Below are 57671 nucleotides of genomic sequence, written 5' to 3' on the forward strand. Positions count from 1 at the left end.
CCGCGCGGGTCCCGGTCACCCCGCCGACGCCCGGATCAGGGGCAGCAGCGCGGCGACCCGGTGCCGGGGCAGGTCGATCAGCCGGTGCTCCAGGTCGTCGTGCTCCCCGATCCGCTCGCGCGCCTCGCGCTTGGTGATCCGCAGCGCGGTGGTGAGCGCTTCCCGCCACACGTTGCCCAGCTTCCCGTGCGCCCGCAGCAGCACCTCGCGCACGGCCAGGCCGCCGGGGTCCAGGGTGCCCGCGAGCACCTGGTCCGCCACCACCACGCAGGTCTTCCCGTCCGGGGTGGACCGCAGGAACCGCAGCGCGAACCGGGTGTCCACCAACGACCTCAACCCCTCCTGCCCGGCGGCGGACGACACGTCCGGGTGGTTGTTGGGCACCAGGGCCGCCATCCGGCCGGGCGAGCACGCCAGCAGGGTCCGCAGCAGCCACGGCCCGGGATCGCCGGTCAGGTCGACGGCCAGCGACGCCGCGCCCCGGCCGACCGGGTCCGCCCAGCCGGGCGCGCGGGGCTTCGGCGGCGGCGAGGACTCCGGGCGCGGGGCCAGGTCCACCAGCGCCTGCAACGCCTGCGCGCTCGGCCCGGTCGCCTCCACCGACTGCGGGCCGTGGGTGTAGATCGCGGTCCGGCCGGGGGTCGCCGACCGGCGCGCGGTGGGGCGGCACACGTACAGGTCGGCGGCGCTGCCGATGGCCTGCGCGCCGTCGAACCGGTGGAACGCGGGCAGGATCGCCTCGAACACCAGCCCCAGCCGCTGCAGCTCCTGCTGCGCCTTCAGCCCCAGCGCGGGCGTGCGGTCGCTGTACCCGTAGGCCAGCAGCACCCGGCCCCGCCCGAGGTCGGCCAGGCACTCCACCGCGCGGCCGGCGAACAGGGCCATGCCCTCCGGCGTGTAGGGCGGGTCGCTGAACACCAGGTCCGCCGACTCCAGCAGCGCGGGCGGCAGGCCGAACCGGAAGTCCGCGTGGAACGTCCGCACGCGCCCGCCGGACCGCTGCTCGACGTACTCCAGCAGCCGGTCGTCCACGTCGACCACGACCACCGACACCGCCGGGTTGACCGCGGTCACCGCGAGCGAGGTCAGGTCGTGGTCGCCCAGGCACAGCAGGACGCGCCCGGCCAGGTCGTAGTGCGAGTCCAGCCACAGCGCCCGCTTCAGCGCCGTCTCGGCGGTCGCCTGCACGTGGTCCAGCGCGGCCAGCGGCGGCGGCACCGCGGCGACGTCGGCGAGCACCGCCCGCAGGTGCGCCGGGTCGCGCGCCACCAGCGGGTCCGCCGGTTCGGGCTCGGCGGTGAACTCGGCGTACCGCGCCACCCGCGACGGCGCGATCCGGTGCCGGTCGCCGTCGGTCTCCAGGTCCGCGTCGAGCGCCTTGAGCACGTCCTGCACGGTCCGCCGCGGCACGGCGGGCAGCCGCACCAGCTCCGCCAGGGTGTGCCAGTCTTCGCCGAGCAGCGTCAGCACCCGCCGCAGCTTGCGCGCGTGCACGCCGTGCGACGCCAGCAGCGCGCGGACTAGTTCGGTGGCCACAACCGGTGCAGCCTACTGACCGGATCCTGGAACGCGGTGCCGCGGTCGGGTCGACCGGTTACTGTCGTTCGACGCCTGGCAGCCACGACGGGGGAGGACGACGCGGTGATCGAGTTCCGCGGCGCGACCAAGCGGTTCGACGACGGGACGATCGCGGTGGACGGCTTGGACCTCGTTGTCGAGGCGGGCACCATCACCGTCTTCGTGGGTCCGTCCGGGTGCGGCAAGACGACGTCGCTGCGCATGGTGAACCGGATGGTCGACCCGACCTCGGGCACCGTGCTGGTGGACGGCCGGGACGTGCTCGGGGTGGACCCGCCGAAGCTGCGGCTGGGCATCGGTTACGTGATCCAGCAGGCCGGCCTGTTCCCGCACCGCACGGTGCTGGACAACGTGGCGACCGTGCCGCTGCTGTCGGGCTGGTCCAAGGCCCGGGCCCGGTCGCGCGCGGCGGAGCTGCTGGAGCTGGTGGGGCTGCCCGCCGAGCTGGGCGGGCGCTACCCGGCGCAGCTGTCCGGCGGCCAGCAGCAGCGCGTCGGCGTGGCGCGCGCGCTGGCCGCCGACCCGCCGGTGCTGCTGATGGACGAGCCGTTCAGCGCGGTCGACCCGGTGGTCCGGGAGGGCCTGCAGGACGAGCTGCTGCGGCTGCAGGCCGAGCTGGCCAAGACGATCGTCTTCGTCACCCACGACATCGACGAGGCGGTGCGCATCGGCGAGAAGGTGGCGGTGTTCCGCGAGGGCGGGGTGCTGGCCCAGTGCGCGCCGCCCGCCGAGCTGCTGGCCCGCCCCGCCGACGACTTCGTGGCGGGCTTCGTCGGCAGGGACCGCGGCTACCGGGGCCTGTCCTTCGTGGACTCCTCCGGGGTGGAGGTCGGTCCCGTCCGGACGGCGCGCGAGCCCTCGGCCGCCGGCGAGTGGCAGCTGCTGGTGGACGCCGAGCGGCGGCCGCGGGCCTGGGTCGCGCCGGACGGCTCCGTGGTGCCGGGCGGTTCGCTGCACGCGCGGGGCGGCGCGGTCCGGGGCGCGCTGGATGCCGCGCTGTCGTCGCCCTCCGGCCTGGGCGTGGTCGTGGACGCCGAGGGCCGGCTCGCCGGCGTGGTGGAGGCGCACCAGGTGCTCGACGCGATCGCGAGCCGCCGTGGGTGACCTCGGCCACTACCTCGGCGACGCCGGCACCCGCTCGGCGCTGCTGTCGATGCTGCTCGACCACGTCTACCTGTCGCTGGCGCCGCTGGCCGCGTCGGTGGTGCTGGCCGTCGTGCTGGGGCAGGCGTGCCACCGGTACCGGTGGCTGAACCGCGTGCTGGTCGGCACCGCCAACGTGCTCTACACGATCCCGTCGCTGGCGCTGTTCGCGATCATCCCGGCGGTGATCGGCACGCAGGTGCTCGACCCGGTCAACGTGGTCGTCGCGCTCACCCTCTACACCACGGCGCTGCTGGTGCGCCCGGTGGCGGAGGCGCTGGGCGCGGTGCCCGAGCACGTGCGCGCCGCCGCGACCGCGATGGGCTTCCGGCCGTGGCGGCGGTTCCTGACCGTCGAGCTGCCGCTGGCCGTGCCGGTGCTGGCCGCCGGCGTGCGGGTCGGCTCGGTCAGCAACATCAGCCTGGTCAGCGTGGGCGCGCTGATCGGCACCGGCGGCCTCGGCGTGCTGTTCACCGACGGCTTCCGGCAGCGCTACCTGGCGCCGATCATCGTCGGCGTCGTGCTGACGCTGCTGCTGGCGCTGGTGGTGGACGTGGTGCTGGTGGCGCTGCGCAACGCGCTGACCCCGTGGACGAGGGCGGGCCGGTCGTGATCTTCGCGGACGCGTTCGCCTGGCTGCTGGACCCGGCGAACTGGAGCGGGCCCAACTCGATCCCGGTGCGGGTGGGCACGCACCTGCTGTACTGCCTGGGCGCGGTGCTCGGCGCGAGCGCCGTGGCCGTGCCGCTGGGGCTCTACGTCGGGCACACCGGCCGCGGCGGCCTGCTGCTGGTGGGCGTGGGCAACGCGCTGCGCGCGCTGCCCACGCTCGGGCTGGTGACGCTCCTGTACCTGGTGATGAGCGGCGTGCCGGCGGTGGGCGTGCTGATCTCGCTGGTGGTGCTGGCGGTGCCGCCCGTCCTGGCCGGGACGTACGCGGGCGTGCAGGGGGTCGACCGCGGCGTGGTGGACGCCGCCCGCGGCATGGGCATGACCGGCGCGCAGCGGCTGTGGCGGGTGGAGCTGCCCAACGCGCTGCCGCTGGTGGTGGGCGGGCTGCGCAACGCGGCGCTCCAGGTGGTCGCGACGGCGTCGGTCGCCGCGTACGTCGGCGTCGAGACCCTGGGCCGCCCGCTGCTGGACGGCCTGCGCGTGCTGGACTACGGGCAGTTCGTCGGCGGCGCGGTGCTGATCGCGCTGCTGGCGGTGGTGGTCGACGGCGTCCTCGCGGTGGCGGGGAGGCTCGTCGTGCCGAGAGGTCTGCGGCTGTCCGCACAGCCCCGGCGGCGCGCCAAGCCCGCCGAAGCGCTCGAAGTGGGAGGAAGCACGGCATGAAGCGCACGTTGACCGTCATCGTCGCGGCGGCGGCCCTGGTCGTCTCCGCTTGCGGGTCCAAGGAGGACCTGAGCGGGAGCGGCCAGGACGGCGCCGCGGGTGAGGTCGTGGTCGGTTCGGCCGACTTCACCGAGAACAAGATCCTGGCGGAGGTCTACGCCGGCGCGCTGAGGGCGACCGGGGCGAAGGTGACCGTGAAATCCGGCATCGGCGCCCGCGAGCTGGTGGTCAAGGCGCTGCAGGACAAGTCGCTCGGCGTGGTGCCGGAGTACACCGGCAACCTGCTGAACTACTTCGACAAGGCCAACACCACGACCGGGTCCGAGGAGGTCTACGCGGCGCTCAAGGCCAAGACCCCGGCCGGGCTGGAGGTCCTGGACAAGGCCGCGGCCGAGGACAAGGACGTGCTGGTGGTCACCAGGGCCACGGCCGACTCGGGCGTGCGGTCCATCGCCGACCTGGGCTCCGGCAAGTACGTGCTCGGCGCCGCCGGCGAGTGGGCGCAGCGCTGGCAGGCCAAGGTGGCCGAGCTGTACGGGGTGGAGTTCAAGGAGATCAAGACCACCGACGCGGGCGGCCCGGTCACGGTGGACGCCCTGAAGAACGGCGCCGCGCAGGTGGTCAACCTCTACACGACCTCCGCCGACATCAAGGCCAACGACTTCGTGGAGCTGGCCGACCCGAAGAACATGTACCCGGCGCAGAACATCGTGCCGCTGCTGCGGTCGGACGCGGTGGACGCCAGGGGCAGGGAGGCGCTGGACAAGGTCTCCGCGGCGCTGACCACGCAGAACCTGGCCGACCTGGTCAAGCGGGTGGACGTGGACAAGCAGACCGTCGCGAACGTGGCGGCCGACTTCCTCGGGACCGTGCAGCTCTGACCCGCGCGGGGGTCACCTCCCCGCGGGCCGGTCGCGGTGGCCGCCGATGCGCTCCGTCAGCGCGTCGGCGGCCTTCCGCGCCTCCAGGGCCAGTTCCGGCCACTCCTGCCCGCACCCCTCGTCGCACACGTGCCGGAAGGTCACCGTGACGGCGGCGATCGGCCGCCCCCCGTGGTCGAACACCGGCGCCGCGACCGACGCGAACCCGGCGGTGACGTACCCGTCCTCCACCGCCCAGCCGCGCCGCCGCTCGACGGCCAGCAGGCGGCGCAGCGCGGGCAGGTCGCGCGGGCCGCGGCCGGTGCGGTCCACGAAGCCCGCCACCCCCGGGAACAGGGCCCTGACCTGCGCGCCCGGCAGGTGGGCGAGCATCGCCCGACCGGACGCGGTCAGGTGCGCGGGCAACCGCACGCCCACGTCGGACACGATGGTGGACGGCTGCCGGGGCTGCTCCCGCGCCAGGTAGAGCGCTTCCGCGCCGTGCAGCACGCCCAGGTGCGCGGGCCGGCCGGTGGCGTCCACCAGCCGCCGCAGCAGGGGGCGCGCCAGGCGCTCCAGCGGGTCGTGGCGCAGGTAGGCCGAGCCCAGCTCGAACGCGGCCACGCCCAGCCCGTAGCGCCGCTCCTCGGGGAAGTGCGTCGCGAAGCCGGCCTCCGCCAGCTCGGCCAGCAGGTGGTAGGTCGTCGACCGGGGCAGGCCCAGCTCCCGGGCCACCGCCGCCGCCGACACCGGGCCGGGCCGGGTGGCCAGCAGGCGCAGCACCGCCAGCCCCCGGCGCAACGCCGGCACGTCGCTGCTGGAACCCACGCGGGCCATTGTCGGCAGACCGGGGCGGCGGCGCACCGGAGGGGTGCGACGACCGGCTCCGGGGGCTTCGCCGCCGAGCCGGTCACCCCGTTGCCGGAGCGCGCCGCGACGTTGACCGGCGCCGCCGCACCCCGCCCAGGACGTGGTGCGGGAGCGCCCGCTGCGCGGGGAGCCCGGCGCGGGCCGGACCGGAGACCGTCTGGGATCCCAGACGGTCTCCGGCCCCGCCGGGTCGTGCGGACCCGGCCGCCGCGCTGTGATGTGCACATGCAGCAACCCGTGCAGCTGGGTCCGGAACCCCTGACCCGCGAGGACGTCCACGCGGTCGCCCGCGGCGGCGCTCCGGTGGAGATCTCGGAGGCGGCGCGCGCGGCGGTCGAGGCCGCCCGCGCGCACGTCGAGCGCCTGGCCACGGCCGAGACGCCCACCTACGGCGTGTCGACGGGGTTCGGCGCGCTGGCGGTGCGCCACATCCCGCCGGACCGCCGGGCGGCCCTGCAGCAGTCCCTGGTCCGCTCGCACGCCGCCGGCTCCGGGCCGGAGGTGGAGCGGGAGGTCGTCCGCGCCCTGGTCCTGCTCCGGCTGAAGACGCTGGCGAGCGGGCGCACCGGGGTCCGGCTGGAGACCGCCGAGGCGATGGCCGCGATGCTCAACGCCGGCATCACGCCCGTCGTGCACGAGTTCGGCTCGCTGGGCTGCTCGGGCGACCTCGCCCCGCTGTCGGCCGCCGCGCTCGCGCTGACCGGCGAGGGCAGCGTCCGCGACGCGCGCGGCGACCTCGTGCCGGCGGGCGACGCCCTGCGGGCCGCCGGCATCGAGCCCGTCCGGCTGGCCGAGAAGGAGGGCCTGGCGCTGATCAACGGCACCGACGGGATGCTCGGGATGCTGGTGCTGGCCCTGGCCGACCTCGACCGGCTGCTGGACGTGGCCGACCTGACCGCCGCGATGAGCGTGGAGGCCCTGCTGGGCACCGACCGCGTCTTCGCCGCCGACCTGCACGCCCTGCGCCCGCACCCCGGGCAGGGCCGCAGCGCCCGGCGGATGGCCGCGCTGCTGGCCGGCTCGGGGATCGTGGCCAGCCACCGCGGCCCGGACTGCACCCGCGTGCAGGACGCCTACTCGCTGCGCTGCTCGCCGCAGGTGCACGGCGCGGCCCGCGACACGGTCGACCACGCCGCCGCGGTCGCCGACCGCGAGCTGGCCGCCGCCATCGACAACCCGGTGGTGCTGGCGGACGGCCGCGTCGAGTCCAACGGCAACTTCCACGGCGCGCCGATCGCCTACGTGCTGGACTTCCTGGCCATCCCGGTGGCGGACGTGGCGAGCATCGCCGAGCGCCGCACCGACCGGATGCTGGACGTGAACCGCTCGCACGGCCTGCCGCCGTTCCTGGCCGACGACCCCGGCGTGGACTCCGGTCACATGATCGCCCAGTACACGCAGGCGGCGATCGTCAGCGAGCTCAAGCGGCTGGCCGTGCCCGCCTCCGTCGACTCGATCCCGAGCAGCGCCATGCAGGAGGACCACGTCTCGATGGGCTGGTCCGCCGCGCGCAAGCTGCGCAGGGCCGTGGACGGGCTGCGGACCGTCCTGGCCGTCGAACTGCTCACCGCCGCCCGCGCGCTGGACCTGCGGGCGCCCCTGAAGCCGGCGCCGGCGACCGCGGCGGCCGTGGCGAAGCTGCGCGCGAGCGTCCCGGGCCCCGGGCCCGACCGCCACCTGGCCCCCGAGATCGCCGCCGCCGAAGACCTCATCCGAAGTGGAGCCCTGTGATGGTGCGAGCAGCCCGAGGCACCGACCTGACCGCCCGCAGCTGGCCGACCGAGGCCGCCCTGCGGATGTTCCACAACAACCTGGACCCCGAGGTCGCCGAGCGGCCCGAGGACCTGGTCGTCTACGGCGGCACCGGCAAGGCCGCGCGGGACTGGCCGAGTTTCCACGCGATCAGCCGCGAGCTGGCCGAGCTGGCCGACGACGAGACCCTGCTCGTGCAGTCCGGCCGCCCGGTGGGCGTGCTGCGCACCCACGAGTGGGCGCCGCGCGTGCTGATCGCCAACTCCAACCTGGTGCCCGACTGGGCGGACTGGCCGGAGTTCCGCCGGCTGGAGGCCGCCGGGCTGACCATGTACGGCCAGATGACGGCCGGGTCCTGGATCTACATCGGCACCCAGGGCATCCTCCAGGGCACCTACGAGACGTTCGCCGCGGTGGCGCGCAAGCGGTTCGGCGGCACCCTGAAGGGCACGCTGACGGTCACCGCCGGCCTGGGCGGCATGGGCGGCGCGCAGCCGCTGGCCGTCACCATGAACGAGGGCGTGGCGCTGTGCGTCGAGGTCGACCCGGCGCGCGCCCGCCGCCGCGTGGAGACCCGCTACCTGGACGAGATCGCCGACGACCTCGACGACGCCGTGGCCCGCGTGCTGCGGGCCAAGCGGGAGGGGCGCGCGCTGTCGGTCGGGCTCATCGGCAACGCCGCCGAGGTGCTGCCCGAGCTGCTGCGCCGGGAGGTGCCGGTGGACGTCGTCACCGACCAGACCTCCGCCCACGACCCGCTGGCCTACCTGCCCAAGGGCGTCGCGCTGGAGGACTGGCCGGACTACGCGGGCAGCAAGCCCGACGAGTTCACCGACCGGGCCCGCGAGTCGATGGCCGACCACGTGGCGGCGATGGTCGGGTTCCTGGACCGGGGCGCCGAGGTGTTCGACTACGGCAACTCCCTGCGGGGCGAGGCCCGGCTCGGCGGCTGCGACCGGGCGTTCGACTTCCCCGGCTTCGTCCCGGCCTACATCCGCCCGCTGTTCTGCGAGGGCAAGGGCCCGTTCCGCTGGGCCGCGCTGTCCGGCGACCCGGCCGACATCGCCGCGACCGACCGGGCCATCCTGGAGCTGTTCCCCGAGGACGAGCAGCTCGCCCGGTGGATCCGGCTGGCCGGCGAGCGCGTGGAGTTCCAGGGGCTGCCCGCCCGGATCTGCTGGCTGGGCTACGGCGAGCGCCACCGCGCGGGCCTGCGGTTCAACGAGATGGTGGCCAGTGGCGAGCTGTCCGCGCCGGTCGTCATCGGCCGCGACCACCTCGACTGCGGCTCCGTCGCCTCCCCCTACCGGGAGACCGAGGCCATGGCGGACGGCTCGGACGCGATCGCGGACTGGCCGCTGCTCAACGCCCTGGTCAACACCGCCTCCGGCGCGACGTGGGTGTCCATCCACCACGGCGGCGGCGTGGGCATCGGGCGGTCGGTCCACGCCGGCCAGGTCACCGTCGCCGACGGCACCGAGCTGGCCGCCCGCAAGATCGAGCGGGTGCTGACCAACGACCCCGGCATGGGCGTGATCCGGCACGTCGACGCCGGGTACCCCGAGGCGGGCGAGGTGGCGGCGGCCAAGGGCGTCCGCATCCCGATGGCGCGCCATGACTGACCTCGCGGACATCGCCGACGTCGGCCGGGACGCGCGGCGCGGCGGCTACTCCCGGCACGGGTTCGACCGGGCCGAGCTGGAGCTGCGCGAGTGGTTCGGGCAGGAGGCGGCCCGGCGCGGGCTCGACGTCCGGACCGACCGCAACGGCAACCTGTGGGCGTGGTGGGGCGAGCCGGGGCCGGGCGCCGTGGTCACCGGCAGCCACCTGGACTCCGTGCCGGGCGGCGGCGCGTTCGACGGCCCGCTGGGCGTGGTGTCGGCGCTGCGGGCGGTGGACGTGCTGCGGGCCAAGGGGTTCCGCCCGTCCCGGCCGCTGGCGGTCGTGGTGTTCGTGGAGGAGGAGGGCGGCCGGTTCGGCGTGGCCTGCCTGGGCTCCCGGCTGATGACCGGCGCCATCCCGGCCGAGGCCGCGTGCCGGCTGACCGACCCGGACGGCGTCACGTTCGCCGAGGCGGCGCGCCGCGCCGGGGTCGACCCGGGGCGGATGGGCCGGGACGACGACGCGCTCGCGACCGTCGGCCGGTTCGTGGAGCTGCACGTGGAGCAGGGCAGGGGCCTGGCCGTGCCGGTGGGGCTGGCCAGTTCCATCCTCGCGCACGGGCGGTGGCGCTTCACCTTCACCGGCGAGGGCAACCACGCCGGCGCGACCCTGATCGAGGACCGGCGCGACCCCATGCTGCCCGCCTCGCGGCTGGTGCTGGCCGCGCGCGAGGCCGCCACCGGCGGCGCGCGGGCGACGGTGGGCCGCCTCGTCCCCAACCCCGGCGGCACCAACGTCATCGCGTCGTCGGTGGACGTGTGGCTGGACGCGCGGGCCGCGGACGACCGCCGCACCCGCGAGGTGGTCGACCGGATCACCGCGGCGGCCCGGTCGGCGGCGGCGGACGAGGGCTGCGAGGTGCGCGTCACCGAGGAGTCCTACGGCGACACCGTGCACTTCGACACCGGGCTCGCGGCCGAGGTCTCGGCGGCGCTCGGCGGCGTCCCGGCGCTGCCCACCGGGGCGGGGCACGACGCGGGCGTCCTGGCGGCGCACGTGCCGACCGCGATGCTGTTCGTGCGCAACCCGACCGGGGTCAGCCACGCCCCCGAGGAGTTCGCCGAGGCGGAGGACTGCGCGGCGGGCGTGGTGGCGCTGGCGACGACCCTGGAGCACCTGGCCCGATGAAGAGCTTCTGGTGCGAGCGGGCGTGGCTGCCGGACGGGGTCGCGTCGCGCGTGCTGGTGCGGACCGACGGCGGGCGCATCGTCGAAGTGTCCACTGTGGACACGGTCCCGCTGGGCTGCGAACGCTTGTACGGCATGGTGTTCCCGGGGTTCGCCAACGCCCACTCGCACGCCTTCCACCGCGCCCTGCGCGGTCGGACGCACTCCGGCGGCGGCACGTTCTGGACGTGGCGCGAGCGGATGTACGCGCTGGCCGGCAGCCTGACGCCGGAGGGCTACCGGCGGCTGGCCACGGCCGTCTACGCGGAGATGGCCGTGGCCGGGGTGACGGCGGTGGGCGAGTTCCACTACCTCCACGACGGCGGCAACGAGATGGGCGAGGCGCTGCGGCAGGCCGCCGCCGACGCCGGCATCCGGCTGACCCTGCTGGACGCCTGCTACCTGGCGGGCGGCATCGGGGAGCCGGTGACCGGTGTGCAGGAGCGCTTCTCCGACGGCACCGGCGAGCGGTGGGCCGAGCGGGTCGCCGGGCTGCGCGAGGACGCCACGACGCGGGTCGGCGCGGCGATCCACTCGGTGCGCGCCGTGCCCCGCGACGCGCTGCCGCTGGTGGCGGGCGCGTTCCCCGACCGGCCGCTGCACGTCCACCTGTCGGAGCAGCCGGCCGAGAACGAAGCCTGCCTGGCGGCCTACGGCCGGACGCCGACCGAACTGCTGCACGAGGCGGGCGCGCTGACGCCGCGCACCACCGCCGTCCACGCCACCCACCTGTCCACATCGGACATCGCCCTGCTGGGCGGCACGGCCACCGGGGCCTGCTTCTGCCCCACCACCGAAGCCGACCTGGCCGACGGCATCGGGCCGGCGCGGGAGCTGAAGGACGCCGGCAGCCCGCTGTCGCTGGGCAGCGACCAGCACGCCGTGGTCGACCCGCTGCTGGAAGCGCGCGGCCTGGAGCACGGCGAGCGCCTGCGCACCGGCCGCCGCGGCAGGTTCGCCCCGGCCGAGCTGGTGGCCGCGCTGACCAACCACGCCGCGATCGGGTGGCCGGAGGCCGGGCGCGTCGAACCCGGCGCGCCGGCGGACCTCGTGGCCGTCGGCACGGGCTCGGTGCGCACCGCCGGTTCGAGCGCCGAGCAGGTCGTGCTCACCGCGACCGCGTCCGACGTCACGGCGGTCGTGGTGGGCGGGAAGGTCGTGGCGCGCGACGGCGTGCACGCCACCCTGGGAGACGTCGGCGAGCTGCTGAAGGCGGTCCTGTGAGCACCCTGATCACGAACATCGGCGAACTGACCACCAACGACGCCGACCTGGGCCGCCGCGCCGACGCCGCCCTCGTGCTCGACGGCGACCGCGTGGCCTGGGTCGGCGACGCCGCGTCCGCCCCGGCCGCCGACGAGCGCTTCGACGCGGCGGGCCGGGCCGTCCTGCCCGGTTGGGTGGACAGCCACACGCACCTCGTGTTCGCCGGCGACCGCACCGCCGAGTTCGAGGCCCGCATGGCCGGCAAGCCCTACACCGCGGGCGGGATCGCCCGCACGGTCGACGCGACCCGCGCCGCGACCGACGAGGAGCTGGCGGCGACGATCCGCCGGCACGTGGCGGAGGCGGTCGCGCAGGGCACCACGTGCGTCGAGACCAAGACCGGCTACGGCCTGACGACGGCCGACGAGCTGCGCTCGGCCCGCATCGCGGCCGAGCACGCCGACGAGGCCACCTTCCTGGGCGCCCACCTCGTGCCGCCCGGGTCGACCGCCGACGACTACGTCGCCCTGGTGTGCGGCGGGATGCTCGACGCGGTGGCGCCGCACGTGCGCTGGGCGGACGTGTTCTGCGAGCGCGGCGCGTTCGACGCCGACCAGTCCCGCGCCGTGCTGGAAGCCGCCGCCGCCAGGGGGCTGGGCCTGCGCGTGCACGGCAACCAGCTCGGCGAGGGCCCCGGCGTGCGGCTGGCGGTCGAGCTGGGCGCGGCGAGCGTCGACCACTGCACCCACCTGTCGCGCGCCGACGTCGACGCCCTGGCCGGCTCGGCCACGGTGGCCACCCTGCTCCCGGCCTGCGACCTGTCCACCCGCCAGCCCCTGCCGCCCGCGCGGGAGCTGCTGGACGCCGGCGCGACGGTCGCGCTGGCCAGCAACTGCAACCCGGGCAGCTCGTACACCACGTCGATGGCCTACTGCGTCGCCACGGCCGTGCTCCAGCTGCGCCTGACCGTCGAGGAAGCCGTCCACGCGGCCACGAAGGCGGGTGCGCTCGCGCTGGGCCGCGACGACGTCGGCCACCTCGCGGTCGGCGCGCGGGCGGACGTGCACGTGCTCGACGCGCCCGGCGCCACCCACCTCGCCTACCGGCCGGGCGTGCCGCTGACCCACGCGGTGTGGCGCAAGGGGCGACGGGTCCGGTAGCCCGCTGTCGCGCTCTCACCGCCGTTGCCGCTCCGCGGGGGAGGGGTCGGGCAGGTGCGCCCGGTCGGGGAGCAGGAGCGGCGTGGCGAGCAGGAGCACGCCGGAGGCGGTGATCGCGGCGAGCGGGCTGGTGAGCGTCGCGAGGACGCCCCAGACCGCCGTGAGGGCCGCCTGCGCGAGCTTGCTGCCGGTGCTCCACGCGACGAGGACCTGCGCGGTGCGGTCGGCGGGGGTCCGTTGCAGGCGCACGGTCGCGTGGACGGGGTTGAAGACGCCCATGCAGGTGATCAGCAGGAACTCGACGACGATGACCGTGAGGAGCCCGGAGACGCCCGGGTGGGCGAAGGCCAGGCCGAGCGGGAACAGCGACCGCAGCCGGCCGGAGACGACCATGACCCGGTGCCGGCCGTGGCGGGCGACGAGGCGCGGCGACAGGCGGGCGCCGAGGAGGCCGCCGACGGCGGGCAGGCCGAAGGCGAGGCCGTAGTGCCAGGCCGGGAAGTGGTACCGGTCCAGCAGGAGGACCGCCAGGAGCGGGACGGTGGCCGTGATCAGGCCGCTCACCAGCGCGGAGTTGGCGAACAGGCGTCGCAGGACGGGGTCGTGGAGGATGCACCGCCAACCGGTGGTCAGGCCGGCTCTGCGGAACCGGGGGGTCGGCGGGGCGGCGCCGCAGAACCGCCCGCCCGTCGGGGCGGCGCCGCGGCGTCGGCCGGCCGGGTCGCGGGGCGTCGCGACGTCGCTCCCGCGGATGCGCCGGACCAGGAGCGCGGACAGCAGGTGGCCGAGGGCGTCCGCGGCGACGGTGACGACCGGGCCGAGCAGCCCGACGAGCGCGCCGCCGAGGGGCGGGCCCGCCGCGGTCGCCGCCCACGCCGTGGCCTCGAACCGGCCGTTCGCGTCGAGGAGGCGCTCGCCGCGCACGAGGTGCTTGAGGTACGCGCCGGACGCTGCGGCGTGGGCGATGCCCGCGGTGGCGGTGACGACGGAGGTCACCAGCAACTGGGCGTAGGTCAGCAGGCCCAGCAGGTGCGCGACCGGGACGCCGGCCAGCGCGACGAAGCGGACCAGGTCCGCCCCGACCAGCACCGGGCGCTTGGCCCGGTGCTCGACCCACGGCCCCAGCGGGATCGCGACGACCGCCGCGACGGCGAGGCCGGCGGACCCCAGGAGGGAGACGGCGAAGGCGGGCGAGCGCAGCACCTGCACCGCGATCAGCGGGAACGCCCCGAAGGCGAGCCACGTGCCGCAGGTGCTCACGGCGTAGGCCGACCACAGCCGGCCGAAGCCGGCCTCCGACTCGCTGCGCACGGGACTCCTCCACGACGACCGCTGGGGGTGGGCCCTGGGAGCACAGCAGCGGCACCGGCGTGCGATCAAACAACCGGACCGCGACGAGCCACAACGGTCGGTTGGACGCCTAGGGTGGGCCGGTGGACACCGAAGCGGTGCGGTCGTTCGTCCGGGCGGCCGAGCTGGGGCAGTTGCGGCACGCGGCCGACGAGCTGGGCGTGACGCAGCAGGCGGTCTCGAAGCGGGTCGCCGCCCTGGAGCGCGAGCTGGGGGTCCGCCTGTTCACCCGCACCGCCCGGGGGGTCGAGCTGACGCCCGACGGCCGGGCGTTCCTGCCGCACGCGCGCGGCGTCGTCACGGGGCTCGACCGCGCCGTCACGGCGATCCGGCCGGGCTCGCGGCCGCTGCGGGTCGACGTCCTCGGGTACCGCACCGGGCAGGCCGTCGTCCTGCACGACTACTGGCGGGCGCACCCCGGGACCGCGCTCGACGTGGTGACCCTGAAGACCGGCGACCCGCGCGTGGTGGTCGCCGCCCTGCGCGCGGGCGAGGTCGACGCCGCCTTCCGCACCGTCACCGACCCGGCCGAGCTGCCGCGCGACCTGCGGATGGTCCACCTGCTCGACTTCCCGCTGGAACTCCTCGTCGGGCCGGGGCACCCGCTCGCCACCGAGCGGGTGCTGACGCCGGCCCGGCTGCGCGGGCACCGGATCCGGGTGCCGGGCATCGCGCCCCGCAGCGAGTGGGCGGAGTTCTACCAGCAGCTCGCCACCGACCTCGGCCTCCGCATCGACGGGGCGGGCCCGAACTTCGGCGTCGAGGCGCTCCTGGACGCCCTGGCGGACTCCGCGGACGCGGCCACCCTCGTCGGCCACCGCGACCGCATCACCTGGCCGGTCGGCCACGGCCTGCGCCGCATCCCGGTCGTGGACCCGGTGATCGCGTACCCGCTGTCGTTGATCTTCCCCAGGGCGAACCCGCACCCCGGGCTCGGGGCGGTCATCGAGCACTTCCGGGGGGTGGCCGCGGTGGAGGGGGAGGTCTGGGTCCCTTCCTGGGCGACGGTTGCGCGGCGTGCGTCGGCGCCCGTGCGGAGTTCCTAGGATCGGGGTCGTGGAACCAGGCAGAGTGGTGGTGCTCAGCGGACCGCCCGGAGCGGGGAAGAGCACGGTCGCCCGGTTGCTGGCCGACGCGCTCGACCCGAGCGTGCACCTGCACACGGACGACTTCTACCGCTGCATCCGCCAGGGTTGGCTGGCGCCGTACCGGCTGGAAGCGCACCGGCAGAACGAAGTCGTCGTGGACGTGGTGGCGCAGGCCGCGTTCGGCTACGCCGCCGGCGGCTACCAGGTGGTCTCCGACGGGGTGGTGGGGCCGTGGTTCCTGGAGCCGTTCCGCGCCGCCGCCGCGCGCACGGGGCTCGAACTGCACTACCTCGTGCTGCGGCCGGACGAGGCGACCACCGTGCGGCGAGCGGTGGAGCGCGGGCCCGAAGCGCTCACCAACCCCGGCCCGGTGCGCGTGATGCACGGCCAGTTCGCCGACCTGGGGCCGTTCGAGCCCCACGTGCTCGACTCCACCGGGCAGGAGCCCGCCGAGACGGTGTCGGCCGTGCTGCGGGCGCTGGAGCGGGGGTCCTGCCGGGTCCGGTGAGGCCGGACGAGCGGAAGGGGCGCCCCCTCGAGAGGGGCGCCCCTTCGGCGTGCCGGTCGGCCCGGTCAGTCCTCCGGGTCGTCCTCGTCGTCGCGCGCCAGGTAGGTGGCCAGGCGCTCGACGGCCGTCTCGAACTCCGGGTTCGCGTCGACGAACGACCGGAGCTTGTCGGCCAGCCAGGCGAGGCTCACTTCCTCCTCGCCCCGGCGGGCCTCCAGTTCCTCGATCCCTCGGTCGGTGAAGTACATCGGCCTACTCGAACGCCTTCGCGATCAGCTCGCGCTGCTCGACCTCGTGCACCTTGGACGAACCGGCCGACGGCGCGGCCATCGGGCGGCGCGACACGCGCCTGATCGCAAACCGCGACGGCAGCAGCTCGGGCAGCGCCAAGCCGAAGAACGGCCACGCGCCCTGGTTGGCCGGCTCCTCCTGCACCCAGCGGACCTCGGTCGCGTTCGGGTAGCGCTCCAGCGCCTCCGTCAGCTTCCGCGCGGGCACCGGGTAGAGCTGCTCCACGCGCACGATCGCCGTGTCCTTGCGGCCCTGCTTCTCCTGCTCGGCGGCCAGCTCGTAGTACACCTTGCCGCTGCACAGCAGCACCCGCTCGACGCCCTGCGGGTCCGGGCGGGTCGGGTCGTCGATCACCGAGTGGAAGCGCTCCTCGACGAACGGCTCGACCGGCGACGTCGCCGTCTTCAGCCGCAGCATCGACTTGGGGGTGAACACCACCAGCGGGCGGTTCACGCCGTCGAGCGCGTGGCGGCGCAGCAGGTGGAAGTAGTTCGCCGGCGTCGACGGGACCGCGATGGTCATGGAGCCCTCGGCGCACAGCTGGAGGAACCGCTCGATGCGGCCCGACGTGTGGTCCGGGCCCTGGCCCTCGTGGCCGTGCGGCAGCAGCAGCACCACGTCGGAGACCTGGCCCCACTTCGCCTCACCGGAGGAGATGAACTCGTCGATGATCGGCTGCGCGCCGTTGACGAAGTCGCCGAACTGCGCCTCCCACAGCACCAGCGCGTCCGGGTTGGCCACCGAGTAGCCGTACTCGAAGCCCAGTGCCGCGAACTCCGACAGCACCGAGTCGTAGACCATGAACTTGCCCTGGTCGTCGGACAGGTTCTGCAGCGGCGTGTACTCGGCGGACTTCTTGCGGTCCACCAGGGTGGCGTGCCGCTGCACGAACGTGCCGCGCCGCGAGTCCTGGCCCGCCAGGCGGACCGTGCGGCCCTCCAGCACCAGCGACCCGAACGCCAGCAGCTCGGCGAACGCCCAGTCGATGCCGCCCTCGCGGGCCATCTTCGCGCGCCGCTCCAGCACCGGCTTCACGCGCGGGTGCGGGGTGAAGCCCTCGGGCAGGTCGACGTGCGCGTCGGCGATCCGCTCGATGGTGGCGCGGTCGATGCCGGTGGGCAGCTTGGCCGGGACCTGCTGCTCCTGCTCGATCGACGGCGAGGTCTTGATCGGGTGCTTCTCCAGCTCGCGCACCTCGTTGAAGACGTGCTCCAGCTGCGAGGAGAAGTCCTGGAGGGCCTTCTCGGCCTCCTCGACCGAGATGTCGCCGCGGCCGATCAGCGACTCGGTGTAGGTCTTGCGCACCGAGCGCTTGGTGTCGATCACGTCGTACATCGCGGGCTGCGTCATCGACGGGTCGTCGCCCTCGTTGTGGCCGCGCCGGCGGTAGCAGACCATGTCGATCACGACGTCCTTGTTGAACGCCTGCCGGTAGTCCACCGCCAGCTTCGCGACCCAGTAGCACGCCTCCGGGTCGTCGCCGTTGACGTGGAAGACCGGCGCGCCAATCATCTTCGCCACGTCCGTGGAGTACTTGGAGGAGCGCGAGTTCTCCGGCGCGGTGGTGAAGCCGACCTGGTTGTTGACGACCACGTGCACCGTGCCGCCGGTGCGGTAGCCGCGCACCAGGGCCAGGTTCAGCGTCTCCGCGACCACGCCCTGGCCGGCGAACGCCGCGTCGCCGTGCAGCGCGACCGGCAGCACCGTGAAGCCCTCGCCGCCCTTGTCCAGGGTGTCCTGCTTGGCCCGGACGATGCCCTCCAGCACCGGGTCCACGGCCTCCAGGTGCGACGGGTTCGCGGTCAGCGACACCTTGGTCTCGCCGTCGCCGAACATCCGGAAGTACTTGCCCTCGGCGCCCAGGTGGTACTTCACGTCACCCGAGCCGTGCGCCTGCCCCGGGTCGAGGTTGCCCTCGAACTCGCGGAAGATCTGCGAGATCGGCTTGCCGACGATGTTCGCCAGCACGTTGAGCCGGCCGCGGTGCGGCATGCCGATGACGACCTCGTCCAGCTCGTGCTCGGCGGCCTTGTCCAGCACCGCGTCCAGCAGCGGGATGACCGTCTCGCCGCCCTCCAGCGAGAACCGCTTCTGGCCGACGTACTTGGTCTGCAGGAACGTCTCGAACGCCTCGGCCGCGTTCAGCTTGGACAGGATGTACTTCTGCACGGTGGCCGGCGGCTTCTCGTGCGGCACCTCGACGCGCTCCTGGATCCAGAGGCGCTCCTCCGGGTCCAGGATGTGCATGTACTCGACGCCGACCGTGCGGCAGTACGAGTTGCGCAGCACGCCCAGGATGTCGCGCAGCTTCATCCGCTCCTGGCCCGCGAACCCGCCGACCGGGAACTCCCGGTCCAGGTCCCACAGGGTCAGGCCGTGCGACAGGACGTCCAGGTCGCGGTGGCTGCGCTGGCGGTAGTTCAGCGGGTCGGTGTCGGCCATCAGGTGGCCGCGGGTGCGGAACGCGTCGATCAGCTCGATCACGCGGGCCGTCTTGTCGACCGCGCCCTCGGGGATGTCGGCGACCCAGCGGATCGGCTCGTAGGGCAGCCGCAGCGACGTGAAGACGTCGTCGTAGAAGCCGTCCTCGCCCAGCAGCAGCTGGTGGACGCGCTTGAGGAACTCGCCGGACTCCGCGCCCTGGATGATGCGGTGGTCGTAGGTCGAGGTGAGCGTGATGATCTTGCTGACGCCCATCTCGACCAGCGCCTGCTCGCTGGTGCCCTGGAAGTGCGCGGGGTACTCCATCGCGCCGACGCCGATGATCGCGCCCTGGCCCGCCTGCAGGCGCGGCACCGAGTGGTTGGTGCCGATGGTGCCCGGGTTGGTCAGCGAGATCGTCGTGCCGGAGAAGTCGTCGGCGGTCAGCGAGCCGGCGCGGGCCTTGCGGATCAGGTCCTCGTAAGCCTGCCAGAACTGCGTGAACGTCATGTTCTCGCAGCCCTTGATGGACGCGACCACCAGCGAGCGCGAGCCGTCCTTGCCGGGCAGGTCGATCGCCAGGCCGAAGTTGACGTGCTCGGGGGTGACGACGAACGGCTTGCCGTCCTGCTCGGCGAAGTGCCGGTTCATGTTCGGGTACGCGTGCAGCGCCCGGACCACCGCGTAGCCGATCAGGTGGGTGAAGGAGACCTTCCCACCGCGGGTGCGCTTGAGGTGGTTGTTGATCACGATGCGGTTGTCGGCCAGCAGCTTGGCGGGCACGGCGCGCACGCTCGTCGCGGTCGGGACGGTGAGCGACAGCTCCATGTTCTTCGCGATGGCGGCGGAGGCGCCGCGGAGCTGCTTCTGCTCCTCGCCGGCGGCGGGCTTCACCGGCGCGGCCTTGGCGGCCTGCGCGGGAGCCGGCTTGCTCGTGGTCGGCGGCAGCGAGGTCGCGGACTTGGCGGCGGGGGCGGCCTTGGCCGCGGGCTTGGCGGCGGGCGCGGGCTTGGCCGCCGAGTCGGCGTCGGCCTTGGCCGCGGGCTTGGTTTCGGGCTTCGGCGGCGCCGGCGGCTGCTTGGTCGCGGTGGCGGTCGCTGCGGCGGACGACGTGCCCTCCGCGGCGGCCGTCGCCGTCCCGTTCCCGGACCGCTGCGTCGACTTGTAGTCGGCGAAGAAGTCGTGCCAGGCCGGGTCGACGGACGACGGGTCGGCGAGGAACTGCTCGTACATCTCCTCGACCAGCCACTCATTGGGGCCGAACTGTGAAGCAGGACTGCTGCTGGACACGGCTGGCGCTCGCCTCTATCCATCTCGCTCTTGGTAGTGACTTACTCATGGTCAGGCTAGTCCCCCGTCCGGTGCAGGTCATACACAGGAGGGGGCGGGCACCGAGTGCTCTCTCACAGGATCGTTCCCGGAATCGGTCGTGTTAGTCGTGCTTGAGCGGTTCTTGAGGTATCGGCCCCGGTGCGCGCCGGCGGGAGCGGCGCCCGCGCAGGGCTTGGCGGGGGCCGGTCGGCCGGTGCGCGGGGAGGTGGTCGCGCGGCAGGTGCCACGTGGTTGTTCAACTGGAAGGTTGACAAACCCATCGGTTGAATTCTAGAGTTTGTTCAACTGGACGGTTGAACAAGGGGGTGGCTGTGGAAGATCGGCTCTCGCGGGTGTTCGCGGCGCTGGCGGACCCCATCCGGCGGGACATGGTGGCTCGGCTCGCGAGCGGTGACGCGACCGTCAACGAGCTGGCGCAGCCCTACGCAGTGACCGTGCAGGCGGTGTCCAAGCACCTGAAGGTGCTGGAGGACGCCGGGTTGGTCAGCCGGGGTCGACAGGCCCAGCGGAGGCCGGCGCACCTGGAAGCGGAGGTGTTCGACCTGATGACCAAGTGGATCGAGCGGTACCGCCGGGAGGCGGAGCAGCGCTACCAGCGGCTGGACGCCGTGCTCGCCGAGTTGGCGGGCGCGACGGGTCCGGACGCCAGGGACGAGCGGACGGGAGAAGCGTCATGAGCACCACCACGCACCACGAGGTCGCCCTCACGGCCGACCGGGACCTGCCGACGATCACGATCGTGCGCGAGTTCGACGCGCCCGCGGCGGCGGTGTTCCGCGCGCACGTCGAACCGGAGCTGGTGAAGAGGTGGCTGGGCCCGCGCTCGGTCACCATGGAGATCACGCGCTGGGAGGCGCAGACCGGCGGCGCCTACCGGTACGCGCACCGGGACGACAACGGCGAGTACGCGTTCTACGGCTCGTTCCACGAGATCAGGCCGGGCGAGCGGATCGTGCAGACCTTCACGTTCGAGGGCTACCCGGACGGGGTGTGCCTGGAGACGTTGAAGTTCGAGGACCTGGGCGAGGGGCGGTCGCGGCTGCACTGCGTCAGCGTCTTCGAGAGCAGGGAGACGCGGGACATGGCCCTGTCCAGCGGCATGGAGGTCGGCGTGGTCGAGGGTTACGAGCAGCTCGACGAGGTGCTGGCCGGCCGGTAGGCCCCGAGCCGGGCGCCCCGGCCACCGGCGGTGGTCCTCCGGCAACGGTCGGTGTTCTCCTGATCGCCGGTACTGGTCCCTCGACCGTGGTGGTGGTCCCGGTTCGCCGACAGTGGTTCTCCGGCAACGGACAGTGGTTCCCCGATCGCCGGCGGCGGTCGGGGAACCGGCGCGTGCGGGCCGGTCTGCGCCGCCGCCCGGCCCGCTCCGCCCGGCCCGCTCCGCCCGGCTCCCGGCTCGGCTGCCCCCGTTGATCCGGTCGGTTCGCCTCCACTGCTCGGCGGCACGGTCGGCTGCACCGGTCTGATCGGTTCGGTCTGATCGATCCGGTCGGTTCGGACAGTCCGATCGGCCCGGTCGGCCGCCGACCGGCCGACCGGGCCGGTTCGAGCCGGCCCGTCGATTCGAGTGGCCCGGCCGGCATCGGCCGCCCGGCCGGCTCAGGTGGCCGGGTCGACCCGAGTGGACTGGTCCGTCCAGGTGACCGGTCGACCCGAGTGGACCGATCAACCCGAGTGGACCGGTCGGCCAGGGCGGCCCGGCCAGCCGGAACCGACCGGGCGGCCGGACCGGTCGGCCCGGCTGGTGCCCGGTCGGCCCGGCTGGTGCCCGGTCGGCCCGGCTCGTGCCCGGCCGGGTGGCTCAGCGGCCCGGGTGGCTCAGCGGCCCGGGTGGCTCAGCGGCCCGGGTGGCTCAGCGGCCCGGGTGGCCGGCGGCCTCGGGTTCGCCGACGCTGTGGGACCACAGGCGGGCGTAGTGGCCGCCGGCCGCGAGCAGGTCGGCGTGCGTGCCCTGCTCCACGATCCGGCCCTGGTCGAGCACGACGATCCGGTCCGCCCGCGCGGCCGTCGCCAGGCGGTGGGCGACGACGAAGGTCGTCCTCGCCTCGGCCAGGTGGTCGCCGGCGGCCAGCACCGCGGACTCGGTCGCCGGGTCCAGCGCCGCCGTCGCCTCGTCCAGCAGGAGCAGGTCCGGCTGCACCAGCTCCGCCCTGGCCAGGGCCACGAGCTGGCGCTGGCCGGCGGACAGCGCCTGGCCGCGCTCGCCGACCTGCTGGCGGAACGCGTGCGGCAGGGCCGCCACCGCCGGCAGCGCCCCGACCGCCCGCACCGCCCGCTCGACGTCGCCCGCCGTCGCCGACGCCCGGCCGTAGGCGACGTTCTCCGCGACGTCGCCGCCGAACAGGTGCGCCTCCTGCGGCACCACGCCCAGCCGCTGCCGGAACGCCGACAGGTCGTAGGACCGCACGTCCACGCCGTCGACCAGCACCGCGCCCCCGGTGACGTCGTAGAACCTGGCCACCAGCTTGACCAGCGTCGACTTGCCCGCGCCCGTCTCGCCCACCAGGGCCACCGTCTCACCGGGCGCCACCCGCAGCGACACGCCGGTCAGCGCGGGCCGCGTCGTGCCCGGGTACCGGAACTCCACGTCCCGCAGCTCCACCTCGCCGCGCAGCCGCGCCACCGGCACCGGGTCGGCGGCCGGCGGCACGCTGGTCGGCGTGCGCAGCAGGTCGCCGATGCGGGTCAGCCCCACCCTGGCCTGCTGGTAGCCGTCGAACACCCCGGAGAGCTGGTACAGCGGCGCGAAGAACAGGCCCAGGTACAGCACGAACGCCATCAGCACGCCCGGCGACAGCGTGCCGTCGGCCACCCGGTACGCCCCGACCACCAGGATCGCCGCCTGCGCCACCCCGGACAGCAGCGCGAGGAACGGGAAGTACGTCGCGATGTAGCGCTGCGCCCTGATCCGGGACCGGCGGTAGGCGTCGCTGCGCTCGGCGAACGCCCGCGCCGACCGCGCCTCCCGCGTGTACGCCTGCGACACGCGCAGGCCCGAGACGTTCTCCTGGAGGTCGGCGTTGACCGCGCTGACCCGCTCCCGCGCCTCGGCGTACGCCCGCGAGGACAGCCGCTGGAAGACCACCGTCGCGACCGCCAGCACCGGCAGCACCGCCAGCGCCACCAGGGCCAGCGACGCGTCGGTGACCACCAGCGCCACCGCGATGCCCACCACGGTCAGCACGCTGATCACGAACGTCGTCAGCCCGGTCTGCAGGAAGCTCGACAGCGCGTCGACGTCGGTCGTCATCCGGGTCATGATGCGGCCGGCCATCTCGCGCTCGTAGTAGTCCAGGCCCAGCCGCTGCAGGTGCGCGTAGCTGCGCACCCGCAGCAGGTACAGCAGGCGCTCGCCCACCCGCGACGTCACGACCGCGCCCGCCGCCGAGGACGCCCAGCCCAGGCCGACCAGCACCAGCCCGATCGCGCAGGCCAGCCACAGCCGGCCCGTCGCGCCGCCCACGACGCCCTGGTCGACGCCCAGCCGCACCAGGTTGGGCAGCAGGACCGCGAGCGCCGAGTCGACCAGCAGCAGGCCGCCCACCCCGAGCATCGTCCACCGCACCGGGCGCAGCAGCGTGCGCAGCCGGAACCCCGGGTCGGGCGCGCGCGGGTCCTCGCCGCGCAGGTCGGGCTCCTCCCGCGCGGGCGGCAGCGCGCGGACGCGCTCCAGCAGCTCCGGCGTCGGCGGGGTGCCGCCGAGCAGCGCCGACGTGCCACCGCCGCCGCGACCGCCACCCCGGGCGACCCGCGCCGGGCCCACCGCCCGGTTCGCCGCGCGGACGGCCACCTCGTCCTCGTCCGACTCCGGCCACAGCTCCGGCGTGGTGCCGTCCGGCCCCGGCTCCAGGTCGGCGCCCGCGCGCGGGTCGGCCTGCTCGATCGCCTCGCCCGGCCCGGCCAGCAGCTCCCGGTACAGCGGGCAGCGCCCGGTCAGCTCGGCGTGCGTGCCGACGTCGACCACCTCGCCCGCGTCCAGCACCGCGATCCGGTCGGCCAGCGCCAGCGACGAGCGGCGGTGCGCGACCAGGATCGTCGTCCGCGACGCCGTCACCTCGGCCAGCGTCCGGTGGATCGCCGCCTCCGTCGCCGGGTCGACCGCCGAGGTCGCGTCGTCCAGCACCAGCACCCTCGGGTCGGACAGCAGCGCCCGCGCCAGCGCCACCCGCTGCCGCTGGCCGCCGGACAGCGTCAGGCCGCGCTCGCCGACCACCGTGTCGTAGCCGGCGGGCAGGGCCGCGATGAACGAGTGCGCCTCGGCGGCCCGCGCGGCGGCCTCCACCTGCGCGTCGGAGGCGTCCGGCAGGCCGTAGGCGATGTTGGCCCGGATCGTGTCCGAGAACAGGAACGCCTCCTCGAACACCACGCCGACGGCCTGCCGCAGCGACTCCAGGCGCAGCTCGCGGACGTCGACCCCGCCCACCCGGATCGCGCCCGCGTGCACGTCGTAGAACCGGGGCAGCAGCAGCGACACCGTCGACTTGCCCGAACCGGCGGTGCCGACGACCGCCACCGTCTCGCCGGGCGCGACCCGCAGGGACACGTCCGACAGCACCGGCTCGCTGCGGGTGTACCCGAACGTCACCCCGGCCAGCTCCACCGACACCGGCCCGGCGGGCACGTCGCGCTCGCCACCCACCACGTCCGGCTGGGAGTCGACCAGCTCGTAGACCCGCTCCACGCCCGCGCGGGCCAGCTGCGCGGTCACCATCAGGCTGGCCAGCAGCCGCGTGGGGCCGACCAGGTTGGCCACGTAGGCCGCGAACGCCAGGAACGTGCCCAGCGACACCTCGCCGCGCAGCGCCAGCCACCCGCCCAGCGCCAGCACCGCCACCTGCCCCAGGAACGGCAGCGCGGTCAGCGTCGCCGTCGGCCTGGCCGCCAGGCGGGCCGCCCGCATCCGCTCGGCGAACAGCGCCTTCGCCCGCGACTCCAGCCGCGCGACCTCGCGGGCCTCCTGCCCGAAGCCCTTCACCACGCGCACGCCGGTGACCGTCTCCTCGACGTGCTGCGCCACGTCCGCCGCGCGCTGCTGCGCCGACCAAGTGGCAGGGAACAGCGTGAGCCGGCTGCGCGCGGCCACCACCGCCACCGCGGGCACCACGGCCAGCGCGATCAGCGTCAGCAGCGGGGACAGCCAGAACATCGCCACCAGCGCCGCCACGGCGAACACCACCGTGCCGAACGCCAGCGGCGTCATCGACAGCAGGCTGTTGACCAGCTGGAGGTCGGTGATGGAGCGGGACACGACCTGGCCGGTGCGCAGCGCGTCCTGCTTGGGGCCGTCCAGCCGCTGCACCGCGCCGAACACGGCCTGGCGCAGGTCGTGCTGGACGTCCACGGCCAGCCGCCCGCCCAGGAACCGCCGCGCGAACGCCGTGCCGAAGGTCAGCAGCTCCAGCCCGACCAGCACGGCCGCCAGCACGGCCAGCCGGTCCGTGCGGCCGGCCACCGCGTCGTCCACGGCGGCCTTGATCAGCAGCGGCGAGACCGCCTGGAGGCCCACCCCGACCACGGCGGCCAGCACCGACCACACCACCAGCGGCCGGTGCTGCCAGCACGCTGCGGCGAGCCTGCGGATCCATCCCTCGGGGTGCGTCACGAGATCCAGATTAGGTGCGGGGTCCGACAGGGTCGGGGTGGCGAAGCTGAGAGGGCCGTCTCCGATCCTCAGGAGACGGCCCTCTCGGTCGGATTCGGCGGATCAGGTGATGTCCTTGCGCTGCGTGACGGCCCAGCCGCCCAGGAAGAACAGCGCCGTCCACACCATGAAGATCAACCCGCTCAGCCACCAGTCGAACGCGCCCAGCGCGCCCGCGATCGCCCGCAGCACCTCTTCCAGCTCCTCGGGCACCACGCCCGCCGTGGACAGGAACAGCGAGGAGGCCACCGAGCCGGTCAGGCCGTTCACCGAGCCGTTGGGCAGGAAGCCGATCAGCTCCGGCAGGCCCTGCGTGCTGACCACCAGCTGGATGCCGTTCTCGATGATCAGCATGTAGAGCACCAGCACCACGGTCGTGCCGATGGGGCTGGTCATCAGCGCGCCGACGCCCACGCCGAACACCGTCATCAGCACCGACGACAGCACGCCGACGCCGGCCAGCGCCAGCCAGCCCGTCGCGTCCGGCAGCGCGCTGGAGTCGGAGGTGATCGCGATGCCGATGCTCACCGCCGCCACGATCGCCAGGCCGTAGATCGCGCCCCACAGCAGGTAGACGACGAGCTTGGCGGTCAGCGCGGACACCCGGTTCGGCGCGGTCAGGAAGGTCGTGGTGATCGTCTTGCGGTTGATCTCGTTCGAGATCGCCAGGCCGCCGAAGATCATCGGGAAGATGGTCGCGATGTTGATGCTGCGCGCCATCCCGAACAGGGCGACCTGCCACTGCGCCGGGTCGATGCCCAGCAGGCGGGTCAGCTCCTCGGCGTCCGAGCTGCCGACCGCGTCCATGATGTTCTTGCCGACGAACCCCGTGCCCATCGCCCAGCCCAGGGCGATCAGCACGGTCGGGATCATCAGCCCCCACCACAGGCCCGTGGTGGTCGTCTTGCGGAACTCCGCCTTGACCAGGTTCCCCAGCATCACGCACCGCCCCCGAGTCCGCCCTGTCCCTGCCCCTGCTGGTAACCCGATGGCGGGTCCTGGTAGCCGGGTGGCGGCGCGGCGGGCAGCTGCGGCTGCTCGGGCTGCGCCGCCAGGCCGGGCTGCTCGGGCTGGTTCGGCTGCTGCTGGTAGCCCTGCTGGTGGCCCGGCTGCGGCTGGTAGCCCTGCTGGTGACCGGGCTGCGGCTGGTAGCCCTGCTGGTAGCCGGGCTGGTAGCCGGGCTGCTGCTGGTAGCCGGTCGGCTGCGGCAGGCCCTGCGGCGCGGACTGGTAGCCCGGCTGCTGGTAGCCCTGCTGGTAGCCCGGCGGCGGCGCGTAGTAGCCGCTGCCCGGCTGCTGCGGGCCCGCGTACTGGTTCGGCCCCGAAGCCGTGTACTGGCCGTTGGTCAGCCGGAAGAACAGCTGCTCCAGGTCGGCCTTCTCCTCCTGGATGCCGTAGATCGACACGCCCGCCTTCAGCGCGGTGTCGGCGACCTGCCTGGCCTCGACCCCGGTGACGGCGATCCGCCCGTCCGGGGTCTGCTCGATCGCCGTGACGCCGTCCGCCTGCAGCGCCGCGACCAGCGCCGCCGCGTCCGACGGCTGCACCAGCACGCGGCCCTGCTGCTGGTCGCGCAGGTTGTCCAGCGGCCCGTAGTACATGGTCTGGCCGCGCGAGATGATGACCACCTGGTCGACGGTCTGCTCGACCTCGGCCAGCAGGTGGCTGGAGATCAGCACCGTGCGCCCGCTGCGGGCGTAGGACTGGAGGAACGTCCGCAGCCACGCGATGCCCTCGGGGTCCAGCCCGTTCGACGGCTCGTCGAGCACCAGCACCTGCGGGTCGCCCAGCAGCGCGGTGGCCAGCGCCAGCCGCTGCTTCATGCCCAGCGAGAACCCGCCCACCCGGCGGTCGCCCGCCGCGCCCAGCCCGACCAGGTTCAGCACCTGGTCGGCCCGCGCGTCCGGCACGCCGATCGCCGCCGCGTACACCCGCAGGTGGTTGCGGGCCGAGCGCTTGGGGTGGAAGCCCTGCGCCTCCAGCACCGCGCCGACCACCCGCGCCGGGTTGCCCAGCTGGGTGAACGGCCTGCCGTTGATCAGACCGGTGCCCGCCGTGGGCGTCACCAGCCCGAGCAGCATGCGCAGGGTCGTCGTCTTGCCCGCCCCGTTGGGGCCGAGGAAGCCGGTCACCGACCCCGGTTCCACCGTGAAGCTCAGGTTCTGCACCGCTGCGACCGGACCGAACTGCTTGGTCAAGTTCTGCACCACGATGCGGCCACTGCCGTCGTGCACGCGTCCCTCCCGAATGCTCTTCGGGCGCCATCCTGCCCTAGGAGGGTCGGTCGGGGAGGGCGTGTCGCGGTTTCGAGACCACGACCGGCAGCTCGGCGGTCACCTCCGCCTCGCGGGCGCGGGCGAACGGGCTGCGCAGCGGGCGCCGCCGCTCGCGGTGCGGCAGGCCCTCGCCGATCAGGTGCTGGTGCGCCATCGTCCACACCTGACAGGGCCACTTCCTGTGCCGCAGGACGCCGGGGCAGGCGCCGCAGCGGCCGTCGGGGTCGGGCTGGTGCACGGTGAGCAGCAGCCGCCAGCCGTCCGCGAGGCGGTTGATCTCCGCCCTGGCCAGCGGCACCAGCGCCTCGGCCGCGCCGCGCTCGGCGACTTCTTCCAGTTGGGTCAGCCGGTGCAGCACGGCGGCGCGCAGCGTCTCGTCCACGTCACATCCTGTCGGCGGCTCGGTCCAGCAGGCGGTGCAGCCGGCGGGTCTGCGTGACCGACATCACGGCCGACTCGCCCGGCGGGGCCACCAGCAGCACCCGGTCGTCCTCGACCAGGACGGTCATCGAGCGATCCCGTCCGAAGGGGTCGTGGCAGTCGATCCAACCCTGAGGTTCAGCCATGTGCGCTCCGATCGGAGGTGTTGGCGGCGCGTGGGCGGGGCCACGCGAGGGTGGACGACCCGCGGTGCGGCGGCGGGGGCCCGCTCTGTCCATCGGCCGACCGGCCGCCGTGACTTACCCGTTACGCATCGAATTCACCCTTTTGCTTGAGAGTGGACACGGGCAGTTGTCCACCGGGTAAAGATCTGTGTGTCAGATGGCCGGGGCTGCTGTGCACGGCGACCGGTGGCCCGCTAGGATTGCCGTGCGGCCCGCTCCCAGTGACCCCCAGGCTGGTTGAGCGGGCCGCCTTCACGTTTTCGCCGTCGAACGCGGCAAGGGGCGCCCACCGTCGACGGTGGGCGCCCCTTGCCGCGTGTCGGCTCAGATGTCCAGCGGGGTGTGCGCGAGGCCGTGGGCCTCGGCCACCGGCAGGTTGGTCAGCAGGCCGTCGTGCGTGTTCAGGCCCAGCGAGAGGGGCTTGTCCGCGCGCAGCGCCGCTTCCCAGCCCTTGTCGGCCAGCGCCACGGCGTAGGGCAGCGTCACGTTGGTCAGCGCGTAGGTGGACGTGCGGGGCACCGCGCCGGGCATGTTGGCCACGCAGTAGAAGACCGACTCGTGCACCACGTAGGTGGGGTCGGCGTGCGTGGTGGCCCGCGAGTCGGCGAAGCAGCCGCCCTGGTCGATGGCGATGTCCACCAGCACCGAGCCGGGCTTCATCTGCGCCACCAGCTCGTTGCTGACCAGCTTCGGGGCCTTCGCGCCGGGCACCAGCACCGCGCCGATCACCATGTCCGCCTCGCGGACGGCCTGCTCGACGGAGAAGCGGGTGGACGTGACGGTGCGCAGCTGCCCGCGGTACAGGGCGTCGATGTGGCGCAGCCGGTCGACGTTGGTGTCCAGGATCTCCACGTCCGCGCCCAGGCCGACGGCGATGGTGGCCGCGTTCAGGCCCGCCACGCCGCCGCCGATCACGACGACCCGCGCCGGGTGCACGCCGGGCACGCCGCCGGGCAGCACGCCCCGGCCGCCGGACGGCTTCATCAGCGAGAACGCGCCCACCTGCGGCGCGAGGCGACCCGCGACCTCGGACATCGGGGCCAGCAGCGGCAGCGCGCCGCTGGGCGCCTGCACGGTCTCGTAGGCGATGGCGGTCGTGCCGGAGTCCAGCAGGGCCTGCGTCAACGGCTGGTCGGCGGCCAGGTGCAGGTAGGTGAACAGGACCTGGCCCTTGCGCAGCAGCGGGTACTCCCGCGCGATGGGCTCCTTCACCTTGAGGACCAGCTCGCCCTCGCCCCACACGTCCTCGGCGGTGGCCAGGACCTTCGCGCCGGCGGCCAGGTACTCGTCGTCGGTGATGGCCGACCCGAGGCCGGCGCCGGCCTCGACGAACACCTCGTGACCGCGCGTGGTCAGCTCGTGGGCGCCGGCGGGGGTCAGCGCGACGCGGTATTCGTGGTTCTTGATCTCGCGGGGTACTGAGATCCGCACGGTGGGGCTCCTTCAGCCGTTGTTAAGCCCCAAGCTCCGGTATCGACCCCCGCCTGTCATCGTGCCATCCGCACGAACCGGCACCGCGGTGGTTGTGCCGCGCGGACAACCCGCAGGAGGTCCGGACCACTCGGAACCCGCGTTGACACCCGTCGTGCCGGGGACTTAGCGTGCTCGCGTTCGCCCAACTGAACATCGGCCGCGGTGCCCACCGGCACCGGAACCCGAGCGGGAGAGCCTCCAGCGTCCGTGGAGCGCCGAAGGAGCAAGCACCCCGCACACTCTCAGGCAACGAGAACCGCTCGGGTGAGGCGACTCTGGAAAGCGTGCTCGCGCGCACCCACGGTGCAAGCCGGGTCCGATCGACGGCGCAGCCGTCGTGACGCCGCGGCGAAGCTCTCAGGTCCCAGGACAGAGTGGGGACCCTGCCGGCGTGGACCGAGGAGCTGACGACGTGACCTTTCCCGACAACCTGCTGTACACCCCCGAGCACGAGTGGGTCGACTGGGCGCCGGGCACCCAGGACCCCGTGGCGATCGGCATCACCTCCTACGCGACCGAGTCGCTGGGCGACATCGTGTTCGTCCAGCTGCCCGCGGTGGGCGAGCGCGTGCAGTCCGGCGAGGTGTGCGGCGAGCTGGAGTCCACCAAGTCGGTGAGCGACCTGTACGCCCCGGTCAGCGGCGAGGTGGTGGAGGTCAACGCGGCGGCGGCCGACGACCCGTCGCTGATCAACACCGACCCGTACGGCGCCGGCTGGCTGTTCAAGGTCGCCGTCGAGGACGCCTCGGGCCTGCTGACGGCCGCGAAGTACGCGGAACTGACCGGGGACTGAGCGCCGTGGCGATCAGCGTCTTCGACCTGTTCTCCGTCGGCATCGGGCCGTCCAGCTCGCACACGGTCGGCCCGATGCGCGCGGCGACGATGTTCGTGGCGCGGCTGGGCGACCGCGTGCGGTCGGTCGACCGCGTCCACGTCCAGCTGTTCGGCTCGCTGGGCGCCACCGGCCACGGCCACGGCAGCCCCAAGGCCGTGCTGCTCGGGCTGGAGGGCCACCGGCCGGAGGAGGTCGACCCGGCGGCGGCCGACCTGCGGGTGCAGGAGGTCCGGGCGACGAACCGCCTGCGGCTCGGCGGTGTGCGGGAGATCCCGTTCACCGAGGACACCGACCTGGTGATGCACCGCCGCAAGTCCCTGCCGCTGCACCCCAACGGCATGAGCTTCGCCGCCTACGCCGGGGGCGAGGTGGTCGACGAGGCCGTGTACTACTCGGTCGGCGGCGGCTTCGTGGTCGACGAGACGGCCACCGGGGCGGACCGCATCAAGCCCGACGAGACACCGATCGCGTACCCGTTCAAGACCGGCGACGAGCTGCTGGCGCGCACCCGGGAGACCGGGTTGGCCATCAGCGAGGTCATGCTCGCCAACGAGACGTCGTGGCGCCCCGAGCAGGAGGTGCGCGACGGCCTGCTGCACATCTGGGGCGTGATGCAGCAGTGCGTCGAGCGCGGCTGCACGCAGTCCGGCGTGCTGCCGGGAGGTCTGAAGGTGCGGCGGCGGGCGGCCGAGATGCGCGAGCGGCTGGCCGCCGAGCACTTCGCCACCGACCCGCTGCGGATCATGGACTGGGTGACCCTGTTCGCCTTGGCGGTCAACGAGGAGAACGCCGCCGGCGGCCGGGTCGTGACCGCGCCGACCAACGGGGCGGCCGGCATCGTGCCGGCGGTGCTGCACTACTACACCCGCTTCGTGCCGGGCGCGTCCGACGAGGGCGTCGTGCGGTTCCTGCTCACGGCGGGCGCGGTCGGCGTGCTGTTCAAGGAGAACGCGTCGATCTCCGGCGCCGAGGTCGGGTGCCAGGGCGAGGTCGGCTCGGCGTGCTCGATGGCCGCCGGCGGGCTGGCCGAGGTGCTGGGCGGCACGCCGGAGCAGGTCGAGAACGCGGCCGAGATCGCCATGGAGCACAACCTCGGGCTGACCTGCGACCCGATCGGCGGGCTGGTGCAGATCCCGTGCATCGAGCGGAACGCGCTGGCGTCGATCAAGGCGATCACGGCGGCGCGGATGGCGCTGCGCGGGGACGGGTCGCACTTCGTGTCGCTGGACAAGGTCATCAAGACCATGCGGGAGACCGGCAAGGACATGAAGGTGAAGTATAAGGAGACGGCACGCGGCGGGCTCGCGGTGAACGTCATCGAGTGCTGAGTTGGATTGCCCTCTGTGTTGGATTGCCCTCCTTCGTCGGGCGGCTCGGCCGCCTGGAGTCGGCGGCTCGCGGGGCGCCTCTTGCCGATCGAAGGGCGTGATCGGCAAGAGGCGCGCCACGAACCACCGACGCGGCCTCGCGGTGGGGGAGCGAAGCGGTGGGGGAGCGAAGGTGGGGGAGTCCGCGGTGGTGTGAGTGATCGTCGGGCGCGCGAGTCGTTAGGATGCCTGGCCACGGTCGCACGTGGGTGCGATTCCGGGCCGGCCGAGGTGTCCGGCCGCCTGCCGGAGGGAAGTCAGTGGCACAGATCATCGCCGAGGTCTCGCGGACGTTCAACGAGTTCCTGCTCCTGCCCAACCGGACGCGGACCGACTGCTCGCCCGCGACGGTCGACCTGCGCACGCCGCTGTCGCGGCACCGGGTCGGTGAGCGGGCGGCGATCGAGCTGCACGCGCCGTTCACCTCGGCGATCATGCAGGCGGTCAGCTCGCCCGAGCTGGCGATCGCCCTCGCCCGCAACGGCGGCCTGAGCTTCCTGCACCACAACCAGCCGATCGAGGACCAGGCGGCGGCGGTGCGGCAGGTCAAGCACTTCAAGGCGGGCTTCGTCACCAGCGACACCAACGTCCGCCCCGAGGACACCCTCGGCCACCTGCTCGGGGTCATGCGCCGCACCGGCCACAGCACGGCGGCCGTCACCCACGACGGGACCGCGACCGGCCGCCTGCTGGGCCTGGTGACCTCCCGCGACTTCCACCCCCAGCGGCACGACCTGGCCGGGTCCGTCGCGGGCCGCATGACGCCCGTCGCCGACCTGCCGCACGCGCCCGCCGACACCACGCTGTCCGAGGCGAACGCGCGGCTGTGGGACGAGCGGCTCGACTGCCTGCCGCTGCTCGACGCGCGGGGGCACCTGCAGCACCTGGTGTTCCGGTCGGACTACTCGGACAACAAGCGCTTCCCGCACCAGCTGGTGGACCCGGCCAAGCGCCTGTGCGTCGGCGCGGGCATCAACACCCACGACTACCGCGAACGCGTCCCCGCCCTGCTGGAGGCCGGGGTGGACGCGCTGTGCTTCGACTCCTCCGACGGCTACAGCGACTGGCAGGCCGAAGCCCTGGCGTGGGTGAAGGAGAACCACCCGGACGTCCCGACCGGTGGCGGCAACGTGGTCGACGGCGAAGCCTTCGCCTTCCTCGCCGAGGCGGGCGCGGACTTCGTCAAGGTCGGCGTGGGCGGCGGTTCCATCTGCATCACCCGCGACCAGAAGGGCATCGGCCGCGGCCAGGCCAGCGCCGTGCTGGACGTCGCGGCGGCCCGGGACGCCTTCCTGGAGCGCACCGGCGAGTACGTGCCGATCTGCTCCGACGGCGGCCTGGTGCACGACTACCACGTGGCCCTGGCGCTGGCGATGGGCGCGGACTTCGTCATGATGGGCCGCTACTTCGCGCGCTTCGACCAGGCGCCCGGCGCGAAGGTGCCCACCCGCGAGGGCTTCGTCAAGGAGTACTGGGGCGAGGGCTCGAACCGCGCCCGCAACTGGCAGCGCTACGGCCAGGGCGGCCAGGAGATGGTCTTCGAGGAGGGTGTCGACGGCTACGTCCCCTACGCCGGCGACCTCAACGAGGGCTTGGCCGTCACCACCGCCAAGCTCAGGACCACGATGGTGTCCTGCGGTTCCACGACGCTCCCGGTGTTCCGGTCCACCGCCCGGCTGACCCTGGTCTCCGACCAGAGCTTCGAGGAGAGCCACGCCAACGTCATCCTGCGCGACACCCCGGCGACCCTCGCCTGAGGACGGCCGGGGGCGACCGCGCGGGCCGGGGCTGGTATGACTGCCCGGACCGCGATGACGAGGCCGCCGGGTGCACGGAGGGATGCCGATGCGGGAAGAGCTGGAACCGTTCCTGGGCGAGTGGGTGCTGGACCCGACCCGTTCCGCCTACTCCGGTGGCGTGCCGCCCGAGGAGGGGCGGTACGGGCTGCGGGTGGAGGGTGACGAGCTGGTGGCGGTCATCGAGGGCGTGCGCGGGACGGGCGAAGCCGTGCACGTCGAGTACCGCCTGAGCCTCACCGGTGACACGCGGCTGTCGGACGGGCCGTTCGACCGGGTGCGGCTGCTCGTCGAGCCCAACGCCCTGGGCACCGTCGTGTTCGACGGGGACGCCGAGGCCGCCAGGGCGTGGCGGATCCTCGGCGCGCCCGACGAGATGACGATCGTCCAGTCCGCGCCGGACGTCGAGGGCGTGTGGCGGGACGACGTCTCGGTGTACCGCCGGGTCTAGGGCAGCACCGCTTCGATCGCCTCGACGACCGGCCCGTCCTCCGGGTCGGTCGTCGGGCGGAAGCGGGCGACGACCTCGCCGTCGGGGGCGAGGAGGAACTTCTCGAAGTTCCACCGCACGTCACCGGCTTCGCCGTCGGCGTCGGCGGCGCCCACCAGCGCGGTGTAGAGCGGGTGGCGGCCGGGGCCGTTCACCTCGATCTTCTCGAACAGCGGGAACGTCACGCCGTAGGTGGTCGAGCAGAACTCCGCGATCTCCTCCGGCGTGCCCGGCTCCTGGCCCGCGAACTGGTCGCACGGGAAGCCGACCACCGAGAACCCGGCGGCGCCGTAGCGCCCCTGGAGCCGCTCCAGGCCCGCGTACTGCGGGGTGAGGCCGCACCGCGAGGCCACGTTGACCACCAGCAACGCCTTGCCGCGCAACGACCCCAGGCTGCTCGGCTCGCCGGACAGGGTGCGCACGGCGATGTCGTGGATGCTCATGCGGCCAGCCTACGTGCCGCTGCGCGGCCGGAAGACGGTGACGACCACGCGCAGCCCGAGCAGCACGCTGATCACCAGCAGGTTGTAGCCGAGCACCTGGTACAGCGTGATGTCCGGGGCGACCGGGGGGCCGCCGTCCGCGCCGAGCAGCAGCACGGCCATCAGGCCCGCCGTCGCGCCCAGCACGGTCAGCATCACCTGGTGCAGGACGCCGAGGAGGAAGTGCCGGTCGCGCTCGTCGGCGAACAGCCGCAGGTTCAGGCCCAGCCGGCCCTGCTCCAGGGCGCTGGAGATGCGCTCGGCCCGCCGGGGCAGCCGCTTGAGCATCGGCAGCACCGAGTACAGCTCCTCGGTCACCGTGCGGCGCAACGACTCCGGCGACAGGCGCTCGCTGAACTGCCGCTCCGCGAACGCCCGCGACTCCACCACGACGTTGAACCCCGGCGACAGCGCCCCCAGCGTCCCCTCCGCCGTGGCCAGCGCGCGGAACACCGCCGCGACCTCCGGCGGGATGGCCAGCCCGTACCGGTAGACCAGCTTGAACAGGTCGCCGAACATCTCGACGTCGGGCCGCATCCCGGCGCCCAGGTGCCGCGCCATGAACTGGCCCAGCGCCCGCTCCAGCTGCTGCTCGTCGATCTCGTCGGGCCGGGTGACCAGTTCCAGCAGCGCGTCCCGCAGCCCGGCCGGGTCGCCGTGGTCGACGGCGAGCAGCAGCTCGCCCAGCGCGGAGCGCAGCTGCCCGTCGATCCGGCCGACCGAGCCGAAGTCGAGCATCCCGAGCCGGCCGTCGCGCAGCAGCAGGACGTTGCCGGGGTGCGGGTCGGCGTGGAACACGCCGTCGACCATCACCTGGCGCAGCAGCGCGTCCAGCAGGGAGCGGGCCAGCGCGTCGCGGTCGGCCGACTCCAGCGCCGCGGACCGCACCGGCGCGCCGTCGAGCCGCTCCATCACCAGGACCCGCTCCGTGCACAGCTCCTCGTGCACCGCGGGCAGCACGACGGAGCCCCCCGCCGACGCCGCCCGCACGGCCGCGAGGTTGCGCGCCTCCACCCGGAAGTCCAGCTCCTCGCGCAGTGCGGCGGAGAAGCCCGCCGCGAGGTCCCGCACGCCCAGCGCCCGGCCCCACCGCGTCCGGTCGTGCAGCGACGCCGCGAGCCGGGTCACGATGTCCAGGTCGCCCTCCGCGACCCGCCGCACCCCGGGCCGCTGCACCTTCACCACGACGTCCTCACCGGACTTCAGCCGCGCCCGGTGGACCTGCGCCACGGACGCGGCGGCGACGGGCGTCTCGTCGAACTCGGCGAAGACCTCCTCGGGCGCGCCCAGCTCGGCCAGCAGCACCGCGCGCACCGCCGGCCACGGCGCGGCGGGGACCTCGTCCTGCAACCGGGACAGCTCGGCCACGACGTCGGCGGGCAGCAGGTCGGGCCGGGTGGACAGCACCTGCCCGAGCTTGACGAACGTGATGCCGCCGTCCTGCAGCGCCAGCCGCAGCGACCGCGCCAGGCCGGTGTCGGTGCGCTCCCGGCCGCGCAGGTACGGGCCGAGGCCGTGGCGGAACGCGATGGCGGTGATCCGCGAGTAGCGCCGCGCGCGGGCGACCCGGCGGCGCAGCGCGCGCCACCACTCGGTGGGCGGCGGGACCGACCCGGTCGGCGCGACGATCTCGGCGAACGTCAGCAGCGCGATCATCAGCAGCAGCGCGATGCCGAGCTGGACGGTGCCCAGCGCGCGGGTCGTCTCCGGGCCGGGCATCCCGCTCAGGACGCCCTGCGTCAGGGACAGGCCGACCAGGCACGCCAGCGCCGTGCGCACGAGCCCGACGCGCAGGCCCAGGATGCGCCGCGCGGCCAGCGCGATGCCGAGGACCAGCGCCAGGAACGTCGCCGGCACGCCGATCGTGTAGACCAGGAAATCGCTCATGTGTCTCCCCCAACCCGTTCGGGCGGAGGATAGAGCGGTGTAGCTGAGAACCCCGGCTCGCCGCCGGCGGCGAGCGACCCGGGCCGGGGCCGTGCGGACCAGCGGGCCGCACGGCCGGTGCCGCGTCGAAAGTGTTGCGCCGGAAGTGTTGCGCCGGAACGGTCGTGCCGGTCAGGGCGGGGGAGTCAGAAGTCGAACACCGGCCCGGTGTCCGCGCGCATCACGCACGGGTTGGAGAACCGCGCCGTGAACCGGCGGAGTTCCCCCCGCCACATGCCGTTGGCGGTGACGGTCACCGGGTCGTACTCCAGGGTGCAGACCACCCCGTCGCGCGCCATGAGCGAGATGTCGCCCTCGACGCCGGTCAGCGCCTGGCACGCCTGGCCGGCGTTGGGGTGCGCGCCACCGGCCGGGTCGCACGTCAGGCTCATGGTCCGGACCTGCTCGCGGTGCTCAACCGCGAGCAGGAACGACGACTCCGGGACGGTGACTGCGGGGAAGAACGCGGCGATGGCCGCGAGGAGGGGGAGCGGTGCCATGCCCCACACAGTGGCCCGCACGCGGCACGTCCTCCAGCTGAGTCACCACATCGTGTGGTTTCTTCCACCGATGTGGCGGGCGGGTCGCCTTGCCCTCCGGTCGGCCGGTCGACGAGCCCGGTCGGGTGGAGGGCGTCACGCGGATATGATGTGATGTGGATCACTGTCCAAACCGCTTCACTCGCGCGGGGACCAGGGTGGGCGAATGGGGAATTCCGGGGTGCGCAGGGTGGCGTTGGCCAGTTCGGCGGGCAACGCGGTCGAGCTGTACGACTTCCTCCTGTACGGCACGGCGTCCGCGCTGGTCTTCGACAAGCTGTTCTTCCCGTCCTTCGACCCCAGGATCGGGACCCTGCTGGCGTTCGCGACGTTCGGCGCGGGCTTCCTCGCCCGGCCGCTCGGCGGCGTCGTGATCGGCCACTTCGGCGACCGCGTCGGGCGGCGGTCGATGCTCGTGCTCACGCTGACCGCGACGGGCGCGTGCACGGCGCTGATCGGCGTGCTGCCGACCTACGGCTCGATCGGCCTCGCCGCGCCGGTCCTGCTGGTGCTGCTGCGGGTCGTGCAGGGCTTCTTCCTCGGCGGCGAGCAGGGCGGCGCGACCCTGATGGCGGTCGAGCACGCGCCGCCGGGGCGCACGGCGTGGTACGGCAGCTGGACGTTCCTCGGCTCGCCGCTGGGGCTGCTGCTGGCGAACGGCGCGATGGCGGCGTCCACCGCGATCTCCGGCGACGAGTTCCTGTCGTGGGGCTGGCGCCTGCCGTTCCTGTTCAGCCTGGTGCTGGTCGGCGTCGGCCTGTACGTGCGGCTGTCGGTGGAGGAGAGCCCGGAGTTCCGCGCGGCCCGCGCCTCGGAGGGCACGCTGAAGCTCCCGGTGGTCCACGTGCTGCGCCGGTCGTGGCACAAGGTGCTGCTCGGCGCGGGCGTGAACCTCGGGTTCAACATGTTCATCTTCGTGCTCGCCACGTTCGTCGTCTCCTACGGCACCAAGCAGTTGGGGATGCCGAAGTCGACGCTGCTGACCGCCGGCCTCGTCGGCGCGGCGGCGCAGGCGGTGGCGATCCTGGTGTTCGCGCGGCTGTCCGACCGGATCGGGCGGCTGCCGGTGATGCTCGGCGGCGCGGCGTTCCTCGGCGTGTACGCGCTGCCGCTGTTCTGGTTGCTGGAGACCCGTTCCCCGGCTCTGGTCGTGGTCGCGCTCGTGGTGGGCTTCACGGGCTCGGCAGCGGTGTTCGGCCCCATGCCCGCTTACTACGCCGAGCTGTTCGGCACGCGCGTGCGGTACAGCGGGGTGTCGCTGAGCTACCAGCTCGGGGCGGTGCTCGGCGGCGGCCTGTCACCGCTGATCTCGGTGTGGCTGCTCGGCCTGACGCCGGCCCAGGAGTCCTGGCCGGTGTCGCTCTACCTGATCGCCGGCGCCCTGATGAGCGTGCTGTCCCTGCTGGCGATCGGCGAGACCCTGCGCAGGGACCCGGCACACGCAAGCACCGCCGACCGCGCTTGAACCTCTTGGCTTTCAGGTTTCCAGCACACCCCGTGCAGTCCGGTGTCTTCGTGTTCTCCCCGTATGGCCTGCCCGGAGGGCTACCATGCTTTTCCTGGGAGTGCAAGCACGCTTTTCGCTTGCACTCCCAGGAAAAGCATGGTCGTCTTTGACAGGTCATGCGGGGGGAACACGACCGCAGTTTCTTTTCATTCTCCTTGGCGGCCTGCCTGTCCGGCGAGGACTCTTTTTCTTTTCAGCTTCAAGCGCTACCGCACCAATGAGATCCGCACCGCACCAATTCTCACCCGGATCCGTGCGCGACCCAAGTATGAAGAGCGGCCGAGAGGCCCCCAAGGAGGAGGAAAAGAAGGAGCGGTCGTGTTCTCCTCCCCGCACGGCCTGCCGAAGGCAATCGCATTTGTCGGGGGGTGTCAAGCGAAGAGCGTGCTTGACACCCCCCGACAAATGCGATCGGGCTGCGCCCAGGCCGTACGGGGAGGAGAACACGAAGCGACCGGTGTGGCACTGGGTGCGCCTGGCCTGCGTGCGCTGCGTTATGGGTGCGCCGTTGCTGCGTTCACTGTGCTCGTGTTCCTGGCTGCGTCGAGTACGCGCACGTCCTCCCGCGCGAGGAGCGGAGGGCTGCCGGCTTGCCGAGCCCCGCGCCTCGCACCCAGCACCTGAGCACGCTCCTCATCCTCTGTTCGGAGTCTCGGCAGCTAATGCGACTGGTCGGGAAGCGGGATGGTCTGCCGGGAGCGGGCCGACTCGAAGGCGGCCTCGACGACTTCCAGGCCGGTGACGGCGTCCGCGGCGGCGACCGGCGTGCCGCCGGCCGCGACGGCGGCGTAGAAGTCCTGGTAGGCGCCGCGCTCGGTCTCCACCGGGGTGCCGGACAGGGTGCCCCAGGACTCCTCGGCCTCCGCGCCCCAGTCGGCCCCGCCGGGCACCGCGCCGGCCCTGAGCCGGTCCTCCTGCGGGTCCATGCCGTGCTTGACGTAGGCCGCGCGGTCGCCCAGGACGCGGAAGCGCGGCCCGAGGTCGGCGGCCAGCGCCGACGCCCACAGGTGCGAGATCGTCCCACCCCGGTGCGTCAGCGCCAGGAACGCGTCGTCGTGCGCGCGGGCGCCGCGGCGCAGCGTCCGCACCTCCGCGTAGACCTCCGTCGGGCGGCCGAACAGCGCCACCGCTTGGTCGACCAGGTGGGTGCCCAGGTCGTAGACGATGCTGCCGAGGTCGGCCGGGTCGCCGGACTCCTTCCACGACCCCTTGGGCTCCGGCCGCCACCGCTCGAACCGCGACTCGAACCGGTGCACGTCGCCGAGCGCGCCCTCGCGCAGGAGCTTCCCGACGGTCCGGAAGTCGCCGTCCCAGCGGCGGTTGTGGAACGGCACGAGCCGGCGGCCCCGCTCCTCGGCCAGCTCCACCAGGGCGCGCGCCTCGGCGGCCGAACCGGCGAAGGGCTTGTCCACCACCACGTCCAGCCCGTGCTCCAGCGCCGACCGGGCGTGCGCGGCGTGGTGCCGGTTGGGCGTGGTCACCACCGCGAGGTCGAACTCGCCCGCCCGCCGCAGCAGCTCGTCGACCGAGGGGATCACCTCGGCGTCGGGGTACCGCGCGCGCACCTCGTCCCGGCGTCCGGGATTCCCGGTGACCACGGCCGACAGGGTCAGCCCTGGCGCGGTGGCGAGGAACGGGGCGTGGAAAGCGGCTCCGCCGAGCCCGTAACCGATCAGTGCGGTGCGCATACGACGAACCCTAGGCTTCCCAAGACGTGGACGCCTTGTCGCGCACCGTGACCCGCGGCTACCTTCAGCAGCATGAGTCTCCGGGTGGCGCGACGGCGCGTGCGGCACGCGCGCGCCGCCCGGACGGCCTGTCGTGTCGGCTGATCCACCCCCCTCTGCGCGTCGTCCCCCTTCGTCGCGCCCGTACAACCCCCAGCCTTGACAGGAGCTTCGAGCATGTCCTGGTCCTTCGAAACCCAGCAGGTCCACTCCGGTGCGGCGCCGGACCCGACGACCGGCGCCCGCGCCACGCCGATCTACCAGACCACCTCGTACGTCTTCCGCGACACCGCGCACGGCGCGGCGCTGTTCAGCCTCGCGGAGCCGGGCAACATCTACACCCGCATCAACAACCCGACCCAGGACGTGCTGGAGCAGCGGGTCGCCGCGCTGGAGGGCGGGGTGGCGGCGGTGGCGTTCGCCTCCGGCCAGGCCGCCGAGACCGCGACCGTGCTCAACCTCGCGCGCGCGGGCGACCACCTGGTCTCCAGCGCGTCGCTCTACGGCGGCACCTACAACCTGTTCCACTACACGCTGCCCAAGCTCGGCATCGAGGTGTCCTTCGTGGACGACCCGGACGACCTGGAGGCGTGGCGCGCGGCGGTGCGGCCCAACACCAAGCTGTTCTTCGCCGAGTCGCTGGCCAACCCGCGCAGCAACGTGCTCGACATCGCGGCGGTGGCCGAGGTCGCGCACGCGGCCGGCGTGCCGCTGGTGGTGGACAACACCCTGCCGACGCCCTACCTGCTCCGGCCGCTGGAGCACGGCGCGGACATCGTCGTGCACTCGGCCACCAAGTACCTCGGCGGCCACGGCACCGCGATCGCGGGCGTGGTCGTCGACGGCGGCCGGTTCGAGTTCTCCGACGCCGAGCGGTTCCCCGACTTCACCGAGCCGGACCCGAGCTACCACGGGCTGCGCTACTGGCCCGCGCTGGGCCACGGCGCGTTCGCCGCGAAGCTGCGGGTGCAGGGCCTGCGCGACACCGGCGCGGCGATCGCCCCGCTGACCAGCTTCCTGATCCTGCAGGGGATCGAGACGCTCTCGCTGCGCGTCGAGCGGCACGTGGCCAACGCGCAGGCGCTGGCCGAGTGGCTGGAGGCGCGCGACGAGGTGGAGAAGGTGCACTACGCCGGGCTGGCGTCCTCGCCGTGGAACGAGCTGGCGCGCAAGTACCTGCCGCTGGGCGCGGGCGCGGTGGTGTCGTTCGAGCTGCGGGGCGGCGTGGACGCGGGCAAGGCGTTCGTGGACGGCGTCGAGCTGTTCAGCCAGCTGGTCAACATCGGCGACGTGCGCAGCCTGATCGTGCACCCGGCGAGCACCACGCACAGCCAGCTCACGCCGGAGCAGCAGGTGGCGGCCGGCGTGGCGCCCGGCCTGGTTCGGCTGTCGGTGGGCATCGAGGGGGTGGAGGACCTCAAGGCCGACCTGGAGGCCGGGTTCCGGGCCGCCGAGTCGGCGAGGTGAGCGTCGGGCCCACCGCCGGTGAGACCCCTCCCGCCGCCGGCGGGTGGCGGGAGGGTGACCCGAACGGGCGCCGCCAGTGGTTCCGCGGCGAGCTGCCCGGCCTGCCGGTGCGGATCGCCTACGAGACCTGGGGCGCGCTGGACCCGCAGCGGTCCAACGCCGTGCTGGTGCTGCACGCGCTGACCGGCGACAGCCACGTGGTGGGCGAGGCCGGGCCCGGCCACCCCACGCCGGGCTGGTGGGACGGGCTGATCGGGCCGGGCCGGCCGGTGGACACCCGCCGGTGGTTCGTCGTCGCGCCGAACGTGCTGGGCGGCTGCCAGGGGACCACCGGGCCCTGGGCCGCCGCGCCGGACGGGCGGCCCTGGGGCGCGCGGTTCCCCCGCGTGTCCGTGCGGGACCAGGTGGCGGCGGAGGCGCTGCTGGCCGACGCGCTGGGCATCGACGCGTGGGCGGCCGTGCTCGGGGGGTCCATGGGCGGGATGCGGGCTCTGGAGTGGGCCGTTTCCCTACCCGATCGGGTGAAGTCCTTGTTGGTGCTGGCGGCGCCCGCGGCGTCCACCGCCGAGCACATCGCGCTCGCGTCGGCGCAGCTGCACGCCATCCGGCTGGACCCGGTGCGCGGCATGGGCGTCGCCCGGCGGATCGCCCACCTCAGCTACCGCAGCGCGCCGGAGCTGGAGGCCAGGTTCGGGCGGGACCGGCAGGCCGACGGCCGGTTCGCCGTGGAGTCCTACCTCGACCACCACGCGGACAAGCTGGTCCGGCGGTTCGACCCGGAGAGCTACGCGGTGCTCACCGAGGCCATGAACGGCCACGACGTGGGTGCGGGCCGGGGCGGGGTCCGGGCGGCGCTGGGCCGGGTGACGGCGCGGTCGGTGGTGGCCGGGATCGACTCCGACCGGCTCTACCCGCTCGCCCAGCAGGCGGAGATCGCCGAGGGGCTCGGCGTCGACCTGCGGGTCGTGTCCTCGCCCTTCGGGCACGACGGGTTCCTGATCGAGGTGGAGCAGGTGGGCGCGCTGGTGGCGGAGCTGCTGGCCGGCGACCCCGGGGGCGACCCCGGGAGCGGCGCGGCGGGCTTGCAGGGCAGCCGCCGGGCGTAGCGGGGGCCCGCGGGCGTCGCGTGACGCCCGCGGGCCCCCGGCCTACCGGGTGGTGGCGCCGGAACGGGTCAGAAGCCCGCCGTGATCCGGGTGAACTCCCAGTCGGCCTGCGGCACGCCGGAGCAGGTGGAGCCCACCTGGCCGTCGCAGCCGCCGCGGTCGCGGTTGACCGCCCAGAACGAGAACCGGCCCAGGCCGTTGGACTTCGCCCAGTCGCGCAGCTGGGTCCAGGTGGCCGGGGTGGTGACCTCCTTCTGGTCGGACAGGCCGTTCATGCCGGAGATGCCCGAGTGGTTGAACGCCACCGCGTCGGACCAGCCGAAGACGGACTTGAGCTTGTTCTTCAGCGCCGTCGTCGCGTTGATGGTGTCGGTCTTGATGTCCGAGCTGCCGAAGTCGAACGGCATCAGCGTGTAGACGTCGATGTTCGAGCCCAGCGCCTGGGACCGCTCGATGAGGCGGTTGCCCCACGAGTTCGGGCCGGTGCGCGTGGTCGGGATGGTGACGATCGTCTGGATGCCCGGGTTGTTCTGCTTGACGATCTTGAGCGCCTCCAGGATGCGGTCCTGGACCGCGGCGTTCTCGAACTCGTCGGTGTTCTCGATGTCGATGTCGATCGCCTTCAGGCGGTAGGCGTCGATCACCTTCTGGTACGCACCCGCAAGCGCTTGCGGGGTGGAGCAGTTCGGGCCGAGCTTGTTGCCGCTCCACCCGCCGAACGACGGGACGATGTCGCCGCCCGCCGCGCGGATCTGGTTGATCGCGTTGGCGTCGATGCCGCCGGTCAGGGGCCGGTTGCCGTCCCAGGCCGGGTTGCAGCCGCCCTGCGCGAGGACGAACGCCATGGTGAACCACTTGACGCCGGTCGCCTGCATCACCGTCTGCGGCGCGGGCGGGTTGCCCCAGCCCAGGAACAGGTAGGGCGCGCCCCGGCCGTTGATCGGCTGCGGGCCGTCCTGCGTGGTGGCCGTGACCTGGTTGGACGGGTCTGAGGTGTTGCGCGCCGCGTCCCGCGCCCGCACGGTGAACTGGTAGGCCGTGGCCGGGTTGAGCCCGGACACGGTCGCGGTCGTCCCCGTGCTGGTGGCCGCGACGGTGTCGCCGCGGTAGACGTCGTAGCCGCTCACGGCCACGTTGTCGGTCGACGCGTCCCAGGCCAGCGACACCGAGTTGGCGGTGGTGCCGGTGACCTTCAGGTTGGCCGGGGCCGAGGGCGCGGTCGTGTCGTCGCCGCCACCGCCGCCCTCGCACGGCGCGTCGTTGACGGTGCAGTTGGTCGGCACGCCGCCGCCGGTGCCCACGAAGCCGAAGCTGCGGGTGGCGCCGGCGGCCAGGCCACCGTTGTACTCCCGGTTGGTGGCCACGTAGTGGTTGCCCGTGCGGGTGATCAACGCGTCCCAGTACGAGCCCATGGTCGTGCCCGCGGGCAGGTCGAACTCGACCTTCCACGACGTCAGGGCGCCGGGACCGCCGTTGGTGATCGTGTACTTGCCCTCGAAGCCGCTGCCCCAGTCCTGGGCTTTGGCGAACGTCGCGGTGACGCCGGGCGCGGCGGAGGCGGCCGGCCCGAAGAACGCTAGTGATCCGATGGCCAGCGCGCTCGCGGCCAGCAGCGCGCCCAATCGTGGTTTCATGGGGACTCCTCGGCGGATTGGCAGGGTTACCGCGCCCACCGGGGAGACTGGTCTAGACCACAGAGCTTGTCAATGGCTCCTACTCGTCCAGTGCGGCCTCGATCCAGGGTGCGACCGCCAGGTCGCGCACCTCGCACTCCAGCGCGAGCTTCACCGTCCAGCGCAGCGCCTGCAGGACCACCGTGGCCAGCTCCTGCGGCCGGCCGTTGGCCAGGGCGATCTCGATCTGCTCGGCCGCCGCCTGCTGGTCGCCGTGGACCTCGGCCAACAGGGTGCGGATCGCCGTGCGGACGGGCGGGTCCGCGTCGTCGATCGGGACCTCCTGGCCGTCCTCGTCGAACACCTGCATCTTGACCGGGGTGGCGCCGCCGGACCCGAGCGCCGAGACCATGTCGCTGCACTCGGAGAACAGCAGCAGCACCAGCTCCCGGATCTCCTCGTTGCCCTCGGGCGACCCGCTGAGGTAGCCGGTGACCAGGTCGACCGCGACAGCGTCCTCCCCGGCCTTGGCCGCGACCAAGGCGTCACCGGCGACGGCGGTGAGCCGTGCCCAGCGGTCCGGATCCTGCGGGTGCATTCAGCCATCTTCCATCACGGAGTAGGGGAGCACAGCTCTGCGGTACTGCCTACCGGGTGGCGTTCGGGTGCCGCAACGGCTTGCCGCGCCGACCGCCGGGGTGCTACCCCGGCGCGGCGCGCCGCCGGGGCCACGTGCCGCACGGCGCCGGCCGCGTGCGGTCGCACGGCCCGGACGGCCGCCGGCCGCTGCCGCCCGACCCCGTGCCCGGCGGCTGCGGCCCCGTGCCGCTCCCCGCGCCCGGCGCGTGGTGACCGGCCGGCGCGGCCCGGGGCCGGGGAGCGGGGCCCCGGGCCGGTCGTGGCCGGGCCGCCGCGCAGCGGGCGGGTCGCGGCCGTCGTCGCGTTGATCACCACGGGGTCGTGTACCTCGTCAGCGCGGCGGGAAACATGGGCCGGTTCCGGCCGGCCGCGGGCCTGCTCCTCCCGCCGCCGGCGGCCGGCCGCGCCGTCGGCGCCCGCGGCCGGGCCGAGCAGCGCCGCCAGGCCGAGCGGGGCGCCGGGTCCGTGCTGGTGGGGCGGGTCCGCGGCGCGGCGGCCCACCGCAGGTCGCCGGCGGTGGCGCGCCCCGCCCGGCGCCCGGACCGGCCGGGGCCGGGGCGCGCGAGTTCGCCGGGTCGGGTGACGCGGCGCGGACCGCGTCGTCCACAGAGGACGAAGGTTTCGCGGTCCGCGCCGAGGAGCGCCGGCGGTTTCCCGCCCGGACGCGCGGCGACCGTCGCCGATGAGTCCGATGTGGACGGTGAGCGGTTCGACGCCGTGGTGGCGCGGCCGGCTACCCGGCCCGCACGCCCCGCTCGACGACGGGCTCCGGCTGCCCGAGCCCACCGGCGCGGCCTCGGTCCTGCCTGGGTATCGCGGCCAGCAGCGCCACGGCGATCGTCGCGCCGTGCAGGGCGACCATCGCGCCGGTCGGCTCCAGCACCAGCAGCGGCGGCACGCAGGCCAGGGCGGTGAGCAGCCACGGCCGCCGGCCGTGGCAGGTGCCGGCGCGGGCGGTGTGCAGGAGGTACCAGCCCAGCAGCAGGTGGATGAGGTTCTGCAGCGGGTCGACCTTGAGCACCACCAGCGTCCCGGCCGCGCCGGCGAAACCCGTCACGACGAACCCGAGCACGCCCAGCACGCCGTAGCCGACGCCCAGCGTGGCGGCCAACCTGGTCCGGTGGGTCTCCCGCGCGTGGCAGGGCAGCAGGGCGGCGGTGCGCTCGAAGCGGTGGAACAGCAGCAGGACCGGCAGCAGCAGGAGCACCAGGACCGACAGCCAGCGCGGCCGGGCGACCACCCAGTCGAACGCGGCGGGCGCGTCCAGCAGGCCGAGCAGGCCGATGACGGCGGCCAGCGCGGTCAGGTAACCGAGGTAGACCGTCATCGGCGCGGAGCGCGCGTAGTCGACGACCCGCCACTGCCGGCGGCCGGCGAGCCACGCCGACACCCGGCCGCGCAGCAGCAGGACGGCGCAGACCTGGCCGAGGCCGAGCACCAGCAGGCACACCGTGGGCGGGCTGAGGTTGGACCCCGGCTCGCCGGGCACGGCCATCACGGTGCGCGGGTAGCCGCCGAACGCGATCAGCGCCGCCAGCACCGGCGCGGTGGCGACCGCGAGCGCGGCGGCCACCCGGCGCGGCAGGCGGGCCAGGCCGCCGTCGGCGTAGTGGAAGCCCAGCTGCTGCAGCAGCAGCGCGCCCAGCACCAGGTTCAGGTAGCCGCCCGTGCGCCAGGCCAGGGCGATGCGCACCGCGTCGACCGCGACCATGGCGGCGAGCAGGGCGACCGGCGTGGCCAGGCGGGCCGTGCGGTGCAGCCGGGCCATCAGCGGCGTGGCCGCCACCGCCACCAGGTAGAGGCCGAGGAACCACAGCGGGTGGGCGATCAGCCGCCCGAAGGTCTCCACGCGCGCCTTGGGGACGTCCAGCAGCTCCAGCGGCAGCGGCAGCACCAGCCAGGCCAGCACGAACGCCAGCACCGGCCGCAGCAGCCAGCTGATCCGGCTGACCAGGTACCGGCCGTACCCGCCGCCGGCGGCCTCCACCTCCAGCCAGCGGGTCAGGTTCGCGTGGCCGCCCGCGAAGTAGAACACCGGCGCGGTCTGCAATGCCCAGGTCAGCAGCCACAGCCAGTCCGCGCCCACCCCCGCCCAGTGCAGCACGGTCAGCAGCGACTGCCCGACCACCACCAGCCCGAGGCTGGCCAGGCGCAGGAACGCGGCGTACCGGTCCTCCGGCCCGACGGCGGGCGCGGCCGGGTCCGGCGCCTCCTCCCGCCGCCGCGGCAGCCGCGCGAGGATGAGGAAGACCACGACGGCGCTGCCGAACCCCCAGGCCAGCACCGGTTCGTGGCCGGGCGGCCCCCAGCGCTGCCGCCACGAGTTGAACTCCAGGCCGGCCGCGTAGAGCCCGGCGACGGCGTGGCAGCGCGACGCGCTGTCGCGGGGGTTGAGGTCGCACTGCCCGTGCATGTCGGCCGCCAGCCGGGCGTCCAGCGCCTTGCGCGCCTCCGGCGGCAGCGGCCGGCCCTTGTGCTCGGCGTAGCGCAGCAGGTCGTAGCCCAGGTCGTGCGCCCGGCAGCCGACGCCGAAGTCCCACTCCGTGTCCCCCGCCGGCCCCGAGCACCCGCCGCGCGGGTCCAGGGCGCGGGCCGTGCCGTCCGGCGCCGTGACCACGACCGGCGAGCGCCCGGTGACGGCGTTGAAGTCGGCCGGGAACCCGGCCAGCGGCGAACCGCCCGCGGTCGGCCGGGCCATCGCCTCGACCGCCGCCGCGGCGACCGCGACGTCCCCGGTGAGCGGTCGGTCGTCGGAGGCCCCGGCGGGGCGGGAGGCGACGACCCCGCAGCAGAACACCGCGAGCGTCACCACCAGCAGTCGGAACCAGGCGGGCAACCGGGTCAACAACCGAACCCCCGGCCACCCGCTGACGCTGTTGACACCGGGCTCGCTCATCGGCAGCCAAGGTTACGGATCGGCAACGCGCCGTGCCAACCGGCCTGGCCCCACCGCGGAAGGGGTGCCAACCCCCTTGCCCCGCGGTGCGGCACACTATCCACCTCTTCGGGTGATTTCACGCGGTGCCACCGATCCCGGCCGGCGAGCTTGGCGGTTTTCACGAGAGCGAGACGAGCCTTACCGCGCTTTGCACGAAGGAGCGCCGCACCCAGTGCCACACCGGTCGCTTCGTGTTCTCCTCCCCGTACGGCCTGGGCGCAGCCCGATCATGCCGAGCAGGGGGTGTCAAGCACGCTCTTCGCTTGACACCCCCTGCTCGGCATGATTGCCTCCGGCAGGCCGTACGGGGAGGAGAACACGACCGCCCTTTCTTTTCCTCCTCCTTGGGGGCCTCTCGGCCGCTCTTCATACTTGTGTCGCGCACTGATCCGGGTGAGATTAGGTGCTGTACCGATCTAAGCTGAAAAGATTAAAAGAGTCCTCGCCGGACAGGCAGGCCGCCAAGGAGGAGGAAGAGCAAGAGCGGTCGTGTTCTCCCCGCATGACCTGTCAAAGACGACCATGCTTTCTTGGGGGGTGCAAGCGAAAAGCGTGCTTGCACCCCCCAAGAAAGCATGGTAGCCCTCCGGGCAGGCCATACGGGGAGAACACGAAGGCACCGGTCTGCACGGGGCGTGCTGAAAACCCAAAAGCCGTGAGTCGTGGGCCTCAGGCGGTGGCCAGGACGCCGGCTGTGGTGAGGGAGGCCAAGGCCATCCGGGTGAGCAGGGAGGCCATCTGGTCGCGGTCCAGGTGGGCGCTGTGGGGGGTGGAGTTGATCAGGCCGAAGACGGCGTGGGCGGCGGCGCGGGCGGTGGGCTCGTCCACCTTCACCGTCTCCTGGAGCGTCGTCACCCAGACCTCGACGTACCGGCGTTGCAGCGCCCGCACGCGGCGGCGGTCGGGGTCGGTCAGGTTGGCCAGGTTGCGCATCTGGACGGTGATCAGCGCCGGGTCGTCCAGCGCGAAGTCGACGTGCCAGCGGACCAGGGCGTGCAGGGCCGAGGTCGCGTCGGGGGACGCGGAGACGCGGGACAGGCCGCCGTCGAGCAGGCGCTCGGAGATCGACGTCAGCATCTCGCCGAGCATGGCGTCCTTGCTGCGGAAGTGCCGGTAGAGCGCCGGGCCGGAGATCCCCACGGCCGCGCCGATGTCGTCGATGCCCACGCCGTGGAAGCCGTGTCGGGCGAACAGCTCGGCCGCCGCGGCCAGGATCTGCTCCCGGCGGGTCTGCTTCGGTTCCTCGGCTGGCACGCGCCCCATCCTAAACGGCCCGGCGGAGAAACGTAAACGAGCGTTAACCGGTGGGTCGCCCGGAGATCGCCGGCCCGCCGCGCCGGACCGCGAAGTTAACTCTTGACCGGGGCTTTTGGTCAGACCTACCAACTGGTAACTGTTGTTGTGCTCCGCATCACACCCTGCGTGTTTCCCTCCGGGAGGCTGCTCGATGCGCCCTGTCCGCACCCTGCTCGGCGCGGTGCTCGCCGCCGCGGCGGCACTGCTCACCGCCCTGCCCGCCCAAGCCCAGGCCCAAGTCCAGGCCGGCGCGCACTACGTCGCGCTCGGCGACTCCTACTCCTCGGGGACCGGCACCGGCTCCTACTACGGCGAGAGCGGCTCCTGCAAGCGCAGCCAGTACGCCTACCCGGCGCTCTGGGCCGCCTCGCACGCCCCGGCGAGCTTCAAGTTCGTCGCCTGCTCCGGCGCCAGGACCGGTGACGTCCTGGCCAACCAGGTCGGCGCCCTGAGCGCGACCACGACCCTGGCCACCGTCTCGGTGGGCGGGAACGACGCCGGGTTCACCGACGTCATCACCGCCTGCACGTTCGGCACCGACCAGGTGTGCGTCGACCGCGTCGACAAGGCCAAGACCTACGCCACCACGACGCTGCCCGGCCTGCTGGACAACGTCTACGCGCAGATCCGCAACCGGGCGCCCTCGGCGCGGGTCGTCGTGCTCGGGTACCCGCGCCTGTACAAGGTGCCGGGCTCGTGCTCGGTGGGCCTGAGCGACACCAAGCGGTCGGCGATCAACTCGGCCGCCGACACCCTGCACACCGTCATCTCCCGCCGGGCCGCCGCCAAGTCGTTCACCTACCGCGACCTGCGCGGGGCGTACGCCGGGCACGAGATCTGCTCGGCCGACTGGTGGCTGAACAGCCTGTCGTGGCCGGTGGAGGAGTCCTACCACCCCAACCGCAGCGGCCAGCGGCTCGGCTACCTGCCGCAGCTCAACGCCGTCACGGGCTGACGCGCCCGCGGCGCGCTGCTCCGACCGGTGAGGGGGTCGCCCCGGCGGCCCCCTCACCGCCGCGCCGCCCACCGCGTCCCGGCGTGTCCCCGCCGCCGCGCCGGCGCGGGTGGACGCCGGGCGTTAACAAGCGCTAACATCTCCTCAGGTTAACGACTGCTAACCGCGAGGAGCCCATGGACGCCCCCGTCCTGCGCAGCGCCGCCGACAAGTCCGGCGACGCCTTCCGGCGGTACGCCGACGAGCACACCGCCCTCGTCCGAGACCTGCGCGCGAAGCTCGCCGGAGCCGCCCGCGGCGGCTCGGACAAGGCCCGCGCCCGCCACGTCGAGCGCGGCAAGCTGCTGCCCCGCGACCGGGTGGACGCGCTGCTGGACCCGGGCTCGCCGTTCCTGGAGCTGTCCCCGCTGGCCGCCGACGGCCTCTACGGCGGCGAGGCGCCGGCGGCCGGGGTGATCACCGGCGTCGGCCGGGTGTCCGGGCGCGAGTGCGTGGTCGTGGCCAACGACGCCACCGTCAAGGGCGGCACCTACTACCCGATGACGGTCAAGAAGCACCTGCGCGCGCAGGAAGTCGCGCTGCACAACCGGCTGCCCTGCGTCTACCTGGTGGACTCCGGCGGCGCGTTCCTGCCCAGGCAGGACGAGGTGTTCCCGGACCGCGAGCACTTCGGGCGGATCTTCTTCAACCAGGCCACCATGTCCGCGCGGGGCATCCCGCAGATCGCCGCCGTGCTCGGCTCGTGCACGGCAGGCGGCGCGTACGTCCCGGCGATGAGCGACGAGGCCGTGATCGTGCGCGGCCAGGGCACGATCTTCCTCGGCGGCCCGCCGCTGGTGAAGGCCGCGACCGGCGAGGTGGTGACGGCGGAGGAGCTGGGCGGCGGCGACCTGCACGCGCGCACCTCCGGCGTGACCGACCACCTGGCCGACGACGACGCGCACGCGCTGCGGATCGTCCGCTCCATCGTCAGCACCCTCGGCCCGCGCGCCGAGCGGCCGTGGCGGGTCGAGCCGAGCGTCGAGCCGGCGGTGGACCCCGACGAGCTGTACGGCGTGGTGCCGACCGACAGCCGCACGCCCTACGACGTGCGCGAGGTGATCGCGCGGGTGGTGGACGGCAGCCGGTTCCACGAGTTCAAGAAGGAGTACGGCGCCACCCTCGTCACCGGGTTCGCCCGCATCCACGGCCACCCGGTCGGCGTCGTCGCCAACAACGGCGTGCTGTTCGGCGAGTCGGCGCTCAAGGGCGCGCACTTCGTCCAGCTGTGCGACCAGCGCGGCGTGCCGCTGGTGTTCCTCCAGAACATCAGCGGTTTCATGGTCGGCCGCGAGTACGAGGCGGGCGGGATCGCCAAGCACGGCGCGAAGATGGTCACCGCGGTGGCCTGCGCGCGGGTGCCGAAGTTCACCGTCGTCATCGGCGGCTCGTTCGGCGCGGGCAACTACTCGATGTGCGGCCGGGCGTACTCGCCGCGCTTCCTGTGGATGTGGCCCAACGCCCGCATCTCGGTGATGGGCGGCGAGCAGGCGGCCTCGGTGCTCGCGACCGTGCGGCGCGACCAGCTCGGCGACTCGTGGTCGGCCGAGGACGAGGAGGCGTTCAAGGCCCCGATCCGGCAGCAGTACGAGGACCAGGGCAACCCGTACTACTCCACAGCGCGGCTGTGGGACGACGGCGTGATCGACCCGAAGGACACCCGCACGGTGCTCGGGCTCGCGCTGTCCGCGGCGGCCAACGCGCCGCTGGAGCCCGTCGGCTACGGCGTTTTCCGGATGTGATGGCGATGTTCGACAGCGTTCTGGTGGCCAACCGCGGCGAGATCGCGGTCCGCGTGATCCGCGCGCTGCGGCGCTTCGGGATCAGGTCCGTCGCCGTCCACAGCGACGCCGACGCCGACGCCCTGCACGTGCGGCTGGCCGACCGGGCCGTCCGCATCGGCCCGGCGGCGGCCCGGGAGAGCTACCTGTCGGTGGAGCGGATCCTCGCGGCGGCGCGGGAGACCGGCGCGCAGGCGGTCCACCCCGGCTACGGCTTCCTGGCGGAGAACACCGACTTCGCGCGGGCCTGTGAGCGCGCCGGGCTGGTGTTCATCGGCCCGCCGGCCGACGCGATCGACGCCATGGGCGACAAGATCCGCGCCAAGCTGACCGTGCGCGCGGCCGGCGTGCCGGTGGTGCCGGGCCGCACCGAGGCCGGGATGACCGACGACGACCTGGTGGACGCGGCCGGCGAGATCGGGTTCCCGGTGCTGCTCAAGCCCTCCGCCGGCGGCGGCGGCAAGGGGATGCGGCTGGTGCGCGAGGCGTCGGCGCTGCGCGACGCGATCGAGTCCGCCCGCCGCGAGGCGCGCGGCTCGTTCGGCGACGACACGCTGCTGATCGAGCGGTTCATCGGCAACCCGCGGCACGTCGAGATCCAGGTCCTGGCCGACGCCTACGGCTCCGCGGTGCACCTGGGGGAGCGCGAGTGCAGCCTCCAGCGGCGGCACCAGAAGATCATCGAGGAAGCGCCGTCCCCGCTGCTGACCCCGGAGGTCCGCGAGGCCATGGGCCGGGCCGCGGTGGACGCGGCGAAGTCCGTCGGCTACGTCGGCGCGGGCACCGTCGAGTTCATAGTGGACGGTTCGACCGGCGAGTACTTCTTCATGGAGATGAACACCCGGCTCCAGGTCGAGCACCCGGTGACGGAGCTGGTGACGGGCGTCGACCTCGTGGAGTGGCAGCTGCGCGTGGCGGCGGGCGAGCAGCTGCGGCTGGGCGAGGTGCGGCTGGCCGGGCACGCCGTGGAGGCCCGGGTGTACGCCGAGGACCCGGCGCGCGGGTTCCTGCCGACCGGCGGCACGGTGCTGCGCCTGCACGAGCCCTCCGACGTCCGCGTGGACTCGGCGCTGCGGGTCGGGCTGACCGTCGGCAGCGACTACGACCCGATGCTGGCCAAGGTGGTCGCGCACGGCGACACGCGCGCGGAGGCGTTGCGGCGCTTGGACTCCGCGCTCGGGCGGATGGTGGTGCTCGGCGTCACGACGAACATCCCGTTCCTGCGGGCGCTGCTGGCCGACGAGGACGTGCGCGCGGGTCGGCTGGACACCGGGCTGGTCGAGCGCAAGCTCGAATCCCTAGTGCGGCACGAGGTCCCGGACGAGGTCTACGCCGCCGCCGCGCTGGAGCGGCAGCTGTCGCTGCGCGGCGACGACCCGTGGGAGCAGCCGGGCGGCTGGCGGATCGGCGAGCACGCCTGGACCACGTGGCGCGTCGACGACGTGGACGTGCGAGTGCGCGGTGAAGAAGTCGTGGTGGGCCAAGGGGAACCGCTCAGGCTCACCGCCGCGGTCGACGGCGACGAACTGGTCGTCGGCACCCGCCGGTACGCCATGGCCCGCCAGGGCGACGTCCTGTGGCTCGGCGCGGAGGGCCGCACCTGGGCGCTGACCGAGACCGCGGGGGCCGAGCTGTCCGGGCACCGCGCCGAGGGCAGCGCCGGGCCGGTCACCAGCCCCATGCCCGGCACGGTGCTGGTGGCGCGCGCCGCGCAGGGCGACCACGTCACCGCGGGCCAGGCGCTGTTCGTGGTCGAGGCCATGAAGATGGAGCACACCGTCACCGCGCCCGTCGACGGGGTGCTCGCCGAAGTGAACGTCCGAGCGGGCCAACAGGTCGCGCTGGACGAGACCCTAGCCGTCGTCGTGCCCCACCAGGAGTGAGCGATGTTGGACTTCCGCCTTGACGAGGAATACGAAGCCCTGCGCAAGACGGTCGAGGAGTTCGCGCGGGACGAGGTCGCCCCGGTCATCGGCGAGTTCTACGAGCGGGAGGAGTTCCCGTACGGGATCGTCGCGAAGATGGGGCGGATGGGCCTGTTCGGGCTGCCGTTCCCGGAGGAGTTCGGCGGGATGGGCGGCGACTACTTCGCGCTGTGCCTGGCGCTGGAGGAGCTGGCGCGCGTCGACTCGTCGGTGGCGATCACGCTGGAGGCCGGCGTCTCCCTGGGCGCGATGCCGCTGTACCGGTTCGGCGACGCCGAGCAGAAGGCCGAGTGGCTGCCCTCGCTGTGCGCGGGGGAGAAGCTGGGCGCGTTCGGGCTGACCGAGCCGGGCGGCGGCTCCGACGCGGGGGCGCTGCGCACCACGGCGCGGCTGGACGGCGACGAGTGGGTGATCAACGGGACGAAGGCGTTCATCACCAACTCGGGCACGGACATCACCGGGCTGGTGACGGTGGCGGCGGTGACGGGCCGCCGGGAGAACGGGAAGCCGGAGATCTCGGCGATCCTGGTGCCGACCGGCACGCCGGGGTTCTCGGTGTCCCGGAAGTACTCGAAGGTCGGCTGGAACGCGTCGGACACCCGCGAGCTGTCGTTCCAGGACTGCCGGGTGCCGGCGGCGAACCTGGTCGGCGAGCGGGGGCGGGGGTACGCGCAGTTCCTGCAGACGCTGGACGAGGGCCGGGTGGCGATCGCGGCCATCGGGGTCGGGTTGGCGCAGGGGTGCGTGGACGAGTGCGTGAAGTACGCGCAGGAGCGCGAGGCGTTCGGCCGGAAGATCGGGGAGTACCAGGCGATCCAGTTCAAGATCGCCGAGATGGAGGCGCGGACGCACATCGCGCGGCTGGCGTACTACGAGGCGGCGTCGAGGATGCTGCGCGGCGAGCCGTTCAAGCGGGAGGCGTCGATCGCGAAGCTGGTGTCGTCGGAGGCGGCGATGGACAACGCGCGCGAGGCCACCCAGGTCTTCGGCGGGTACGGCTTCATGAACGAGTACCCGGTCGGCCGCTTCTACCGGGACGCCAAGATCCTGGAGATCGGCGAGGGGACCAGCGAGGTGCAGAAGATGCTGATCGCCCGCGAACTGGGCCTGCACTGAACCGCTGAACCACTCGTTAGTTGACCGGTCGCCTGAAAACACCCCCAGCCGACCGGTCAACTACCAACCCACCCCTCTGCACCCTCCACCCCGCACCCCCATAGTTGACCGACCATCTAGTCATCTGGCGCGACCGCCCCGTAGTTGACCGCCCAACTCGCTCATCCACTGCGGTGACGACACGGCAGTCGGCCAGAGTCCTCCGGCTGCGGTTGCGACGCAGTAGTTGACCGGACGTCTTGTCGCTTAATGGCCGGAGCGAAGCAGTGGGAGGCGGCTGGAAGCAATGGGCTCGCTGGGAAGCAATGGGCTCGCTAAGAAGCAAAGGGCTCGCTGGGAAGCAATGGGCTCGCTGAGAAGCAAAGGGCTCGCTGGGAAGCAATGGGCTCGCTGAGAAGCTATGGGCTCGCTGGGAAGCAATGGGCTCAGTGGGAAGTGGCGAGGGCGGTTGGAAGTAGTTGACTGGCCGTCTTGGGGTTTGATCATTGGCATGAAGTGCGCGCGCATTATTAGTTGACCGGTCGTCTTGCCTTTGGGGTTGTGGTGGTGGGTAGTTGACCGGTTGTCTCGTTTTTGTGGTTGTTGTGGTGGAATGGCTGGCTGGGTGTTTTCGGGGTGAGGTTGCGGGGGGTAGTTGACCGGTCGTCTAGGGTGGGGGGATGGGGCGGAACAGTGATGCTCGGCAGAAGTTGCTCGACGCTGCCGGTGAGTTGATGCGCGGGCAGGGGTACGGCGCTATGAGCGTCGCCGGGATCTGCGAGCTCGCCGGGGTGCGCAAGGGGAGCTTCTACCACTTCTTCGACTCCAAGCAGGTCCTCGCGGTGGAGGCGTTGCGCGCCGCGTGGGCCGCCGAGGAAGCCCTCTGGAAAGAGATCCTCCGGTCGAGCGGTCGCCCGCTCCACCGGCTCGAACGGCTCCTCCTGGCCCAGGCCGACGCCCAGCACCGCGGCAAGCGCGAGAGCGGCTTCGTCCGCGGCTCCCTCTTCGCCAACCTCGCCCTGGAACTCGGCGCCCAGGACGAAACCGTCCGCGAGTGCCTCGAAGAGATCTTCGACCAGCAGGTCTCCCTGGTGCACGGCGCCCTGCTCGAAGCCGCCGAACTCGGGCACATCCCCAAGGGTGAGGGCACCCACGCCACCCGCCGCGACGCCCAGGCCGTCCTCGCCCAACTGGAGGGCACGGTCCTGTTCGCCAAGCTCCACAACGACCCCTCCGTCCTGGACGGGCTCTGGTCGCAGGTTGCGGGGTTGTTGCGCACCGTTTAGGACAGTTGTGCCAATAAACTGTTGAAACCTGCATCCGAATGCATTCATGTGTGAAACGCGGCGCGCACGGGACGCTGAGTCCCCCGGTGAAAACCGGGAACGACTCGGGGAGGCACTTTCCATGTCCCAACCGTCCAAGGTCAAGTCCCGGGTGCTCGCGGCGCTCGCCGCGATCGCCCTGCTCGTGTTCGGCGCGACCCAGATGGCGTCCGCCGGCCAGGCCGGCTACCAGGCGAAGCCGACCGCCGAGCAGCCCCCGCTGAGCGCGGCGGCCCAGCAGCAGGCGGCGCTGGCCGGGGGCCCGTCGGCCCTCGTCACACCGCAGCTGGTGTACGCCGTGGTCGACAACGGCACCCTGACCGCCCAGAACTTCGGCGCCTCCGGGGCGGCGAGGCTCGGCACCGGCACCTACGAGGTCTTCTTCGGGGGCAGCAACATCGTCAACGGCGCCTACGTCGCGACCGTCGGCATCCCCGGCAACGTCGGCGTCTCGCCCTCCGGTGAGGTCGTCGTCGTCGGCCGGGCCGGCACCACGAACGGCCTGTTCATCCAGACGTTCGACTCCGCGGGCAACCCGGCGGACCGGTCGTTCCACGTGCACGTCGCGTTCTGACCCCGCACCGGGGGCGATCCACGACCGATCGCCCGGCGGCCCCCGCGCGCACCGCCCGCGGGGGTCGCCGCCGCGGTCCTTCAGCCGAACTCGCCGTGCCGGCCACCGCCCGCGAGGAAGCGGCGCAGGCCGGCCTCCGCCTCGCGCAGCGACACCAGGCCGTGCGCCGGCTCGTCGGCCGGCGCGGCCGGCTCGTCCAGCCCCTCCTGCTCCAGCAGCGACAACCGGTCCTCGCGCAGGCACGTCCGGGGGAACGCGGCGATCTCCCGCGCCGGCCCCTCGGCCGCCGCCCGCGCCGTCCCGGCTGGCACCACCCGGTTGACCGGCCCGATCGCCAACGCCTCCGCCGCGCCCACGGGCCGCCCGGTCAGCACCAGGTCCATCGCCCGCGACCGCCCGATCAGCCGGGGCAGCCGCACCGTCCCGCCGTCGACCAGCGGCACGCCCCACCGCCGGCAGTGCACGCCGAACACCGCGCCCTCGTCGGCCACCCGCAGGTCGCACCACAGCGCCGGCTCCAGCCCGCCCGCGA

Annotated in this window: 45 protein-coding genes, 1 pseudogene and 1 riboswitch (1 of these 47 cut by a window edge); of the genes and pseudogenes, 26 read left to right on the forward strand and 20 right to left on the reverse strand. The window is 73.5% G+C overall.

The window, feature by feature from the left end; all coding sequences use genetic code 11:
• Nucleotides 1-15 precede the first annotated feature (15 nt).
• The gene (locus tag JOE68_RS19325; protein ID WP_204843701.1) at nt 16-1536 is read right to left on the reverse strand and encodes a bis-aminopropyl spermidine synthase family protein; all 1521 of its coding nucleotides are present in this window, start codon (nt 1534-1536) and stop codon (nt 16-18) included.
• A gap of 105 nt (nt 1537-1641) precedes the next feature.
• Here JOE68_RS19325 and JOE68_RS19330 point away from each other — a divergent pair, with 105 nt between their 5' ends.
• The 4 genes from JOE68_RS19330 to JOE68_RS19345 are packed head-to-tail and all read left to right on the forward strand — an operon-like array spanning nt 1642 to nt 4937.
• The gene (locus tag JOE68_RS19330; RefSeq protein ID WP_204843702.1) at nt 1642-2682 is read left to right on the forward strand and encodes an ABC transporter ATP-binding protein; all 1041 of its coding nucleotides are present in this window, start codon (nt 1642-1644) and stop codon (nt 2680-2682) included.
• Entirely contained in the window at nt 2675-3334 is a 660-nt protein-coding gene (locus JOE68_RS19335) for an ABC transporter permease (RefSeq protein ID WP_307819750.1), read from the forward strand. Before JOE68_RS19330 ends, JOE68_RS19335 begins: the two co-directional genes overlap by 8 nt.
• Nucleotides 3334-4056 carry an ABC transporter permease gene (locus JOE68_RS19340; protein WP_372443362.1) on the forward strand — a complete coding sequence of 241 codons (723 nt, stop codon included), beginning with the start codon at nt 3334-3336 and terminating at the stop codon, nt 4054-4056. Before JOE68_RS19335 ends, JOE68_RS19340 begins: the two co-directional genes overlap by 1 nt.
• Nucleotides 4053-4937, forward strand: a complete 885-nt coding sequence (locus JOE68_RS19345; RefSeq protein WP_204843703.1) for an ABC transporter substrate-binding protein — start codon at nt 4053-4055, stop codon at nt 4935-4937. The genes JOE68_RS19340 and JOE68_RS19345 overlap by 4 nt, the downstream gene beginning before the upstream one ends.
• Before the next feature lie 12 nt (nt 4938-4949).
• On the opposite strand, the gene JOE68_RS19350 is transcribed toward JOE68_RS19345, so the two are convergent.
• Nucleotides 4950-5744: an IclR family transcriptional regulator gene (locus tag JOE68_RS19350; RefSeq protein WP_204843704.1), complete on the reverse strand. Its 795-nt coding sequence runs from the start codon at nt 5742-5744 to the stop codon at nt 4950-4952.
• Nucleotides 5745-6011: 267 nt separating this feature from the next.
• On the opposite strand from JOE68_RS19350, the gene hutH reads away from it, so the two are divergent.
• From hutH to hutI, 5 genes are read left to right on the forward strand one after another with little or no spacing between them, the layout of a single operon-like run.
• Nucleotides 6012-7517 (forward strand): histidine ammonia-lyase, encoded by a 1506-nt coding sequence (hutH, locus tag JOE68_RS19355; RefSeq protein WP_204843705.1) that lies wholly within the window; start codon nt 6012-6014, stop codon nt 7515-7517.
• On the forward strand, nt 7517-9160 hold the full coding sequence (gene hutU, locus JOE68_RS19360) for a urocanate hydratase (protein WP_204843706.1): 1644 nt from the start codon (nt 7517-7519) through the stop codon (nt 9158-9160). Before hutH ends, hutU begins: the two co-directional genes overlap by 1 nt.
• A complete protein-coding gene (locus JOE68_RS19365) occupies nt 9153-10328 on the forward strand; it encodes an allantoate amidohydrolase (RefSeq protein WP_204843707.1) in 1176 nt (391 codons plus the stop codon). The genes hutU and JOE68_RS19365 overlap by 8 nt, the downstream gene beginning before the upstream one ends.
• A complete protein-coding gene (locus tag JOE68_RS19370) occupies nt 10325-11590 on the forward strand; it encodes a formimidoylglutamate deiminase (protein ID WP_204843709.1) in 1266 nt (421 codons plus the stop codon). Before JOE68_RS19365 ends, JOE68_RS19370 begins: the two co-directional genes overlap by 4 nt.
• A complete protein-coding gene (hutI, locus tag JOE68_RS19375) occupies nt 11587-12732 on the forward strand; it encodes an imidazolonepropionase (protein ID WP_204843710.1) in 1146 nt (381 codons plus the stop codon). The genes JOE68_RS19370 and hutI overlap by 4 nt, the downstream gene beginning before the upstream one ends.
• Nucleotides 12733-12747: 15 nt before the next feature.
• On the opposite strand, the gene JOE68_RS19380 is transcribed toward hutI, so the two are convergent.
• The gene (locus JOE68_RS19380) at nt 12748-14043 is read right to left on the reverse strand and encodes an MFS transporter (RefSeq protein WP_204843711.1); all 1296 of its coding nucleotides are present in this window, start codon (nt 14041-14043) and stop codon (nt 12748-12750) included.
• 122 nt (nt 14044-14165) lie between these two features.
• Here JOE68_RS19380 and JOE68_RS32265 point away from each other — a divergent pair, with 122 nt between their 5' ends.
• Nucleotides 14166-15128: a LysR family transcriptional regulator gene (locus JOE68_RS32265; protein WP_204843712.1), complete on the forward strand. Its 963-nt coding sequence runs from the start codon at nt 14166-14168 to the stop codon at nt 15126-15128.
• A 10-nt stretch (nt 15129-15138) separates the two neighbouring features.
• A complete protein-coding gene (locus tag JOE68_RS19390; protein ID WP_204843713.1) occupies nt 15139-15678 on the forward strand; it encodes an AAA family ATPase in 540 nt (179 codons plus the stop codon).
• Between the two features lie 65 nt (nt 15679-15743).
• Here the strand turns inward: JOE68_RS19390 and JOE68_RS19395 are convergent, their stop codons facing one another.
• Nucleotides 15744-15926: a DUF6104 family protein gene (locus JOE68_RS19395; RefSeq protein WP_121009100.1), complete on the reverse strand. Its 183-nt coding sequence runs from the start codon at nt 15924-15926 to the stop codon at nt 15744-15746.
• A 4-nt stretch (nt 15927-15930) separates the two neighbouring features.
• A complete protein-coding gene (locus JOE68_RS19400; protein WP_204843715.1) occupies nt 15931-19680 on the reverse strand; it encodes a multifunctional oxoglutarate decarboxylase/oxoglutarate dehydrogenase thiamine pyrophosphate-binding subunit/dihydrolipoyllysine-residue succinyltransferase subunit in 3750 nt (1249 codons plus the stop codon).
• A 353-nt stretch (nt 19681-20033) separates the two neighbouring features.
• On the opposite strand from JOE68_RS19400, the gene JOE68_RS19405 reads away from it, so the two are divergent.
• Together JOE68_RS19405 and JOE68_RS19410 are read left to right on the forward strand one after the other, a co-directional pair.
• A complete protein-coding gene (locus JOE68_RS19405) occupies nt 20034-20399 on the forward strand; it encodes an ArsR/SmtB family transcription factor (RefSeq protein WP_204843716.1) in 366 nt (121 codons plus the stop codon).
• Nucleotides 20396-20881, forward strand: a complete 486-nt coding sequence (locus tag JOE68_RS19410; protein WP_204843718.1) for an SRPBCC family protein — start codon at nt 20396-20398, stop codon at nt 20879-20881. Before JOE68_RS19405 ends, JOE68_RS19410 begins: the two co-directional genes overlap by 4 nt.
• A 693-nt stretch (nt 20882-21574) precedes the next feature.
• On the opposite strand, the gene JOE68_RS19415 is transcribed toward JOE68_RS19410, so the two are convergent.
• The 6 genes from JOE68_RS19415 to ald all read right to left on the reverse strand — a co-directional run bounded on the left by JOE68_RS19415 (nt 21575) and on the right by ald (nt 29675).
• On the reverse strand, nt 21575-25333 hold the full coding sequence (locus JOE68_RS19415) for an ABC transporter ATP-binding protein (RefSeq protein ID WP_204846187.1): 3759 nt from the start codon (nt 25331-25333) through the stop codon (nt 21575-21577).
• Nucleotides 25334-25426: 93 nt separating this feature from the next.
• On the reverse strand, nt 25427-26302 hold the full coding sequence (locus JOE68_RS19420) for an ABC-2 transporter permease (protein WP_204843719.1): 876 nt from the start codon (nt 26300-26302) through the stop codon (nt 25427-25429).
• Nucleotides 26302-27597, reverse strand: coding sequence for an ABC transporter ATP-binding protein (locus tag JOE68_RS19425; RefSeq protein ID WP_204843720.1), 1296 nt, complete (start codon nt 27595-27597; stop codon nt 26302-26304). Before JOE68_RS19425 ends, JOE68_RS19420 begins: the two co-directional genes overlap by 1 nt.
• Before the next feature lie 37 nt (nt 27598-27634).
• Nucleotides 27635-28021: a hypothetical protein gene (locus JOE68_RS19430; protein WP_204843721.1), complete on the reverse strand. Its 387-nt coding sequence runs from the start codon at nt 28019-28021 to the stop codon at nt 27635-27637.
• Between the two features lies 1 nt (nt 28022).
• Nucleotides 28023-28148 (reverse strand): hypothetical protein, encoded by a 126-nt coding sequence (locus JOE68_RS31895; protein ID WP_275584730.1) that lies wholly within the window; start codon nt 28146-28148, stop codon nt 28023-28025.
• A gap of 420 nt (nt 28149-28568) precedes the next feature.
• The gene (ald, locus tag JOE68_RS19440; protein ID WP_204843723.1) at nt 28569-29675 is read right to left on the reverse strand and encodes an alanine dehydrogenase; all 1107 of its coding nucleotides are present in this window, start codon (nt 29673-29675) and stop codon (nt 28569-28571) included.
• Nucleotides 29676-29894: 219 nt separating this feature from the next.
• Nucleotides 29895-29986, forward strand: a riboswitch (glycine riboswitch).
• 143 nt (nt 29987-30129) lie between these two features.
• Here ald and gcvH point away from each other — a divergent pair.
• The 4 genes from gcvH (at nt 30130) to JOE68_RS19460 (ending at nt 34166) form a co-directional block, all read left to right on the forward strand.
• Entirely contained in the window at nt 30130-30510 is a 381-nt protein-coding gene (gene gcvH / locus JOE68_RS19445; protein ID WP_204843724.1) for a glycine cleavage system protein GcvH, read from the forward strand.
• A gap of 5 nt (nt 30511-30515) precedes the next feature.
• The gene (locus JOE68_RS19450; protein WP_204843725.1) at nt 30516-31880 is read left to right on the forward strand and encodes an L-serine ammonia-lyase; all 1365 of its coding nucleotides are present in this window, start codon (nt 30516-30518) and stop codon (nt 31878-31880) included.
• A gap of 299 nt (nt 31881-32179) precedes the next feature.
• Entirely contained in the window at nt 32180-33676 is a 1497-nt protein-coding gene (locus tag JOE68_RS19455) for an IMP dehydrogenase (protein ID WP_307819753.1), read from the forward strand.
• 88 nt (nt 33677-33764) lie between these two features.
• Entirely contained in the window at nt 33765-34166 is a 402-nt protein-coding gene (locus tag JOE68_RS19460) for a hypothetical protein (protein WP_204843727.1), read from the forward strand.
• Here the strand turns inward: JOE68_RS19460 and JOE68_RS19465 are convergent.
• The 3 genes from JOE68_RS19465 to JOE68_RS19475 all read right to left on the reverse strand — a co-directional run bounded on the left by JOE68_RS19465 (nt 34163) and on the right by JOE68_RS19475 (nt 37113).
• Nucleotides 34163-34648, reverse strand: a complete 486-nt coding sequence (locus JOE68_RS19465; RefSeq protein WP_204843728.1) for a glutathione peroxidase — start codon at nt 34646-34648, stop codon at nt 34163-34165. The two genes, JOE68_RS19460 and JOE68_RS19465, sit on opposite strands and share 4 nt — an antisense overlap.
• Before the next feature lie 9 nt (nt 34649-34657).
• Nucleotides 34658-36574 carry an ABC1 kinase family protein gene (locus JOE68_RS19470; RefSeq protein WP_204843729.1) on the reverse strand — a complete coding sequence of 639 codons (1917 nt, stop codon included), beginning with the start codon at nt 36572-36574 and terminating at the stop codon, nt 34658-34660.
• Nucleotides 36575-36759: 185 nt separating this feature from the next.
• Nucleotides 36760-37113, reverse strand: a complete 354-nt coding sequence (locus JOE68_RS19475; RefSeq protein WP_204843730.1) for an SSI family serine proteinase inhibitor — start codon at nt 37111-37113, stop codon at nt 36760-36762.
• Nucleotides 37114-37342: 229 nt separating this feature from the next.
• Here JOE68_RS19475 and JOE68_RS19480 point away from each other — a divergent pair, with 229 nt between their 5' ends.
• Complete coding sequence (locus JOE68_RS19480) at nt 37343-38617, forward strand: MFS transporter (protein ID WP_307819754.1); 1275 nt, start codon at nt 37343-37345, stop codon at nt 38615-38617.
• Nucleotides 38618-39318: 701 nt separating this feature from the next.
• On the opposite strand, the gene JOE68_RS19485 is transcribed toward JOE68_RS19480, so the two are convergent.
• Complete coding sequence (locus tag JOE68_RS19485; RefSeq protein WP_204843732.1) at nt 39319-40347, reverse strand: Gfo/Idh/MocA family protein; 1029 nt, start codon at nt 40345-40347, stop codon at nt 39319-39321.
• 216 nt (nt 40348-40563) lie between these two features.
• Between JOE68_RS19485 and JOE68_RS19490 the strand changes: the two genes are divergently transcribed.
• Both JOE68_RS19490 and metX read left to right on the forward strand, forming a co-directional pair.
• A complete protein-coding gene (locus tag JOE68_RS19490) occupies nt 40564-41853 on the forward strand; it encodes a bifunctional o-acetylhomoserine/o-acetylserine sulfhydrylase (protein WP_204843733.1) in 1290 nt (429 codons plus the stop codon).
• Nucleotides 41850-42959 carry a homoserine O-acetyltransferase MetX gene (gene metX / locus JOE68_RS19495; protein WP_204843734.1) on the forward strand — a complete coding sequence of 370 codons (1110 nt, stop codon included), beginning with the start codon at nt 41850-41852 and terminating at the stop codon, nt 42957-42959. The genes JOE68_RS19490 and metX overlap by 4 nt, the downstream gene beginning before the upstream one ends.
• Before the next feature lie 68 nt (nt 42960-43027).
• On the opposite strand, the gene JOE68_RS19500 is transcribed toward metX, so the two are convergent.
• The 4 genes from JOE68_RS19500 to JOE68_RS19515 all read right to left on the reverse strand — a co-directional run bounded on the left by JOE68_RS19500 (nt 43028) and on the right by JOE68_RS19515 (nt 49412).
• The gene (locus tag JOE68_RS19500; protein ID WP_204843735.1) at nt 43028-44593 is read right to left on the reverse strand and encodes a cellulose binding domain-containing protein; all 1566 of its coding nucleotides are present in this window, start codon (nt 44591-44593) and stop codon (nt 43028-43030) included.
• Between the two features lie 79 nt (nt 44594-44672).
• Nucleotides 44673-45170 carry a hypothetical protein gene (locus tag JOE68_RS19505; RefSeq protein ID WP_204843736.1) on the reverse strand — a complete coding sequence of 166 codons (498 nt, stop codon included), beginning with the start codon at nt 45168-45170 and terminating at the stop codon, nt 44673-44675.
• 774 nt (nt 45171-45944) lie between these two features.
• The gene (locus JOE68_RS19510; RefSeq protein WP_204843737.1) at nt 45945-48107 is read right to left on the reverse strand and encodes an acyltransferase family protein; all 2163 of its coding nucleotides are present in this window, start codon (nt 48105-48107) and stop codon (nt 45945-45947) included.
• 711 nt (nt 48108-48818) lie between these two features.
• On the reverse strand, nt 48819-49412 hold the full coding sequence (locus JOE68_RS19515; protein WP_204843738.1) for an SACE_7040 family transcriptional regulator: 594 nt from the start codon (nt 49410-49412) through the stop codon (nt 48819-48821).
• Nucleotides 49413-49596: 184 nt separating this feature from the next.
• On the opposite strand from JOE68_RS19515, the gene JOE68_RS19520 reads away from it, so the two are divergent.
• The 6 genes from JOE68_RS19520 to JOE68_RS19545 all read left to right on the forward strand — a co-directional run bounded on the left by JOE68_RS19520 (nt 49597) and on the right by JOE68_RS19545 (nt 57139).
• Nucleotides 49597-50400, forward strand: a complete 804-nt coding sequence (locus tag JOE68_RS19520; RefSeq protein WP_204843739.1) for an SGNH/GDSL hydrolase family protein — start codon at nt 49597-49599, stop codon at nt 50398-50400.
• A 176-nt stretch (nt 50401-50576) separates the two neighbouring features.
• Nucleotides 50577-52181, forward strand: coding sequence for a carboxyl transferase domain-containing protein (locus JOE68_RS19525; protein ID WP_204843740.1), 1605 nt, complete (start codon nt 50577-50579; stop codon nt 52179-52181).
• Nucleotides 52182-52186: 5 nt separating this feature from the next.
• Complete coding sequence (locus JOE68_RS19530) at nt 52187-54103, forward strand: acetyl/propionyl/methylcrotonyl-CoA carboxylase subunit alpha (protein ID WP_275584731.1); 1917 nt, start codon at nt 52187-52189, stop codon at nt 54101-54103.
• Nucleotides 54104-54106: 3 nt separating this feature from the next.
• Nucleotides 54107-55261 (forward strand): acyl-CoA dehydrogenase family protein, encoded by a 1155-nt coding sequence (locus JOE68_RS19535; RefSeq protein WP_204843742.1) that lies wholly within the window; start codon nt 54107-54109, stop codon nt 55259-55261.
• A 659-nt stretch (nt 55262-55920) separates the two neighbouring features.
• Nucleotides 55921-56526: a TetR/AcrR family transcriptional regulator gene (locus JOE68_RS19540; RefSeq protein WP_204843743.1), complete on the forward strand. Its 606-nt coding sequence runs from the start codon at nt 55921-55923 to the stop codon at nt 56524-56526.
• Nucleotides 56527-56647: 121 nt separating this feature from the next.
• A complete protein-coding gene (locus JOE68_RS19545; RefSeq protein WP_204843744.1) occupies nt 56648-57139 on the forward strand; it encodes a hypothetical protein in 492 nt (163 codons plus the stop codon).
• 80 nt (nt 57140-57219) lie between these two features.
• Here JOE68_RS19545 and JOE68_RS19550 read toward each other — a convergent pair.
• Nucleotides 57220-57671 (reverse strand): annotated as a pseudogene (locus tag JOE68_RS19550) (enoyl-CoA hydratase-related protein) (its annotated part continues 76 nt past the right edge of the window); the annotation flags it as partial.

The sequence above is a fragment of the Saccharothrix algeriensis genome, from assembly GCF_016907655.1.
Lineage (GTDB): Bacteria > Actinomycetota > Actinomycetes > Mycobacteriales > Pseudonocardiaceae > Actinosynnema > Actinosynnema algeriense.

What these genes read in the sequence shown, in the direction of transcription:
- JOE68_RS19345 (WP_204843703.1), top strand. Translation starts at nt 4,053, where the DNA reads ATGAAGCGCACGTTGACCGTCATCGTCGCGGCGGCGGCCCTGGTCGTC.
- hutH (WP_204843705.1), top strand. Translation starts at nt 6,012, where the DNA reads ATGCAGCAACCCGTGCAGCTGGGTCCGGAACCCCTGACCCGCGAGGAC.
- hutU (WP_204843706.1), top strand. Translation starts at nt 7,517, where the DNA reads ATGGTGCGAGCAGCCCGAGGCACCGACCTGACCGCCCGCAGCTGGCCG.
- JOE68_RS19365 (WP_204843707.1), top strand. Translation starts at nt 9,153, where the DNA reads ATGACTGACCTCGCGGACATCGCCGACGTCGGCCGGGACGCGCGGCGC.
- JOE68_RS19370 (WP_204843709.1), top strand. Translation starts at nt 10,325, where the DNA reads ATGAAGAGCTTCTGGTGCGAGCGGGCGTGGCTGCCGGACGGGGTCGCG.
- JOE68_RS19395 (WP_121009100.1), bottom strand. Translation starts at nt 15,926, where the DNA reads ATGTACTTCACCGACCGAGGGATCGAGGAACTGGAGGCCCGCCGGGGC.
- JOE68_RS19410 (WP_204843718.1), top strand. Translation starts at nt 20,396, where the DNA reads ATGAGCACCACCACGCACCACGAGGTCGCCCTCACGGCCGACCGGGAC.
- JOE68_RS19420 (WP_204843719.1), bottom strand. Translation starts at nt 26,302, where the DNA reads ATGCTGGGGAACCTGGTCAAGGCGGAGTTCCGCAAGACGACCACCACG.
- JOE68_RS31895 (WP_275584730.1), bottom strand. Translation starts at nt 28,148, where the DNA reads ATGACCGTCCTGGTCGAGGACGACCGGGTGCTGCTGGTGGCCCCGCCG.
- JOE68_RS19460 (WP_204843727.1), top strand. Translation starts at nt 33,765, where the DNA reads ATGCGGGAAGAGCTGGAACCGTTCCTGGGCGAGTGGGTGCTGGACCCG.
- JOE68_RS19465 (WP_204843728.1), bottom strand. Translation starts at nt 34,648, where the DNA reads ATGAGCATCCACGACATCGCCGTGCGCACCCTGTCCGGCGAGCCGAGC.
- JOE68_RS19470 (WP_204843729.1), bottom strand. Translation starts at nt 36,574, where the DNA reads ATGAGCGATTTCCTGGTCTACACGATCGGCGTGCCGGCGACGTTCCTG.
- JOE68_RS19475 (WP_204843730.1), bottom strand. Translation starts at nt 37,113, where the DNA reads ATGGCACCGCTCCCCCTCCTCGCGGCCATCGCCGCGTTCTTCCCCGCA.
- JOE68_RS19485 (WP_204843732.1), bottom strand. Translation starts at nt 40,347, where the DNA reads ATGCGCACCGCACTGATCGGTTACGGGCTCGGCGGAGCCGCTTTCCAC.
- JOE68_RS19490 (WP_204843733.1), top strand. Translation starts at nt 40,564, where the DNA reads ATGTCCTGGTCCTTCGAAACCCAGCAGGTCCACTCCGGTGCGGCGCCG.
- JOE68_RS19500 (WP_204843735.1), bottom strand. Translation starts at nt 44,593, where the DNA reads ATGAAACCACGATTGGGCGCGCTGCTGGCCGCGAGCGCGCTGGCCATC.
- JOE68_RS19505 (WP_204843736.1), bottom strand. Translation starts at nt 45,170, where the DNA reads ATGCACCCGCAGGATCCGGACCGCTGGGCACGGCTCACCGCCGTCGCC.
- JOE68_RS19510 (WP_204843737.1), bottom strand. Translation starts at nt 48,107, where the DNA reads ATGAGCGAGCCCGGTGTCAACAGCGTCAGCGGGTGGCCGGGGGTTCGG.
- JOE68_RS19515 (WP_204843738.1), bottom strand. Translation starts at nt 49,412, where the DNA reads ATGGGGCGCGTGCCAGCCGAGGAACCGAAGCAGACCCGCCGGGAGCAG.
- JOE68_RS19520 (WP_204843739.1), top strand. Translation starts at nt 49,597, where the DNA reads ATGCGCCCTGTCCGCACCCTGCTCGGCGCGGTGCTCGCCGCCGCGGCG.
- JOE68_RS19525 (WP_204843740.1), top strand. Translation starts at nt 50,577, where the DNA reads ATGGACGCCCCCGTCCTGCGCAGCGCCGCCGACAAGTCCGGCGACGCC.
- JOE68_RS19530 (WP_275584731.1), top strand. Translation starts at nt 52,187, where the DNA reads ATGTTCGACAGCGTTCTGGTGGCCAACCGCGGCGAGATCGCGGTCCGC.
- JOE68_RS19535 (WP_204843742.1), top strand. Translation starts at nt 54,107, where the DNA reads ATGTTGGACTTCCGCCTTGACGAGGAATACGAAGCCCTGCGCAAGACG.
- JOE68_RS19540 (WP_204843743.1), top strand. Translation starts at nt 55,921, where the DNA reads ATGGGGCGGAACAGTGATGCTCGGCAGAAGTTGCTCGACGCTGCCGGT.
- JOE68_RS19545 (WP_204843744.1), top strand. Translation starts at nt 56,648, where the DNA reads ATGTCCCAACCGTCCAAGGTCAAGTCCCGGGTGCTCGCGGCGCTCGCC.